Raw genomic sequence first — 56,222 nt, 5'->3', positions numbered from 1 at the left:
GCGATGCTTATCTGCGAACGCTGATGATCCATGGTGCACGATCGGCATTACGCACGGCCAAATTTAAAGATGACCGGCTCAGCCAGTGGGCTGTCCGTTTAGCCGAGCGCTCACATCCCAATGTCGCCGCTATCGCTTTGGCGAACAAAACTGCACGCATGGCTTGGGCGATGCTGCGCAACGGTACTGATTACCAACCGGATCGGGCAGCGGCCTGACCCATTCATCCCGGAAGAAGCCCCATACACCACGATTGCGAAGCAACCCGAGCAATGGCAAACCGGTCGAACCGGCGTCGGCAAAACCCTTTAACGTCCAGGTGCATAAAGCACGTAAAAGCGATCGGGAGCCGACGCGCGAATAGCCCATCATGGCCCTGCATCGAAACGATGCCGCAGTAAAAGGCCGAATATACGTGTGCAGTCGGCACGGGCGCCAAAGCAAAGGAGGCTTGCAATGAGGAGGAGTCCATATATGGACGATGGACACGGTGATGGCAAATGGGTAGGGTCACTGATGCCGCTTTCGACTCTAGAAGGCAGCAGGGCTTACCGTCATCCATATCGCGTTTCTCCCTGAGCAATGTCGCGTTTGCTGCGACCACCTTAAGCTAGACAAGGACTCACAGGACGACAGGAACGTTATACGACACGCCATTGCGACAAGAAACGCTACATGGCCTGTCGCCTAATAGTAGTTGGGCGTCGCAATAGACTTAGGAGAGTAAATGGAAGGGCTGAATAGCAAGCACTGCTCAAAGTGCGGCGAAGCTGTAATGCCAATGGCTGCTTTTTGCCAATCCTGTGGAGATCGACTGCCAAGCAACATCTCCTCCGCTTTTGTAGCTTCGGTGGCCGCCATTCAGCCTGGAGATCCGGCCGCGCCCGTTCAGGAGTTCCGGAAGCTTCGCGTTATGAACTGGGCCATCGTCGCGCTAATCTCAGTTGGTGCGACGATGACACTCTTTAAATCACAGACCTTCACAGGTGTATTGATTGTCGCAGCATTAATGACCTTCATAGCTGGCCCGTTCCTATTAACCGCCGTAGTGCTATCAAGAGAAACTATCTTCTTTGCCGGCATTCCAGTGGCCGCGCACAGAAGGAAACTCAAGAAAGTCGCTGTCGCGTTCAATGTCATCTTGGGCGTGTTTGGCACGCTGGGCCTAATCACGGGCATGGTTACCGGACAAATCGCGCCATTGGTGTCAGCGCTCTTTTATGTAATTCCGCCAATCCTAAACGTCCGGGCTCTGCGGGCTCTGGTCTTGCCCAGCTAAGCCGCAAACCAAAGTGACGCCACGGGGAGAAACATGAAAGAAATAATTAAGCGAAATAGTGCGTATGAACGAACTGTCAGATGATGAGTTTCACGATGCCCTGAGTTGTGAAGATCACTTAGGGATGGTTATTCGTGGCCACATTCATATTGAACATTGGGTTGATCGATTTCTGCTCTCAGCAATGCCGTGCTACGACAAGTATGCTGAAGACATCAACGCTGATTACGAAACAAAAACATTATTGTGCTGCGCATTGGGTCTTACACCAGAGCTCAAAGGGCCGCTCGCCCTGATTGGCAAGCTTCGCAACCGATTTGCTCATCGTCCAAGCTACAAGCTTACGAAGTCAGATGTAGACAATCTCTATGCTGCGCTCTCTGGCACACACCAGCAGCATTTAAAAAAGTCATACAAGGCATTGGCATTACGGTATCAACGAAAGGAAGCGTCATTTTCAAAGCTCGGGAACATTGAACGTCTAAACCTGCTGTTCATGCTGCTTCGTGCAAAACTAAAGAAAGCACATGCCCAACTCAACGAAAATGCATAACAAGTGGTTAAAATCGCTCGCTTCTCTCTGGGGCCACGCTCGCGCCGTTTAGCACAAACCTTATCAATGTCTGCAAAGGGTCGCTTTCTGCCTCTCGCGACGGGCAGAAAACGGCCAAAAGCGGACACTCAGCCCAACGTTTTTTTTCGGCCAGAAGTCGCCGGCCGGAATACCATCACGAAAAGGATTTACACTCGTTTGGCCCCGATTCAGATCGCTGTCTAGATACGGAAAATAGATTTGTGCAGATTCAAATTATTTACACCCATACAGACATGTTGCTCTCCAAGCATCCTTACCCATCGTGGAGAGAGATTCAAAATCAGTACCCTGACTACGTGACTTCGCTCGGTCCCTGGGATGAAGATACGGTTATCGAATACCTAGCAGATGAATACCCCGATCTTTCCCCTCATCCAAAAGAGCAAGTCGTTGCGTTAATTGAGGATACTGAAGAGACAAGAGTGCTTACTTTTGCCGTTTAAAAAATCTCCCTGACGACCATCCGTAAATGTTCGCGAATGACGTCCACTATGAGTCCAGGCTGTGTGAAACCGTTTTAGAGCAAGTTTGACAGTCAGAATCGGAGCAAGAATCGCGCTCCTATGTAAATTTTCGGACTTGCTGACCAACCAACAATCGGCAGATTTTACGTAGCAACGCAGACTTCAAAACAGTGAATGCGTTTTCACACAGCCTGAGTCGATTTGTGCCATCAACACAGGTCGCAATCGGCAAGAAATGGACTGTAGACAGGTAACCGCTGATATCCCTACGTTGGTCAATCCAGTAACCGCACGCTCATCCCTGCCGAGAGCATCCTGAGCCAGTATTTTAATCAGAGTAATCGGCGTCACCTGGTTGCAATCACGAAGGATCGCGATGCCAAGCCACGCCTTGATATGCTCGCAGGCGAGTGCCGCAGGATTGATTGCACTATCCACCCCAGCAGCACCCCACCTTGAAGATCAGAGCACCTTGGTGATCTGTGGCGGCCACCATGAACCATCAAGCACGGACGGCGACGCCTCCTTTGGCCAATAAATCCGGAACATGGGAATGAATCCCGTGGCCGGCGCCGGAAGCCAGTTGGACTCCTTGTCGGGGCCAGGATTGTCCTTCTGCAGATACAAGTCGATCGAGCCGTCCGCATTCGTTTTGAGCTGGTTTCGTGGACTCACCGTGTACCGATTCAACGCATTGGGGGTAAAGAAGTATTTATCGTCATACATCGTCAGTGACCAGAAGCCACTGGCGGGGGGCAATTCGCTCTTGCTCTTGAAATGAACTACATACTTGTTCCGCACGGCGTCCAGCGGCTGCCCGTCAGAATCCTTGAGTCCAACGACGTAGACCGCGTCCTTCGGTGCGTTCGCTGGGATTCCGAATGCAGCGAGCCATGCGCGCGCCATGTAGTCTGTGCCGTAGTGACCAACCTTGAGATTGAGAAGCCAGCCGTTCTTAGTTTCACCGGAACGTGCAGTGTATTCAACGATGTTTGCCCAAGCAGCCTTGGGCGCATCTTCAATCGCCTTCGCTACAGCAGGGTCAAATGCACTCAGCTTGAAATCTTGTCCGGGCACGATCCCAATCTTCGCCAACTTCGCCACCATCGGTGCATCTTCTGGCGCGGGAGGATTATTCTTCATCAAATCCGCCATCCACTGGAAGTAGGTGGCTGCATCCAGCGCGTTGACATTGTCGCGAACAGAACGCTTCATATCTAGGCTAGAATCGATCTTGCCGGCAGGTGGGTTATAGCTTTTACCCCAGGAACTCAAAGGCTGAAGCTTGTACTGGTCCTGCAGCGCCCACACTTCCTTGTAGTCCTCGGGAGTGCCGGACGAATAGGTCCGGGCAAGAATCCAGACAGTCGATGTCGGCGACTTCACCTGCTTCACGCCCTCGGGAAGCTTGCCCGTCCAGCCTGGTCCCGTGATGGCATAGCTTTGGGCCTTCTGGCCGGTGGTACGTGAGCCTGGATCGAAGATCACCGGCACCCACGCATCATAAAGCTCCCAGACATAGTAGCGATCCCCCATATCCGGCCAACTGACGATCCAAGGCTCCTTGGATACGTCGACAAACGCATTCGAATACAACGTATCCGCGTTGGGTGTATGCGTCCGGGCATCACGTCTTGCGTGATTAAACCGGCTGCCACTTATGCGGAAGTAACTGCTCGATTTCGCTCGCCCGCTGCGTCGGCAGGCGCGTGAGAACATCCTTTAGATAGGCGTATGGGTCATGACCATTCAGTCGCGCAGACTGGATCAAACTCATGATCGCCGCAGCCCGTTTTCCGCTGCGTAGAGACCCGGCGAAGAGCCAGTTCTTGCGCCCAAGAGCCCATGGCCGGATCTGGTTCTCTGCCCAATTATTATCAATGGGTACAGCGCCGTCATCGAGGTAGCGCGACAGCGCTGCCCAGCGTTTCAGGCTGTAATCGAGTGCTCTGCTGATAGCCGAACCTTCGGGCACAAGATCACGCTGGGCGATCATCCAGGCATGCAGCCTATCCATCACGGGGACGGCTTTTTCTTGCCGTATTCGGCATCGTAAATCCGGCTCCAGGTCGCGCACTTCGCTCTCGATTTCGTACAGCAACTGGATGTAACGCAGGGCCTGCTCGGCGAGCTGGCTTTTATTCGTGGCGTGCAGTTCGAAGAACTTGCGCCGCGCATGGGCCATGCAGCCGATTTCGGTAACACCAAGTTCAAAACTGGCTTTGTAGCCGCCAAAATCATCGCAGACCAACTTACCTTTCCAGCCTTGCAGGAAGTTGCGAGCATGCTCACCGGCGCGGCTGGGGCTGAAGTCGTAGACGACAGCGGCGGTTTCGCAAAACTGGCTAGTGGCGTACGCCCAAACATAAGATCGGTGGGTTTTCTTCGAGCCCGGAGCGAGCATTTGCACGGGTGTTTCATCCGCGTGCACGACCTGCTGTCCGATCACTACGTCACGCAGGGCATCGACCAAGGGCTGCAACTGCACGCCCGTAACGCCCACCCATTGAGCCAAAGTCGAGCGTGGAATCGCCAAGCCTGCGCGACCAAAAATCGATTCCTGACGGTAAAGCGGAAGATGATCAGCGAACTTCGCGATCATGACGTAGGCAAGTAACCCGGCAGTCGGGATGCCCTTGTCGATGACCTGCGCCGGTACGGGTGCCTGGATCAGCGTTTCGCAGTCATCGCAAACCCACTTGCCACGAACATGGCGTTCAACGGTAAACACGCCCGGCGTGTAGTCCAGCTTTTCGCTGACATCTTCACCGATGCGCTTGAGTGCGCAGCCGCATGGGCAGTGGGTGTTGTCCGGTTCGTGGTGGATCAACGTGCGTGGGAATTCTGCCGGCAATGCCGTGCGCTTGGGCTTTTGCTTTTTCTCGGTCGCCGCTGGCGCTATTTGCAAGGCTTGAAGCTCGGCCTCAATCGCCGCGATATCGGTATCGATCAGGTCATCAAGCAGGCTGGCCTGCTCAGGATTCATCTGCTCGCTGCGCTTGGCAAACTTCAAACGCTTGAGTTGTGCGATCTCGTGGGTCAGCTTCTCGATCACCGTTTGATCGCGGTTGATCTTCTTGCCCATGGTTTCGACCGTCTTGCCCATGGTCTCGACTTGCGACAGCAACTGCGCAGCGAATGCACGCAGTTGGTCGGGAGTCATTTGATCGAGATTGGGCGAGAAAGTCATGCCGTGGATTTTACCAAAGCAGATCGCTTGCGGCAGTAGGCCAAGGCGCTAATTACAGCTTCTTAAAGCAGTGTGATTGCACCGCCAGCTCCAACACGTTGCCAAGGTAGGCCGAGCACCAAGGCCTGAAGTTGTTCGGTATCCAACTGCATTTCGCTGCCTGGTCGAATTCCTGGCCAGTGAAACTTGCCTTGGTTCAAGCGACGTGCAGCCAGCCAAACGCCAATTCCATCGTGTACCAGCACTTTCATCCGAGTCGCGCGGCGATTGGCAAACAGATAGGCACAGTGCGGCTTCGCCGCACCAAACACCGCGATCACCCTGGCCAGCGCCGTTTCAGTGCCGGCGCGCATATCCATGGGCTCGGTGGCGAGCCAGATGGCGTCGATGCGGATCATCGCACCAGGTCTCGAAGGAAAGCGGCGCAGGCAGCAGCACTATCGGCTGGCCAATTCACTTTGACAGTGCCGCGTGGGTGCAGAATCTCAACGCTGATATTCGATGAAGATACGTGCGCCGTTGTTTGCATAGGCAATGGGATGAATGCAGGTGGCAGCGCCGTGCTTTTCTGCGCGTGCAACCGAATCCATTTGTGGACGAGGTTTGCGTTAAGGCTGTGGCTGAGCGCGATACTGGCAATCGAAGCGCCGGGCTGGGCGCACTCTTGAATGACCTGGGCCTTGAAGGATTTGGAATAGGAACGGCGTGTTGGCTGCATGAAATACCCGCTTAAAAGGCTAGAACTGGTGCCCACTTAAATTTAAGTGCACACCATGTCTGGGCTTTGCAGGGCTAGGTAGATGACTTGGCCGGACGCATACCGTTGGGTGCCGTGACGTCGCGGTAGGCCGCGGAAGGATACTCGCGCAGATTGGCGAACTGCCCCATCGGCGCACGTGTTGTGGCTGGTTTCTCGACGTTGGTTATAACCTTGCGCGACATCTCTACCGAGACCAGGGAGTAGCCGTACACATAAGCATCGATCGCGATGCCTCGGGCCTCGTCCGCGGTCAGCGCTTGGGCTGCCCCGCTACCGGCGACAAGGCTCGCCGCGAGTGCCCAGTTGGTGAGAAAACTAAACTTCATAGTTCCATATCTCCATTTCCATTTAATCGACTGGTAGCCAAAGACCTGCACACATGATGTTGTCCCAGCAACTCCTCGGCCTCTTGCCACATCGGTCGCATTGAGATCGTTGAGAAGCCAAGTTCGTCGCGCGGAGTCTGAGGAGAAACGAAAGGTACAACTGCACAAACCTTAGCGCCTCGCCAAATTCGTCTTTAGCATAAAAAATCGTTGACACAGTGTGGCTTAGGCGTAAAGCAAGAAAGTCCGGCGCATTCACTTTACTGCCCCCATCAAAAATGCATCTTGCATTTCCGGACAGTATGCGAGGTATATCGCTCAAAATTTCCAGGCACCGTTCAAGCGTAGCACATGACAATTTTCACACCGAAAGGGTGAGGCGGACCTTGCTAGCGCTGAGTCAACAACCCAAAGGTGAGCATTACTTAGGGGTTATTCTGCACCACCCTGAAGGGCTGCTTTGGGTCGGATAGCGACCACCAGCCATTGTGACTGATCCACCCTTGTCCTCCCTCAACGTGGAGGACGAGCCATGAACACCATTGCTAGATACAGCCATCAGCCTTGGAACAAGGGAAAGCTTGTCGGTCAGAAAGCCCCGCTCCGAGTCAGAGATATCTGGGCTATCCGAGTAAGACTTCAGCTTGCTGAGAAGGCGCGTGATTTGGCGCTCTTCAACTTGGCCATCGATAGCAAGCTGCGTGCCTGTGACTTAACCAAGTTGCGAGTCCGAGACATCGCCCATGGGGAACATGTGTCGTCACGGGCCATCGTGATGCAGCAAAAAACTCAGCACCCAGTGCAGTTTGAAATCACTGAGCAAACCCGAACGGTTCTGGAGGCTTGGATGCGCCAGGCGCGTCTCCGCAGCGAGGACTTCTTGTTCTCGAGCCGGTTGCACGCCTCAGACCATCTTTCCACCAGGCAATACGCTCGAATAGTCAAAGCTTGGGTGACAGCTATTGGCCTTGATCCAACCATGTACGGAACCCACACGCTAAGGAGAACCAAGGCTTCATTGATCTATCGCAGGACGAAGAACCTGAGAGCCGTCCAACTTCTCCTTGGTCATACGAAGCTTGAAAGCACTGTCAGATACTTGGGAATCGAGGTCGATGATGCCTTGGAAATGGCCGAGCAGACGGAAGTCTGACCATTCACTGCGACGGTCGATGCTAGACCGTCGCTATTCGCCCCATATCTGCCAGTCAATTGTGTCTACAAAATCAGGGGCCATTCAAATCAGAGGGCAGTCTTGCGCTGAGTAAGCTATGACTGGCGTATCCTTAAAATGGAATCTGTGATGGCTTGAGCATTAGTGTCCAGCGTTTCCATGGCCGACATCGCATTAGTGGCGACACTGCCTACTCCATTTTCTGAGAGCCACTTGGTTATTTCTTCTATCGCTGCACTTAGGGCGTGCTGGTTGTGGAGGAGCAATGTCAGAGCGTCCGCTGTGGCGATCTTGCAATCTGAGTTATCCGGCATAACGGTCGTCCTTGAGTAATGATGCCGGAAGCCTAGCTCATCTCGCCGTTGGCTTAGACTGGTGGCTAATTACCCAGGTCTACCCAGCTGTTTGCATTCAACCTGACAGTCCTTTGGAGCGAATTTGACCAGCACGCCCCCTGGTTATGACCGGCAGAGGTCGACCCAAAGCCGAATTTCGCATCCTTGAAAGCAGCCACTCGAAATGGAATCGCCTACAAGTCATTGGCTGAAATATGGATACGAGTCTCCGCGCCTGGATATACCCAGAAGCTTTACCTTGTTGCCCGAGCCATGCTGCCTGGGCACCAATCCCAGCCAGGCGCAGAATTCTAATCCGACACCGGGTATCGCAGCCCCGCGCGAGGCAAGGAACCTGACTGGAGCGATCCCAGCGCAGGTAAAAAGACCTAGCACCCAGAGAAACACGGCAAAAGCCACTAGTGCTCCTATACTTTGGTCGTCACATGACACTGGACGCTCTTGTTTCTATCCAATGTTTGCTACCTGGAGTAACTATGCATCACGGAACAGCGCCAACGGGGAAACCTCCGCAAAAACTGGACATGGTTTGGTTGGAACTGACGTCATTCTGTAATTTGGAATGCGTCCACTGCTATGCCAATTCGGGCCCTACCGGAAAACAAGCTGTAATAAGCGATGAGAAATATCGCCAACTTATAACTGAGGCAGCCCAATTAGGGTGCAGTCGGCTGCAGTTTATTGGGGGAGAGCCAACCGCGCATAAGGCCCTTCCATCGCTGATCGCCCATGCGCGGGCGTCAGGGATACGGAGTGTGGAGGTCTTTACTAACGCAACAATGATTACCGAAAAATTGTTGGAATGCTTTGTCGCCCACGATGTTAGTGTTTTGGTGTCATTCTACTCCTACGATCAAGCTGCACATGACAAGATAACCAAACACAATAAGAGTTTCCAGAAGACGGTTGATGGAATTAGACGGCTTATTTTCAACAATATTCCAACGACAGTATGCGTTATAGAGATGGATATAAACCAGGGGCATTTTCAGCATACAAAATCTTTCCTAACCAACTTGGGTGTTAATAACGTCCACTTCGACGCAATCAGGGGGGTTGGACGTGGCGTTGGCGTCAGCGGCCCGTCGAGAGATATCAATAGTGAACGCGCGGGTAAGCCTGAGTTGGCGTTCAGCGAATTGTGCGGACAGTGCGGAAACGGAAAACTAGCGATCTTGCCGGACGGGGCCGTTTCCCCATGCGTGATGGCTCGTTCTCGTACCGTTGGCTCCGCGCTTGAAACATCGCTGGATGAACTATTGGGTGGGATTCAGATGGAGCGATTTCGATCGGAACTCCGCAAACTAAAGTCCGTGGGGGAGACAGCTTCCGCAGAGGAAACTGAATTTACAAAGATCGTGCGAGTGCCAGATCAGTGCAGCCCGCACACCAACACTGAACCGATGTGTAGTCCAGGTATGCCGCAGCCAGATCAGTGCAGCCCGCACACCAACACTGAACCGATGTGCAGTCCGGCTATGCCGCAGCCAGATCAGTGCAGCCCGCACACCAACACTGAACCGATGTGCAGTCCGGCTATGCCGCAGCCAGATCAGTGCAGCCCGCACACCAACACTGAACCGATGTGCAGTCCGGCTATGCCGCAGCAAGATCAGTGCAGCCCGCACACCAACACTGAACCGATGTGCAGTCCGGCTATGCCGCAGCCAGATCAGTGCAGCCCGCACACCAACACTGAACCGATGTGCAGTCCGGCTATGCCGCAGCCAGATCAGTGCAGCCCGCACACCAACACTGAACCGATGTGCAGTCCGGCTATGCCGCAGCAAGATCAGTGCAGCCCGCACACCAACACTGAACCGATGTGCAGTCCGGCTATGCCGCAGCCAGATCAGTGCAGCCCGCACACCAACACTGAACCGATGTGCAGTCCGGCTATGCCGCAGCCAGATCAGTGCAGCCCGCACACCAACACTGAACCGATGTGCAGTCCGGGTATGCCGCAGTTGGAGCCTATCTCGCGCCTTTTCAATAATTTCGAGGTTGGTCGCGCACCAATCATTCTTGAGTCAGCTGCGTCGAACTCAGAAATATATTCGTTTCAGCTTCTGGGCAGAGAGCTGTGCGACAAACTGGTTTCGATCATTTCAAAATATAAATACCGGAAATCTGCAATCGGTAGCGGAATTTTCATGGAGAACAGAAATTCTGAGGACCTAATTGCAGATGAAGAATACGAGATATTGAAAATGAATTTCGAAAAAGCAACGATGCCCATCTTCAATAGTGTTGCGAAGACTTTGTGGTCGTGGGACTGCAACGCAATTGTCGATCTTTCATTGGTGAAATACGAAAAGGGTTGTTATTTCAAAGAGCACGTCGATGCCTACAACGGAAAAACGCAAGCAAAACGGCACATATCGTTTATTGTGTACCTTAGCGATGAATTCGAAGGAGGAGAAACATACTTCAGGCGGCAAGGGCAGACCATCTATCCAAGGCGCGGCAAAGCTGTGATGTTCCCGTCCGGCGTCACGCATCCGCATGAAGGAAGAACGGTGAAGTCAGGGACCAAATTTGCAGTAGTTGGGTGGCTCGCTCGACTTTAGAGTTTGGTCCTAAATTAAGGTGCGCGATATCAGTCACGCCATTTGGAATTGGTGATTGGATGTCCTTACAGGCTTCATCCGAAGGATGGAGCAATTGGAGTAGAACATTGATGTCTGCCATCAACCATTACATCCCGTGAAAAGTGCTTTCTTCCCCTGAATTGGAGAAACTGCGGAATGAGAAGAGTGGTGAGTACCCTTGGCTTTGGGTTCGAAGGTCAGCTTTGCGATATTTGGGTGAATGTCAGGTTATGGCCGAAAGCGGCTGTCAATGGCAAGCAGCTTTCGGCCAGAAGCGGACCTCAGAGCAGAGCCCGACTCCAGTCAGCTATGAGATCTCTCTTTCGGCGTGGCACTGCTCGCGATGCCAGTTCTGCCAGACTGACAGCTCTTTTTTATAGGTCCTCGGGCAAACTAGTCTGGGTCGAATAAACTGGATGTCACTAGGCTCTTGAGCGAACACGTAGCGATCAGCATGTTCGATGATGATCTTTCGCATCAGCCAAGCCGTCCTAGCATCAGGCGTAGTACCTCGCGACCAAACCTGGTTACCAATGCAGGTGTAGAGCAGGTGTTTCGGGCTCAAGGGTAGGAGTATGTCTCCGTTCTTTACCCCCCAACCGCCACCGAAGTCATAGTTCCTTGAATCCTGGAAGTTAAGACGTATTAGCGGATTGTCAGATGTGGGCCATGACGTGCCAGTCGGAGCATGCAAGATAGTCCACTTGTGGGCAGGTAAGCGGCTTAACGTTTTTGTTAGTAAGTGCCTCATCTGCCAAATCCACAGCCGCCTTCCTACAGTGGTTTCCGCTTTTACCTGGCCGCCGCCATCCGGTAGAGCCTCGATAGATATCTTGAAGAGCGAGTGGGCATCGCTTTCCTCCGAGGAACTACGTAGTGGCTCGTTTCGCCTAACTGCCTCTTCTATTTCCTGGACAGAGCGCTGCAGAGTCTCATCAATCAATATCTGCAGTGTCTCGTTCTGGCGATGTAAGAATTCCCTAAGGCGAGCCGGGGTTCGGACATCTAAGGCAGCCGCAAAACGCACCAGCCGTCTCCAATGCTCGGGAGACATGCGATCTTCTTGGACAACTCGACGGATAGCTTCTTCAGCAGGACTCTCAAATTCACTGTCGAGCCAGCGCTCGAATTCATCCGTCTCTTCTTGCCCCGCAAGGTAGGTATAAAGGTGCTGATGGAAAGCAATTCCTTTCAGGGATTGCTTCTTCCATAGGGGAACGTTTTCGCTTGGAACCAACAATCGATAAGTAGAAATGCGACCTTCATGCGCCCACTGTTTCAGGTAGAGCTTGGGTACGTAGTGGTTGTCTTTACGCAGCTGCTGCATGGCACATCTCGCCGTTGAAGAGAGTCAGATTCAACGCAATCATACATGCTAGGTGCAGACGCGCTGGCACCCGCCATGGGCTTATGTATAGGCACCGCTTCGGGCTAGGAGCAGATGCTAACGACTGACTGCTATTTACTGTGGATTCAACCGGTCGATGCAACAGATTGGCTAAATCGTTCAGCGGGCGTTTCGTAGTTTAGTGTTTTCCGAGGGCGGCTATTTAGCTGCCTTGCCACTTCATTGAGCGTGGCCTGCACAAGGAACACGCCTGGGCGCCCTGCATGTTGAGGGTCTGATTGATCGCGCCGAATACGAGCACCTAATTGTCCGGCGTATTTTGAGAGAAGCCTCGGGCTCTACTGCGCCTAATGATTTTTGAATAGGAGCGGCGGTAGGCATTCTTTGAACTTCAGCTGGACCGCGCTCATAGGCTTTGTGCAGTGCTCATTACCGGTAAGGATTGCTGCGAGCATACCTGTCATGGTCATCAACCCGTTTGAGCTCTGCAGGATCTGCAAGATGAGCTGGTGAGGGTAGCCCTCACTGTGCCGACGTAGCGGATGGATGCCACTGTGGACGTACGAGTTCATAGCAGACCAAGACAGGTCTTTGAACCGGACCAGCATGACCGACGCCTCAACCGGTGCTTTCTTCACGATTGCATCAACCATGTCTGAAACCTGAGGGAGCTTGTTGGCGACCCGCTCGCTTTCCACTGTCAGTGGTGCGGTGAGCTTCTGGATGGCCAGATCGGTGGCCGCGTACAGCATCCACATCGCTCTGGTGAGGGCTTCGAACTGCAAGCGCAACACCGCCATGGCAGTAGTAGGGCACCCAATACCGAACAGAGTTCGCAATGCCTGAGCGTGCTCCAGAGCGACACCGCAAGCAGCTAGGCAGGCTTCGAAGCGCTCGCCTGGGTGTGCTGGTACATTCTCGAGTAGGTGCAGGATCTCATCCTGAAGCTCTTCAGACCGGGCAAGCATTTCCTCAATTTTCATTTTTTCTTCCCTAGTGTGGATCAGATGCAAGGGGTCGCTTTCGCTTGTAGATCCAGAAGCTGCGTACGCTATTGAAAATAGTCATTTTATCGCCGTGGGCCACACGCGAACATTCAACTCCAGCGTCACATTCCCAGAGCCGATGTGCGTCGCCTTTTTGGTCAGCATGTTAGGGGCCTTCCGAGATGCCCAATTGACCTGCTGTTTTCGACACATTTTCGACAGGGTCACGCATCCATCCTATTCTTCCGGGGTGCCTAGCAGTAACCCATCACGAGGGCTGACACATGAAGCTCCAGGTAGGAATCACCGGTGAAGGTCTTAGTCTATGTTTCGGCGAGCGTCAGCGACTTGAACCATGCGCAGACGCCAATCAAGTCTCACCCAGAGGCAACTATGTCTACGCGCACTATGATGAGAAAGAAACGCCATTCTATATCGGAAAGGGGAAGGCGAGACGGGCATGGGACAACTCGCGCCATCAGCTCTGGCATCGATATGTAGAGCGCCACCTAAAAAATAAGTACACGATCCGCATACTCGCAGACAACCTCTCTCCTGCGCAGGCGGAGAATCTCGAAGATGAATGGATTGCCCAAGAGTCAGAGACATTGGTCAACTGGATCAATTTTGGACGAAAGATTGATTTCGATGCATTGAGTAAGTACCACGCACTTCGCAATGCAAACCGCGAACTCATTGTAGCGACGCGCTCATTGGAAAAATCAGACCCAGAGCTCGCTATCTCGCGCTATTACAAAGTCATTGCCGACACCGAGGCATACGCTTCACTGCAACTTGAGCGCGGATTGCTCGGCCTCTTGCTGGATGAGGAGAGGCAAGAATTTGGTTATTCGGGTGAACTGCAAGCTCTTGATCGCCTCACACTCTGCCTTACGCACCTTGGACGCGCCCTTGAAGCTCGATCTGCGACAGAGGAGTACTTTGCAAAATATCGGGCTGACCAGGAGCTTCGCCTTGCCGAGTCGATCAAGAAGCGTATTGCCAAAGCAATCCGGTCATAGCGACAACTACTGGCCGTGACGCTGATGAGAGATCACCTAATTTTGAGTAAAAGGGCCGCTGGGGCTTATGGCACACCTTCAGACTGAGGGTTTCCTGGAGTGAGTCCTAGCACAATTCATTTCATGCCGACGTCACTTCATGGCTCGGTTTAACTCCGGCCTTAGAGGCCGCACCCTACGGATCCAGCATGGCCACCGACTTTGATCTTCTTCGTACTGTGTTTGAGGCAACCCTCCACGAGTTCTTCGCACACGAGACTCAAGAGGTTCTGGAGGGCGTCAATGAGCGCAATACCTGCGGAAGGATGGCTATATATATGCAGCGAGTAGCTGATGCGCATGGGCTCAACGGTTACTTTGCCGATACTGAGTACAACAGAAAGCAGGACGGAAGGGTCAAGACCATTCTTGACCGCGATGGGAGGATCGTCACGATTAACTGCGATCTGATACTACATAGTCGAGGCCAGAAAATTGCCCAGGACAACCTCATCGCTATCGAAGTTAAGAAGCGAGAGGCCCGGAATGAAGACAAGGAGAAAGACAGAGAACGTCTTCGCGCCCTGACCAAATCAAGCTACGATGGCGTGTGGGGCTACGACGATTTCACTCTGCCTGAGCATGTCTGCGGCTACGTTCTTGGTGTCTACATCGAACTGAACCGGCAACATAGAGAATGCCTCATTGAGTATTACCGATCAGGAGAGAAATATGAGGAAAGGAGTCACACATTTTGAGTGCCTACCGACGACTAACTCTATCTCTCATAACTTTTTAGACATATCAAAACATCGCGTCCAATATTGGGTCGGAAGTGACTGTTGCGAATGACCGAAGCCGATCCAATCCTTACCTTCAAAGTATTCGGACAAGGCCTCGTTGAATCATCTACTGCTGCCCTAAATGCAAGAAAACCTTTGCTATCTAGCCTTGTAGGCACGCCTCACGAAGCTGGATAAGCAAGCCGAATATAGGAAGACGGTGTTGTGGCTCGTCGTCGAAGACTATCCGACTCTGGTCTGCTTCAGACTTGCACCTTACGGAAATTCGATGAAGAAGGAAGCAAATAGCATCGAGATTATCCACCTGTCTTTCAAACGCAGCAAATTGCTTTTGCCATTGTTGGATAGCTTCAGTGGTTAACCCGTGTAGTTCGGCGACACCTGAAAATCTGTCGTTGACTATAGCGAGCACGTTGCGTTCAGTTTGGACTCGTGAAAAGAAAGAGCCGAAGCGGTCAGCAGAAGGAGTTCTCACGTGCAACCTCAATTATGTTCTGTGTCCATGTGTATGATGACTGAATACCCTCCATTAGTGCTTCAATTGCAATAGGAGGTGCAGGTGATCCGCGTTGTGACGCGTGGCGAGCGGCAATAAGTGTTTCATAGAAATCTTTACTGCATGGTGGCGCTAGCTCAAGACGCGCCGATACCTCAAATGGTGCTAACCGGCTAAAGCAAGGGAGCCCTAGGATAGACGAGCTCAATGACATACCAACATTGCGAAGAGCAACGTACGCGATGCCTGCTTCGTACACCGGAGATTTACTTCCAAGTATGACGGATTGCTCTGCAGACCTGAGTAAATCGCTAAAGTTTATCGCATCGACTAAACCTCCTGTGTAAGGTGCTGGAGATGGGAAAGCACGCAGATAGTCTTGACGGCTTTCCCACCCAGGTATCGGACGAGCCTCTAGATGCAGATGCCAAGCGAATAAGTGCCCCTCTTTGAACATGCTCTCTAAGTAGCCACACGAATACTCCGCGAAGGTGCAATGCATAGACAGCGCGGTTGAGACTTGGGCCCTTGCGTCAGCCTGTAACCGGCTGTCCGGCGCCTTGTCGTAAACCAGCAGCACGTCGGTGTCGCTCATGGGGTCTTGGTCGCCACGTGCAACCGATCCGAAAAGGTATGCTTTAAATTTATTCATTTCCTACTCTACCTTCTGGCTATATATTTATACAGCACAGGAACAGCTAAACCTATAGATACATAGCGCAAGGTCACCGCAAGTACGGATGTGACAGGGCTTACTGAAACTTCAGAGGCACTTACAATGGGTAGGTCAACATATAGTGATGACAGAAAACAAAGGCTTTTAAAATACTGTTTAAAAAAATCACCAACAGATACGACTTCTAGATTCGTGACTTGACCTACAGCATTGAAAAAGCTCAATACAATCAGAAAAAAAATAGTCGACAATGCTAACCGAAATAGTGACTCTCCATGCCCCCAAATATATCGTTCTGCTAGAAGGCGAATGTGGTGGAAACGGGCATTTAGTCGCTCGCGCATGGAGTATTTATGATAGTAGCCCGTGCCTGCGTTTGCGATACCACGCCAATGTTCAATCTCCGTCCGAGCCTCATGGTATACGACATCTGCCTCCCACTTCGTATCGCCGATGCTGTGAGCATTTGCTCTTAAATTATGCAGCAGTTCCCAGCGTACGTTCGCGTAGGCTGGAAGGTTAGCCAGAAGTTGTGGTATTGGTAATACACAACGATGAAAATCAACATACCTGAAGTCGCAGTTCTCAAAAGTCGCAGAACGAAAAATCGATTCGTGGATGCGTGCGCCGATGAATTTGCAGTTGATAAAAACTGCCTTATGGAAGTAGCCGCGCTCGATGATGCTATATGAAAACGTGCAGTCACTATAAGTGACTTCCTTGCCCTCGATGTCGCGTAAGTGGCGCCCAGAAAAGTCTAGACGCGATAGGGTTCGTGCCGAGCCGGCACCGAGATCGTCCCGAATTATGAGGCTTTCCATGGCTACGCCGTAGGTAATTGGTCTGAGATAACACTGCGGCCCAACTATAGCAGTGCTTAAGCGATACTGATGGAGAAAAAGTGCCACTTCTTACATGAAGCACGCGGGGGAGTCGGAGAATGACGGAACGGGTCTGTTTGAACGCCCTAGCCAAAATAACGACGGCGAACGTCTGAATCTGGCAGATTTTCACTGGTTGCCAGCGGCCGCTTCACGCGTGAGGAAGTCAGTCAACCTTGATCAAGATTATCGAGGCCCGCTTTCTGATAACGTCAGCGTAATGAACTCTCCAGATACAATCCCAACAGTCGGGGGAAGGCACGTCTCTGGCAGACGGGATGGCTCAGATGGCCTGATGTGGTTACTGGTGTAAATTAATTTAAAGAATTGCACTTTGACGAGAGGTGGAGCCAAGCGACCTCTGCTGACGGTCTAAACTAGTTTCACCCTCCCAGGCAGCGCGATGTCCATGAACCTTCAACGCCTACTGCAAGCCGTAAACTCCAGCTCCGTCATCCGCTACAGCGTCAAGCTGGCGGCACTTTCGGGCGATGGATTGGTCTGTCCACCCACTTATAAGGCTGTTCCGCCGCATATCGCCATCCGGGAGGCGTTCATTAATGGGGAAAGACGCAAAGTAGTGGTGCTGGATTCGCCGCAAAGCCAATCCAACCGGATTGAGCATGCCTTGCTTGAGGCCTGTAGGGCTGGCCGCATCCACTATCCGGACATCGTCATCGAATTCCCCGGGATGAACGAGCCGAGCATCTCGGTTCTTCAGCTCTCGAATCGCATTTATGACGCATGCCTAATACACTCCGAGTTTGAAAAGCAATCTTTCTTTAAGACTGAGATCGGCAAAGCCATTAAGGAGGCTCGCCCTGATAAGGCCACTGCGCTGTTCGAACATGCACCCATCACCCTGGTTTTGGGTGGCTGGGACAGCCAGCAGAGGGGTGGGCCACGGGCAGCCAAGATCCAGCGGCTGATAACCTCGGAAATCATCGGTCTGGACGCTCAGGAGACCTCGCTGTCAGCTACCAAACTCGATATTTTGGACATCCGTGGCGAAGACCTTATTGATGCAAACTATCCAACCCACTCCCCCCAGACCAAAGAAGGCCAAGTTAAAAAGCTGAGACCAAGCAATTTGGGCTTCGGCAGTATTCCTTGTACTGGAGGCAAGCGGGCCGCGGTCATCAGTGGCGCTATCCAGACAAGCGTGCTCTCCTGCTCCGGACTGCGCAGTCTCTCCTTTCCCTGCGACAATGGTGATGTTGATCCAGAACGCAACCAAGCCGGTCGCGCCGTGCTGGCTGCCCTAGTCCTTTACGGTTTCTTCGCCCAGATGGAAGCAGGCTACCTGCTACGTTCCCGCTGCGAGCTGGTGCCTGAAGACGACGGTCAGCTGGAGCTCATCGGGCGTACCCTCAAGAACGTGACCAAAGTTCATCTGTCAGGTGACGACACTCTTGCCCTGCTCAATCAAGCCACAGAGTACGCTGCCGCATACGACCTCGGTTTCCGCTCCGAAGTCCTCACTCTCACCCCTGACGACCTCTTAGTGAAGCTGATCGAACATAGTCGCACGGCTGCACTCGCTGAGGTTGGTGAGAACAAGCCCTGAGGAGGCCATGTCTATGCTGCAACTGCAGATTGGCTTCCCAGCAGGTAGGTACTGCGCAGCGCGCATGGGTGACCCTGCTCAGCCTGAGTGGCCTCCACACCCCGCCCGAGTCTACTCGGCGCTGGTTGCAGCCGCCTATGCTGGTGGGCGACAACCGTTGGAACCTGAGCGCAGAGTTCTGGAAGTCTTGGAGCAGGCCGGGCCACCTATTCTGACCTTTCCTGAGGCTGATACGACAGCTGGGGCCGTAAGATACGTCCCGGCAAACGACGAGGGCACCTGGCTCAATAAATCACACGGCCCACTCTTTCCCTATCGGCAACCCAAGTACTTTCCTGCCGCATATCTATTGGGCGAGCCCGAGGTCATTCTAGCGTGGTCGCTTGACCTGAACACGGATGAGCTGGAGCTACTCGACCAGTTAGCTGCACGTATGACGCACCTCGGCACCTCGCACAGCTTGGTGACGGCTCGCTTCAGCTACAGCGACTTCAGTGTCGCAGACTTCTACGCCCCCACCCCCTACGGCCACGTCCCATTGAGGGTGCCTTTACCGGGTAGGCTGAAGGAGCTCGACGAACTCTACGAGGCGCGCGACGGAATCGTGCGACGGCCGCTGCCGCTGTGCGAGGAAATTGTCACTTATGCCCACATTGCGGCTAAACCGGTACAACCCCACGCATCTGCTTATGAATGGTTGGTCTTTCGCCTCAAGGGTGCTGTCTGGGGTGCCAATACTGCGCACATCCTTGGCAAGAGTCTGCGGAAAAGCATCATGTCCCGGCTGGATGCGCAGGCCCCGGCAGCCGTGCATGGTCACGACCAGGATCAACTACACGTGGCATGGATACCTCTGCCGTTTGTTGGCGACCCTCATGCCGACGGCAGGATCCTCGGGATCGGAATAGCGCTTCCAATCACCCTTACCGGACAGGAACGCACCGACACGTTCTTTGCGCTGAACGATCTTCTTACCTATTGGACACTGCCCGGCGGGCAAGAGGCAGAGCTGGAACCCGTCATTGAGGGGCCGGATACCCTACGCGCGCTGCGCCGTCAGACTTGGGCAGATATCAGCACCTGCTGGTCCACCGTAACGCCTGTGATGCTGGATCACCCACCCAAGCGGTTCGAGTCCAGCCGGGTAACCCAGGCACTGGTGGAGTCGCTAATTAATGCGGGCTTCCCTACCCCTGTGTCCGTGATGCTCAGCCAGACCAGCGACTTCGAAGGCGGGCCAGCGGTTCGCGAGATTCCTACCAAGTTGCCCCGCACACATGCCCGGGTGGTCTTCACCGAACCGGTCCAAGGACCGGTCATTGCCGGTCGCTTGAAGTACTTCGGCATGGGGCTGTTCCGGCCGACGCCATGGGAGCTCCGTTCATGAGCCTGCCCAGTTTCGAGGACTTCTACCAGGCGGTTCATAACCATCTGCCCTTCCCTTGGCAGTGTCGAGCTGCCAAGAGGCTGGCCCTCCGCACTACCTTCGCCGTCACAGTTCCCTCGGGCCTAGGCAAATCGAGCCTAGTTGATGCCGCAGTGTGGGCAGCAGCTCGCGGGGCATGGCGACGCATCATCTTCGTCATTGATCGTCGATTGGTGGTCGATGAGGTATACAAAAACGCGCAACTCATTAAGAAAAAGCTACAGCAGAGCCAGGACTCCCATCTACTTGCATTGCAGAAGCGCCTCGGTGAGATACAAGTAGTACGCCTGCGCGGCGGCGTATTCGGGGACGACGACTGGGTGCTCTATCCGGAACGCCTGAGCATCGTTCTGACCACGGTCGACCAGTTGGGCTCGCGCTTGCTGTTCCGTGGCTATGGCGTCAGCCCAAAACGCTGGCCCATGCATGCCGGTTTCTTCTCCGATGACGCCCTGATTGTGGTAGACGAGGCACACCTCAGCATGCCCTTCCTACAGACACTCAACAGTCTGAAGGAAGCTGGCGCCAATCTCGCGCTCATCCCGATGTCGGCGACGCTCAAGAGCGACTGGTCGGAAGAGACGCTTGGTCTAAAGGAGGAGGACCGCGCGCTCGATATCGTCAGACAACGGCTCTCCGCATCCAAGAGGATCCGTTTGCGCGAGGTTGGCATATCCGACAAAGAGTTCGCGAAAGAGGCACTGGCCGCCCTTCACACACTCTGCGAAAAAAGACAATCTCGCAAGGTTGCCATGGTCGTCAACCGGGTCAGCACGGCCCGCACTCTGTTCGAGTTGCTCCGCAAAAAGAAGATTGACTGCACACTCATGACCGGGCGCATTCGCCCCATCGAGCGCGACTGGCTGGTGGACAAGGTACTCCCACAGATCAAGGCGGGTCGAACTCGCAGCGCCGAGGACGAGTTATTCGTGGTTGTCGCCACACAGACGATCGAAGTGGGCGCGGACTTCGACTTCGATGCGCTCATCAGCGAATGCGCCCCCCTTTCCGCCCTGCGCCAACGCTTCGGACGACTCGACCGTCGGGGTCTGCTCGGTGAAACCCACGGCTGGATACTTCGCCGTAACTGTCATAAAGATGATCCTCACGGACAGAAAGCTGATCCAGTTTACCGTGAGGCTAGCGCACAAGCCTGGGAGTGGCTCAAAGCCAGAGCTGCCGACGCTGAGGACGTCGTCGACTTCGGACTGAATACCTTCGACAAACTACTCGCAGAAGCACCAGCCCCGACCGAAGACTGTCCCTTGGCAGCGACCCTGTTACCCAGCCACATTCACGCTCTCAGCCAGACCGGTCCATACGCGCCCAAAGTGGATCTGACAGGCTGGCTGCATGGCCCGACCAACCAAATCCCCGATGTCGTCCTAGTCTGGCGAGACGATCTGAACACTTTGCAGAAGGCATACTGGAAACGGGCCGTCAGCCTGCTACCACCGCTACTCCGTGAGGGTCTGTCCCTGCCACTAGATGAAGCTCGCGCCTTTCTCAAGGGCATGAAGTCAGCTTGCACCCTGAGCGACCTCAGCGGCAGTGGTACCAAAGAGAAAAATACTGCAAAGGAAGCCAAGCAAGTGCTGCGCTGGCGAGGCTCTGGAGACTGCGAGGTAATCCCACCGAATCTCATCCAACCGGGCGATACACTGGTACTGCCCTCCAATTATGGCGGCTGCGACCAATGGGGCTGGGCACCGAAAAACGCCTCCGAGGTTCCCGACCTCGCGGATGACTGCCAACTGGAAAAGCTCCAGGCGAGAGAGCCCCTGCGTTTCACCCTACGCCTGGTCGACGGCCACAGACTTGAGCTTGGAGCAGAAGAAGCGGCCATCTGGGCGCAAGCCAGCATCCTGCGCACCTTGCTCGGACATTCGAACGAAGAAAGTGCTGTGCAAGAGGATATGGCTGGCGCCCTGAGTAAGGCCAGTCACCTGCTGCTGAAGAAGTTACCCTCTGAGCTAAAAAATGCCCTGCAACATGCCCAAATTGAATCTCATCCCGCCGGGCTGGTAGTCCGAGGTAGGGGGATAGAGGATTTCGAAGACCACATCGAGACTGGTCGTCCGGTCAGTCTCGAACAGCATCACCATGACGTCGCTCACTGGGCCAAAAAGCTGAATCGGAACCATCCTCAGCGTGCGGCCCTAGTAGAGGCAGCGGCAATTCACGATGCCGGAAAGGCTGAGGCTCGCATGCAAAACCTGCTGTACGGTCACCCCCTGTATGCAGCACTCGGCCCCGTACTGGCCAAATCGACTCTTCGCAGTCGTGAACAGCAGCATCTGGCTTATCGGCACTCCGGTCTGCCCGAGGGTTTCCGCCATGAGTTTGCCAGTCTCGACTTCGTGCAAATCGAAGACCCATTGATCCGCCATTTGGTGGCGACGCACCACGGGCATGGTCGACCCTGGTTGAAGAACTGCAGCGACCCCACGGCTCCCGGCGCCCACTTTGCCGTTTTAGATAACCACTGGCCGCAACACTTTAGCGAGGCCCTGAGCCGGCACGGTGCCTGGCGGCTGGCCCAACTGGAGTGGCGCCTGCGCGCAGCCGACGCACGCGCCTCGATGGAAGAATCCCTTCAACAGGAAGGTGACCTGCAATGACCCAGAATCGCCCTACTCCACCTTTCCTTGACCTAATCGCGCTGCGCATCGACTCACCCCAAGGATTCCTATCGGCCCTTGGCCTGTTGCGCGTCTGCGCGCAAGACCTCAGATTGGACGTTCGCTTGTCTTGGGTGGCGAGCCATGCGCGCCTGCATGGTATCGACAGGCCAACACTGCTGGACGGCATATCCACGCACATGCGCGGCCGCTCGATGGCTCCGGAGTTCAATTTCCTGGTGTTTCAGGACGATGCCCCACTGGCGGCCCCGGTCAGTAAACTCAACTGCATCCGCCCTGAGGACTACCGTACCGCAGCTAACAACATGCGCGACAATCCGCGTGCTTTGGCCTTTCTCGCAGCATTTGCCACGGACGCGATTGACTCCAAATCCAAACCCGGTTTCGTGACGCCGAACAAGCTCGACTTTTCAGCCGGCCAACAAAAGTTCGTAGACAAAATCCGCAACCTTGCCAACGAACTTGATCCTGCACGGACAGACTTCAAGGCCCGTCTGCGCAATGCGCTTTTCGGTGGCCCTTACGAACAAATAAAGAAACTCAGCTTTGGCTGGGATCCAGTGGCAGTGAGAAGACATGCCTGTGAAGCCGCAGCCCCGACCGACAGCGATCCTCCCTGCCAGCCTTTCAGCATCTGGTTCGCGATTGAGGCATTGCCCTTGCATCCGATTCTTCCAGTCAGCCCACGCCGTGCCGAGACTACTGGCTTTAACAGGGACCACTACGATTGGCCGCAGTGGTCAGAGCCTTTGACGCTGGAAGAGGTGCGTTTGCTGCGGCAACGTCCAGTTGACAAACTCAGGGAACTCGAAGGGGTGCAGGCCATCTGGCGTTCGGCAATCACCCGATCCGGTAAATATCTCACCCTGAGTGCTGCAGAGAGAACCCCAGGCTACCGGCCAGATCCCAAAAAGCTCGCACTCGGCGCAAACGACTGAGTCTGGAGATCTGCGATGGTCTAAGCTGCTTCAGGCGGGATCACGAGATATGTCATCCTGCTCGGTTCGCGGATTCGCTGTAATACCCACAGTCCGCTTAGTTAGTTACAAGTGAAGGGGGTTACCAACTGCAAAACTGGGAATCATTGAAGTCAGAAGTCCCACGCCATCGGCCGCCCGGTGCTGTTGGTCATACCCAGCTGCAATGCTGGGCATCGTCGAAGTCAAAAGTTCCATACCAGCGGCCGCCCTGTTGGCCATACCCAGCTGCCATGCTGGGCATCGTTTGATTTAGCTCGCTACGACACTGGCGGGAACTGGTGAGGAGGTTCCCGTTCTGGTGCCGGGAAGCGGGATTGACTGCTACCTGATGTGCGTGCAAGGCCTGCGTACCGGTGACGACGTGCGTGCAGTGTTGACGCGCCCGCACAATGCCGGGTTCCACCTACTTGTGCACACCCTTTGGAAGCTGATCCCAGAGCCATGATTGGCCGTTCATGATTGTATATCCATAGCCAGCGTATTGCGTGCTCGTGCACCTTAGTGATCGAGTCGAACAAGTACTGCCCCAGCCAGTCATAGCGGACCGCGTGGCTATAGCGCTCGACATAAGCGTACTGTTGCAGATTGCTGACTAGATATTCTCGTGGCAAATGCTGGAGGAGTGCACACATTGGTGTGAGTAGCCGATCAACCCACGCCGCAATAGTGGCTAGTGCACGAAAAACGAGGTAACAAAACATGGGTATCGACTATGCGACCGAATACCCAGTTTTGAAATTTTACGCTTTTGTACTGACTACTTATCGCTTACCTGTGTGATTATTTGCTTGCTATTTATTCGTTTGTTTAAACGAGTAGCTAGAGTAGCACTGATAGCAATACCTTTTCTCAAATTCGATAATCGGCAAAAAACCCTCAATACATTGATTATATTAGAAATTATTAAAACAGCCGCAAACAGACCCGCGAAGACTTTGCCTTATAAACAAGTCACTAAGTCAACCACGAAGACTTAGCGACTTAATTTTTGAGGGTTTTCGATACGAGTTATTCCCACTTAGAAATCTTTCGCTTTTTTAGCCTTCCTTTCTCATATAAATAAATAATAATTAAATATTAATATATATATATAAGAAAGGTAGCTAAAAGTAGCGGGCAAGGCTCTGCCCTGCGGGAGCAGCTGAGCCCTTCCTGTCGGTTCCTTTCAGGCAGCCGTAAACCGTCGGCCAGCTTTTCACCGGCAGCAGTTCGTTCGTACTTCAGTCCTGCGGCTAGGGTTTCGTCGCGTTTATAGTTCACTTCAAGGACTAGGAGCGTCTGGGGGTCGCTCCTTTTCAGGTGGGGCTACCTTGTCGGGTGGGTCCAGGGGTGGATTAAGGACGGCTAATCAACGCCGCAACCACGCGCTGGATTTGCTCCAGTTCTGCGGCGGTTAATTGGCCTTTGTACTGTACCTTGCGCGCTACCCAGTCGACTCTTTTGACTTTATCGGCCAGCACCGCGCTGCGCTTGGCCCCGGCAATCGGCACCTTGAACGGATAGCCCTTGATCTGGGTCGTCATGGGCGCACAGATCATCATACCGCTCGCCCGGTTGTACCCGCCGGAGTCAGCACCACCGCAAGGCGGTGGCCGGCTTGCTCATGTCCAGCCTGCAGGCTGAACCACACCACGTCGCCCGCGTTGGGCACATAGACGCTTTTAGCTATTACCAGACCTCCTTGCCAACCGGTGGCCCCCAGTCAACCGCTTCATGGCGGTTCTCCGGGGTCACCTTGGCCAACAGCGTGGCCAGGTCCAAGGGCTCGCGCACCGGTTCGATGATCATCCGGTTGCCTTCAACCCGCACGTCGACCTCCAGGTCAAGCTCGAACACGGTGCCACCGAGCACGGACGCCGGCAGACGTAGGGCCAGACTGTTGCCCCACTTCTTGATATTGCTTTTCATAGTGGTCCCTCCGGGGCATTTGCATTCGTCGCCACACCACTGCGTATCTACAGTTGTATCTACGTGAGTGACACGGGGCAGGTCGGGCTCAGTTGAGCAGCTTGGTCACCCACACGGTGAGACCAGCCACGGTGATGAACAGGCCAATGGCGAAGGCGAGCGGATACCAGAAGGTCTCGCGGGTGAACTGCCGCGCTTCGACGTTCGGGTCGCGGGACCGACAAGCTTCATGGTCTCGGCCCGCAGCCGGACAATGTCAGCGTGGATTTTTTCGAGTTCGGCTTGGGTCAACATGCGGCTCTCCTTCTGGCCCCCATGCTTCAAGTTCGCGGCCTACCGACGGCGCTTCCAGCCATGCGGTCTCTTCTGCCGACCTCGGCACCTTCCAGTCGCAGCGGGCCAGCAGCTCGTCCAAGGTGTAGTGGGGTTTCTGCTTCGTGCGCTATCGGGGTTGTCTCCTTCTCAGGCAGGTCCGGCTCACACATGCAGGCGGACGGTCATGTCGATGCCCACGGCGCGCATCACCGCCAGCATGGTCTTCAGGGTGGGGTTGCCCTTCTCGCTGAAGGAGCGGTACAGCTGTTCGCGGGCCAGTTCGGTCATGCCCTTCGCGCGGGCGCCGAACACCCCGAAGCAGATCAGTCCCAGCAGCATCTGCCGGGCAAAGCGTAGCCGCTCGCCTTCATTGAGTGACACTCCCGCCCCGCGAACACCGTGGCCAGGCCCATAGTCGGGCTTGTCCATCAGAGACCCACCACGCGGCCCATGGCCTCCAGCGTGTGGTCGTCGCGTTTGCGGACGATGCCCAGCGAGAAGCCGGGCTTGCGCGCCTCACTGTCGGCGATGACCAGCAGGGCGAAGGCCTTACGCATCGCTTCGGCCTTGGTGATGCCGCGACGGCGAGAAATGTCGTTGAGGACCTGGTCGATCTCGTCGGACAGGTCGAGGGTCATGCGCGGCATGGGACTCTCCAGATAGGTGGAGGCGTAGTTACGCCGGTTTAGTGGAGCAGCCTGTAAATCACGGTCATGATCACGGCGATGAGACAGTAGAGCCCACTCACCACGGCCATCGGATACCAGAAGGTTTCACGGGTGAACTTGCAGGCCTCGACTGTCGGTTTCGGGACCTCGGCACTGACCTTGCGCGACTCTTCATTGCGCTGGATTGTCTGGTCGATCAACTGGCTGATCGCGGCATGGATCTTGTCCAGTTCGGCTTGGCTCAAACCGTAGGTGGCCATGGTGTTGGCTCCTCCTTCTCAGAAGGGGTTAAGAACGGCCAAACCTCCTTGCCAACTGGCGGACCCCAGTCGACCGGCGCATGCCGATTCTCTGGGGTGATGGCCGCGATCAGGGCGTCCAGATCAATCTCCGGCGTGTCCATCAGATCCCTACCACGCGGCCAACCGCTTCGAGGGTGTGATCGTCGCGTTCACGAACAATGCCCAGGGAGAAGCCGGGCTTCTTCTTCTCGGCGTAGGCCACCGCCAGCAGGGCGAACGCCCGGCGCATGGCTTCGGCCTTGGTGATGCCGCTTTGCTTGGCGATGTCGGTCAGCGCGCCGTCGATCTCGTCCGACAGGTCGAGGGTAAAACGTGGCATGGCGGATGCTCTAGTCGAGGGAATTGAGTGGAAATTTTACTGCATATTGCAGCTACTGCCGCTACTCCGTCCGACCACTGGCCTGGTGCACGCCCGTCGACCTGCGGCTGTTTGGCACCCTTGCGGCAGTTGTGGTGCAGGCGCGTGGTTTCGGCTGGCCAGACCTTGGCGTAGGTAGACCTCGCCCAACGGGTCACCGAGATCGAAGCTGGTGGTGCCATTCGTGGTCGAAGTCGCCGACGTAGAGCCGGGCGAAGACCATCAGTTCGTCCAGCACGGCGCGGCCCAGCAGCCCGCTGGCGATCGCTGGGCGCCGACCGTGTTGTTCCAGTTCGGCACAAAGGCTCAACGCGCCTCTGCGCTGTGTGTGTGTGCCCTCCCCCCGGTTCTTTCAGGTTGTACAGCGGCGGCTGTAGGTGGCTTCGACAGTCAGGGCCAGGACGCCGTAGGCGGCGAAGCAGGACCAGTCACGGAGCATAAGACATCCAATAGCTGTGGGATGCTTGGGCATGGCAGAAAAAACCGAATTCCCCCCCTCATCGTTCAGAAGTGAGCGGAACGGCTGACCGAGTCACGGCATCGGTACGGTAAAGAGCCAGTTCGCGGTAAACCGTGGCCTGCCCGACACCAAGCTGCTTGGCAATCTCGACCTTAGTCACGCCCTCCCCCGCCAGGCGCAGTATGGCCGCGCGTTTTTCCTCGTGGATTGGCTTACGTCCCTTGTATTTGCCGGCCTTCTGCGCTTTGTCGATCCCCTCGCGCTGCCGCTCCAGCATCATTTCCCGCTCAAACTGGGCAATCCCTCCTAACACGGTCAGGATTAACTTGCCGGTGGGCGTGCTGGTGTCCAGCCCCAGATTGAGAATCTTGACCTCAACCTTTTTCAGTTCCAATCGGTACAGTGTCTGCAGCAGGTCGGTGATCGAGCGAGCCAGCCGGTCGAGCTTAGTGACCACAAAGGTATCCCCCACACGGGCAAACTCAATGGCCGCTTCAAGCTGGACGCGCTGGGCCACGGACGATACCTGTTCTTTAAATATTTTTTCACAGCCACATCGTTCTAATTCGCGCAACTGGGCTTCAAAACCAGCTTCTTGTTCGATGGTTGAAGTACGTGCATAGCCTATATCCATAGGTTTTCTCCCACATATGTTTAAGACTCTGTGATAGCCCACCTCCCAAATAAATTAACCCACTTATATGAGAGGTTTAGGTAGGGCTTCGCCTGCTATCACAAGGGCCGGCTCTATTTGGAGATCGCATATCTTTTTTGTCACACTTCTGGGCCTTCACTAATGCTTAAACGATCAGATTGCCTAGGCTGGCGCGTTCCATCGCTGCCATTTTCGCTAGTAACCGCGCCTCGCAGCCTGCTACTCGAACGCAACGCTGTTAATTTCTTTCTCAGACAAACTAGTTAATTCAGTCCTTTCTTGAGCATTCTGCATTGCTTTTAGGCACCAATAAGAGCGATCCGCGAAGTGAAAACGCGCCACTACCTAACTTACATATAAAACAAAAACCCAACCACCACTCATATAAGCACAACAATCAATAGTGCGAAATATATACCTCGACACAAACTAGATTATTTAGAAATACATCAAGCACCAACAAATATATTAGATGCAAAAAATATTTAATATACCAACAACCCCACCCACGACTTTTTGCTATTGCTTATTTACAAGCACAGACATAAACCCCCTAACCACCTCCAACCAAACTTAAATCCCAATGGTACTCAGTACAAGTTTTTTCCTCCCAATCACATTCAGCACAAGTGCCCCCCAAAAAAAGGTACTCAGTACACGTTTCAATAAAAATATCACAACATATGAAAAAAAGAGTCCAGTCTGTACGCAGCTGTCAAACGCACACCCAATACCGGCACAATACCAGTAAATACTTCATGAAAATCAATACATCATTATCGACAGCCCGTAACATCCATACCCTGTATCACACAGAAACCAGCACGTCGACGAGTGGGATTTTCAGCCAAGAAGTGCCTATCCTGGCTCATCGTTTTGAGATCTTCGGCTACGCTGAAAGTATGCAAACCGACGCACCATGAAACAAGAAACCTTGGGGGGCTTCAGAATGGAAACCAACAAAAAAGTCTCTACCCGACTGAACTGGAACGCTGATGATATTGCGTTTTCAGTATTCGAGCCGGGCAGTCTTAGTTACGAGAACCTGATCAAAGAGCGAGTAACACGTGCCTTCCAGCACCAACCATCCACCCTTATCTACGATGCATTGGCTTTAAGTTACAACCAAATTAAGAAGGGAGAACTGATGCTGCTGGAGTTGCCGAATCGACCGACTATCAGCAACCTGCGCAAGACCCTTGAGGCACGCGGGCTGGACGAGAGCGACTACCGCTTGTTCCGATCAAACTGCGACGACCGCGGTCAGCGCACCCCGAAAGACAGCCGGCCTCTGCTCTTGCACCGCCTCAGTGAAAAAACAATGCGCACGGTGCAGCCTTATTTGACCATCGCGGCAAAAATGGCAGAAGAAGCCAAACAACGTGGTATTTCGCACAACTTCATGAAAGTTGAAAACCAAAAAAACCACAGCCAATAGAGAGGCTTTCGGCCTGAACATTAGAACCTGATTGATTCATTAAACAAACGACGAGGATTGATTACGAGTGACCGCCCCGCTGAAAGAGTGGCACTCAAGTTGACATCGGCTTATCCGGGCCTTTTTCCGATCCACTTTTGTTTTTGAGACGGAACCTCTGGTTTTCAGGGGTGCTATCAAAGGTAACCAAATTGACTAAACACAATCATCCCCGCACCGTCGGGGAAAGCATGACCGCGGATGATCGAATAGCGTACATCCGCAAATTCGCAAAATCCCACCGCCTGTCACACCAGGACCTCGCGCTACTCACTGGCTATTCGCAGCACAGTGTCTCCGGCTGGTTCACCGACTGCGACTCGCGGCGCCATCGGGACGTTCCGGCCAGGGCGATTGATCTCCTGCGGCTGAAACTCACCTTGGAGGAAGTCAACGGCACCACGTCGACAGGGGGGCAACGGCATGTATCACTATTATCAACGATCTGAGCACGACGCCTGGTTTCTGCTTTCCTTCAACGCTGACCAAGACCCGGTGGCGCTGGCCAAGGCGCAGGGCGCGAAGAAGCTCACCATCCTCGCCTTGAACCAGATGGTCAACGATGGCACCGAGGACGAGCTGCCGCGAAACCGCGACAAGATTACTTACCGTGGCCCCCTGTACTTCGACATTGACTGCAAGGATGACCTTGGCCAAGCCATCATCAGCGGCCAGGAACTGGTCGGCAAGCTGACCCACATGGGCGTGCCGAAAGGCTGCATCGAAATCTTTCTGTCCGGCAACAAGGGCCTGCACATTCTGATCAATGAATTGCTGTTCATTGGCCACCGCTTCATCCTGCGCCTGCCGGAAATCTACAAGGAAATGGCCCGCGAACTGTTCGTCATCGGCCTGGACTACTCGGTGTACAGCAGCGGCCGCGGCAACAGCTTCCGCATCGTCAATCAGCAGCGCTATGACGGCAATTACCGGGTGCCGGTGACGCCGGATGAACTGGCCGAGCTGACCGTTGACCGCTACCGCGAGTGGGTAAAGGCGCCGCGCACCGTCGAGGTCGACGCCCCACAAGGCCGGGTGGTATACGAGCTCAAGGCGCTGTTTGAAGAGTCCAAGAAGAGCGTCAACGCCAAGTCCAAGCGGGTGATCATTGCGTCCTCGGCGGACATGGAGGCCATCCGCCAGCCGGTCCCGACCTGCATCCAGATGCTGTGCGACAGCGAATCTCTGAAGGCCGATGCGTCCTACAACCAAGTCGCGACCCAGTTGGCTACCTACATTGTGCGCGCCGGGGTGTCGCAGACGGTGGCCGAAAGCTTGGCGGCGCGGTTGGCCAGCAGTGCCAAGTCGAGCAAGTACAACACCACCAAGTTGCGTCGCGATCACATCGAGGCGCAGATCCGCTACGTCGAACACACACCGACGTTCAGCTTTGGCTGCAACGCGATCCGCGCCCTACTCAGCAAGCGCCCATGTGAAGGCTGCGCGATCGAGGCCGGGGCCAACATGAGTGGCGATCAGGACGGCGGCCTGTGCGCCGTGGTCGAACCCGATGGCTATTACATCCGCCAGGGTGACGGCAAACGCCGCGTCAGCAACTTCACACTGGCGCCCGTCGATATGTTCATTGACGTGCCGCAGGACGGCACCAGCCCGCGCCGGGTCGCCACACGCATGAGCGTGATGAAGGACGGCAACGAGCTGGCCAAGGTCATTTTCAAAGAGGCGGCCTTTTTGAGCCGCACGGCGTTTCTGAAAGAACTGGAAGGGCTCACTGACCTGACGTTTCAGGGCACCGACCAGGAGATTCAGAAAATCAAACTCGCCATTTTTCGGGAGGCTCAGGACGTGGGCGAAATTTTCCAAGTCTACACCGCCGGGGTTCACCTCGACTTTGTCGATGACATCCCCCTGTTCACCTACGTGGAACCGGACATGTCGGTGAACACGGTGAAGGTGCGCGGCACCCACCAGTTCTTCGGCAAGCTGCAGGCCCGCCCGTATTTTGCCCACACCACCATGGCCGAGCGTGGTGATGAAAAGGTGGACCAAGCCCTGGCGCACCTGCTCAAGATCAATCAGAAACACGAGATCGGGCTGATGGTCGGTTGGATCCTCGCCGCGCATTTCAAGACCCACTTCATGCACCTGTACAGCCAGTTTCCGATCCTCTCGCTGTGGGGTAGCGCCGGCGCCGGTAAGTCACAGACTGCTGGCCTGTTCACTTGGCTCAATGGCACCGATTACATGCAGAAGGATTCCGGGGTCAGTGCACCCTCGACCTCGCCCTACGCCATGCTTGATTACCTCTCCAGCACCACGACCATCCCTCGGATCATTGAAGAGTTCAACAAATCAAAGATGAGCAGCAAGACCTATAAGGATGTGGTCGAGCGGATCAAACAAGCGTGGAACGGCGAGTCGACCCTGAAAGGCCGCCTCGGCCGCGGCTCCCTTGGGCGCACCGGCGCCGAAGCCGTGGCCATCCCGCTGTCGTCGCCGCTGATCGTGATCTCTGAACAGGAGATCGAGGTGCCTGCGATTCAGGAACGGAGCATTCGCGTACACCTGACTAAAATCAAACGGGGGAAAAGCCGGGATCATTTCCGATTGGCCAAGGCGAGCCGTAATCACTTGCGCCGCTTCGGTAAGGTAATCATGGCTAGCGCCTTGAGCACGCCGTTCGAGGACATCAAGGCACTTATGGAGAAGGCTTCCGAACTGCTGCCGCCGGAAATGGATGACCGTCCGCGCTTTTCTTTGCAGGTGGCCATCTTCGGACTGTGGAAGTTAAAGGAAGTGTGTGAGCATCTGCGTTTATTCCAGTCACTGGACACGCTTGACCCCATCATCAAGGCAATGGTTGGCCACTGCGCCAATTCCGGCGACGGTTATGTGCAGAGCGAGATTGACCTGGTGCTGCAGAAGATCGCAATCATTGTGGCGATTTCGCGCAGCGCCGATGAAGCGGCGAGCGGCACGGTGTATCTAACCGAGGGCTTACACTACACGGTAACGCCCGAATACCTGGTCCTCGACCCGGTCCTGTCCCATGCCAGCTACACGCGGTATTGCACCGTCGATGAACGCAGCGTGCCGGTAATCGACAGCGGCGCGCAGTTCGTCAAGTTGATCACCGAAGAGCCCTATTTTGTGAAGAACGCGCCGCACGCAGGTATGGGCGGTGGACGTGCGATGCTCTACCTGTCGCTCAAAGAGCTGCAGGCGAAGAACATCGACATCAGCCTGCTCGGCTGGGGAGGCGAGCATGCAATTGCCGACTTGGACTGATCACTTTGAGCAGGCCCACATCGAACGATACTCAACTTTTTCCCCACTTATGCAGCAGCAACGACTTGATTTTGCACGGCAAAAGAAGGCGTCCAATGAAAGCGTCTCGAAGCATTGGAGTAAACTGAATCTAGGAGGCAAGCCATGAGTACTGCCGAGAGACCTGAATTCCATATCACTCCAGGAGCTTGGTTCCGTCAGGAACTGTTGTACCCCATCTTTGGACTTAGCACTGAGGCTGTACGCAAGTACCGCTCTAAGGGTTTATGGTTGGAAGGTAAGCATTGGCGGTGGGATCCAGCCAACGTCATCGTTTACAACCGGGCTGCGATCGAGCGCTGGATGGAAGGCAAACCGTGACAGATAAGATGCCGACAGGTGTTGAACTGAACGGTAAGCAGCTGCGGATCTGGTTCATGCTGCATGGCCAGCGGTGCCGGGAGCCATTGCCCGGCATCGCCAAGATCAACAAGGCTTCGATCGCTTATGCCGACAACAAGCGCCGGACGATCATCACCGAAATCAAGGAGGGACGGTTCGATTATGCCGCCCACTTTCCTGACTCCGAGCGCGCAGTAATCTACTCATCCGCTGGCGGCTCAAACCTGAAGCGCACCGTGAAGGAAGGTATTGATCGATGGCTGGAAGTTCAGCGCGCCTTGAAGGCATCAAGCACCGTAGTGAACTACGTGAGCAAGGCCGCACACGTCGACAAGAAATTCGGGAAGGCTCGTATTGTCGACATCAGCAAAAGCGACATTGAGCTGTTTCAGGCACAACTGCTTAAACAAGGCCTAGCCCCCAAGACGGTAAACGATATTTTCACGGTGGTACGCGGTGTTTGGGGCGACGCTTTCGGTGACGGGATCCTAAAGACCAACCCGCTAGACAGGGTTAGCAACGTCGGATCGGATGCGGACTCTGAGCATGCAGACCCGTTCAGTCGAGACGAGATCGAGCTGATTGGCAAAGCAGATCCAACGCGCCTATCTGATTCCAGGATGATTCTGTTCAACTGCTGGGCCGGGCTTTCCCTGTCCGAGATCATTGCGCTTGCCGTGGAAGATGTCGACTTAGATGCCCGCATCGTGCACGTACGTCGGGCGTTAGTGGTTGGCGAATTCAAAGTCCCTAAAGAACGCTCCAGGGTGCGCTCAGTGGAACTGATCGACCCCGCTTTTGAGCTGATGCGAGAGATTGTCTCTGCGGCCAAGGAGGCACCCACTGTTGAGATCAAGGTGATTCAGCGCGACAACATCACCTCGAAAAACCAGAAGGTCAGGTTTCTTTTCCGAAGCTCCACCAGTGGCTTGCTCTGGAACGGCAGAACATTGAGCAACTGGTTCACCGCCCATCTAAAAAAGGCAGAAGTCAGACACAGAGGTGCCAACCAATGCCGTCACACGTTCGCCAGCCAGATGCTCTCGAGCTATGTCCCAGTCGAATGGGTGGCTAGGCAGCTCGGACATGCGGACACAACGATGGTGAAAAAACATTATGGAAGGTGGATACCGAAGGACACCAAGAGTATGGCGGGCATCGTGTCGAAAATGCTGGGGTTTAGAGCGGACTAAAGCGGTATACAGGGAGTGATTTATGCCCTAGAAATGCCCTAAAGAATATGACAGAAACGAAAAAGCCCCTGAAATGTTTAACCATTTCAGGGGCTTAGTCTTGTTCAATAATGGCGGAGAGATAGGGATTCGAACCCTAGGTACCGGTGAAGGTACAACGGATTTCGAATCCGTCCCATTCGGCCACTCTGGCATCTCTCCAACGGCGCGCATCATAACAACACTTTCGCAGGAAGCGAACCCCCTAAGCGAAATATTTCTGTGCTATCAGATGCTTGCGTCGGTTAAAGCGGTACGCCCAGACGATTGGCGACTTCTTCGTAGGCTTCGATGACGTCACCGAGGCCCTGACGGAAGCGGTCCTTGTCCATTTTCTTGCCGGTGGCCTTGTCCCACAGACGGCAGCCGTCCGGGCTGAATTCGTCGCCCAGCACGATGGAGCCATCGTGGAACACGCCGAATTCCAGCTTGAAGTCGACCAGCAGCAGGCCGGCGTCGTCGAACAGCTTGCTCAGGACTTCGTTGACCTTGAGCGACAGCTCTTTCATGCGAACCAGTTGCTCGGCGGTGCCCCAACCAAAGGCCACGACGTGGGATTCGTTGATGAACGGGTCGCCCTTGGCGTCGTCCTTCAGGAACAGTTCGAAGGTGTAAGGGTTGAGCTTCATGCCCTCCTCGACACCCAGACGCTTGACCAGGCTGCCGGCAGCGTAGTTACGCACGACGCACTCGACCGGGATCATGTCGAGCTTCTTCACCAGGCATTCGTTGTCGCCCAGCAATTTGTCGAATTGGGTCGGCACGCCGGCCGCTTCGAGCTTCTGCATGATGAAGGCGTTGAACTTGTTGTTCACCATGCCTTTGCGGTCGAGCTGTTCGATACGCTTGCCATCGAACGCCGAGGTGTCGTTGCGAAACAGCAGGATCAAACGGTTAGCGTCGTCGGTCTTGTAAACCGACTTGGCTTTGCCGCGGTAGAGTTCTTCACGTTTTTCCATGATGGGCTCCGCTTGCTAAGTAGATGGGCTAGGCGATGTGACGCCAGTCGAGCCCTGAATCTTGATCGGCCAGTTGCAGCCAGTCCGGGTCGCACCCGAGGGTGTCGACAAAACATTGCCGGGCCAGCCGCGGCAGGTTGTTCTTACTGCTCAGATGGGCCAGGACCAGGTGTTGCAGGCCTTGCCAGCCCAACTCGGACACCAGGAATGCCGCCTGGTGGTTGTTCAAATGCCCCAGCTCACCGCCCACCCGTTGCTTGAGAAAGTACGGGTAGTGACCGCGAGCAAGCATGTCACGGCAGTGATTGGACTCGATCATCAACGCATCGAGGTCCCGATAGCCGTCCAGCACCTTGTCACAATACGACCCCAGGTCGGTCAACAGGCCAAAGCGCCGTAAACCGTCACTGAAAACATATTGCGTCGGTTCCTGTGCATCGTGGGCCACGGCAATGACACCGATGCTCAAGTCGCCGATTTGCAGCTGCTCGCCGCCGGCCAGAAAGCCTGCGGATTCAATCGGTTTGCGCATCCCGCGCAAGGTCCCGCGACTGAGGTAGACAGGCAGATTGTAACGCCGAGACAGCAAACCCACGCCATGCACGTGATCGGCATGTTCGTGGGTCACGAGTATCGCGCTCAACTGCGTAGGGTTCACACCCAGGCGCAGCAGGCGTTTTTCGGTTTCCCGCAGGGAAAAACCACAATCCACCAATACGTACGTATCAGCGCTGGCTATCAGCGTGCCGTTCCCTTGACTACCGCTGCCGAGAACGGCGAAACGCATAGGATCAGCCCAGGTTGTCCTGAATCTTGCTCAACACTTTACGCGCCACATCTGCCGGCGCCACGGTGTTGATGTTTTTCTCGACGGTGACCTGGACGTTCTCGCCAACCTTGCTCAGGCGAACCTGATAACGCTCGGCGCGAGCGTCAAGCTCTTCCTTGCTCGGCGCGCTGCCGAACAGGCTGCTGAAGAAGCCTGGCTTGTCGTCTTTGCTCTCGGCTTTTTCGGCCAGGTTGATGTAGTACAGGCCCAGGCTACGGTTGATGTCTTCAACACGCCATTCGCCTTGTTCCAGCGCACGACCGACGCTCGACCAGGCACGATCCAGGTCGGTGCCGACGTTCAGCACAGGGTTGCCGCTGCCGTCTTCACTCAGGCTGACACGGCTAGGCGCGTCGAAATCACGGGAAGCCAGCATGGAGACCGAACCGCCCTTCTCGGAGATACGGCTCATGCTCGCGAGCATGTCGTCGACCAGTGCCGCGTCCAGGCCAGTGTTGACCGAACGGTTGGTGAAGGCCACGTCAGCGGTGCTGCCGGCAGGACGCTCGGCGCTGACCACGTAGACTTCACTGGTGTTGCGCTGCACGCCCGGCTCGATGCGCACCCGCACGCGGGTTTCGCTGTCTGTGCTGACGCCGGCCGCGCTCAGGCGCTTGGCCATGGCCGCGGAAAGCTCATCGGAATGCTGCCAGGTCGTGGTGAATTCACCGGTTTGCGGACGCTGCTCATCCAGACGGAAACCGTTGTCCTGGAAGAACTGAACGGCTACAGGCCAGATTTCGGCCGGTGGATTTTGCGCCAGGATCGAGCGCGAATCACCGCTCTTCTGCAGGGAGTACGGACTGGCGTCGGCCCCAGCCGTCAATGGCTGCGGACGAGGAACGATGTATTCGCCCTTGACGGTGTCATCGGCCACGTTGCGCGGGATCGGCAACAGCGGATCCAGACGCTTGGCGGTACGGACATCCGTCGGTATTTGCATCGGTGCAGTCTGTTGCGCTTCCAGGTAATCGCTACCACGGTCACGGAAATAACCTTCCGGGCCCCAGATCCATCCGCAGCCACTGGTGCTGGAGATAATCAAGGCAAGTGCGGAAAGTCCGGCCATTCGCTTCATGCGTTGTACTTCCTCAATTAAACCAGGACGCCGCACTGGCGCAGGGCCGTGCGCAGCGTTTCGTGACAAGGTGTGCTCAGCCAGGTCAACGGCAGGCGAATGCCTTCGTGCATCAGGCCCATTTCAACCAAAGCCCACTTCACCGGAATCGGGTTGGCTTCGATGAACAGGTCCTTGTGCAGCGGCATCAGTTTTTCATTGATTGCCCGCGCAGTCTCGGCATCCCCCTTGAGGGCGGCCTCGCACAGGTCGGCCATTTCACGCGGCGCGACGTTGGCGGTGACGGAGATGTTGCCCTTGCCGCCCATCAGGATCAGTTCGACCGCGGTCGGATCATCGCCGGAAAGGACGATGAAGTCCTTGCTTACGCCGTCGAGGATGGCCTTGGCGCGCTTGAGGTCGCCAGTCGCTTCCTTGATACCGATGATGTTGGGCACGGTGGAAAGGCGGATCACGGTTTCGGCCTGCATATCGCAGGAGGTGCGGCCGGGAACGTTATAGAGAATCTGCGGGATGTCGACCGATTCGGCGATGTGCTTGAAGTGCAGGTACAGGCCTTCCTGGGTCGGCTTGTTGTAGTACGGCACTACCAGCAGGCAGGCATCGGCGCCGGCTTCCTTGGCATTACGGGTCAATTCGACGGCTTCGCGGGTCGAATTGGCGCCGGTACCGGCGATCACCGGAATACGACCGTTGACCTGCTTGACTACCGCCTTGATGACGGCGATATGTTCATCGACATCAAGGGTTGCCGATTCGCCGGTGGTGCCGACGGCGACAATGGCATGGGTGCCGTTTTCAAGGTGGAAGTCCACGAGTTTGCTGAGGCTGTCCCAGTCAAGACGCCCCTGTGCATCCATGGGTGTGACCAGTGCCACCATACTGCCCGCAATCATGAAACCGCTCCTGCCGGAAAAAGAGAGCCGTAATGGTACTGGCGCCAAGATGCTTGCACAAGCGAAGTACTGTGCTGCCGCCATTCCCCTTGGCGCCGGTTTTCGCTACCCTTCAGACTTTGATCGGTACAGACAAGCTCGTGCGTCGGGTTTCAGCCTCCATTTTCGGCATCACAAGCCCTGATCCAGCGTTGCCGCCTCTCGCTCCCGCCCTGCCGGAGCACGTCGCAACCTGCCGTCTGGGGTTTTCTGAATTCGCATCCGCAGGCTCGCCCCGGCAAAACGCCCTCTAGACGTACCGACCGCTCATCGCTTTAGGAATGCTGCATGTCCACCCCCACAGTTCGCGAACAATTCCTTGTTATCAGTGCCCTCGGCGCCAACCCCATGGAGCTGACCAACGTCCTGTGCCGCGCCAGCCATGAAAACCGCTGCGCCGTTGTCACCTCTCGCCTGACCCGCCATGGCGAATGCAGTGCCCTGGTGCTGGAAATCTCCGGTAGCTGGGATGCCCTGGCACGCCTGGAAGGCAGCCTGCCTGTATTGGCCAAGCGGCATGCGTTCACGGTCAACGTGGTGCGCAGTGCGGCCCTGGAAAACCGCCCCCAGGCGCTGCCGTACGTCGCTTATGTCAGCTCGGCCTACCGCTCGGACATCATCAACGAGCTGTGCCAGTTTTTCATGGACCACAATGTCGAACTGGAAAACCTGACCTGCGACACTTATCAGGCTCCACAGACCGGCGGCACCATGCTCAACGCCACGTTTACCGTGACCTTGCCGGCCGGCGTGCAAATCAGCTGGCTGCGCGATCAGTTCCTGGATTTTGCCGACGCGCTGAACCTCGATGCCCTGATCGAACCCTGGCGCCCACAGAACCCAATGTAAGGAAGCTTTCATGGCCGTTGCCATCGACCAACCGGTTGCCGATTTCGAAGCCCCCGCCACCAGCGGGCAGACCGTCAGCCTCGCCGGCCTGAAAGGCAAGCAGGTAGTGATCTACTTCTACCCCAAGGACAGCACTCCGGGCTGCACGACCGAGGGGCAGGGCTTTCGTGATCAATACGCTGCGTTCAAGGCCGCCAATACCGAAGTGTTCGGCGTGTCTCGCGACAGCCTGAAATCCCACGAGAACTTCAGGTGCAAACAGGAATTCCCCTTTGAGCTGATCAGCGACAAGGACGAAGCCATCTGCCAGTTGTTCGACGTGATCAAGCTGAAAAAGCTCTATGGCAAGGAATACATGGGCGTGGATCGCAGCACGTTCCTGATCGACGCCAACGGCGTGCTGCGCCAGGAATGGCGCGGCGTGAAGGTGCCGGGGCATGTTGATGCCGTTTTGGCGGCGGCTCAGGCACTGAACAAGGCCTGATTTTATCAGCGCCTGTGAGGGCGCTTTCGCGAGCAAGCCCGCTCCCACATTTAGACGGTGTTTTTCTAAACAACTCGGTCAACTGTGGGAGCGGGCTTGCTCGCGAAGAGGCCATCAGCCTCACTGAAAAATAAAGGCTGACCGCTAAAGCAGCGGCGCCACCTCTGGCTCCTTGCGCGGCCACGCATCCAGCACAGCCTTGAACAGCGTCGCCAGGGGAATCGCGAAGAACACCCCCCAGAACCCCCACAACCCGCCAAACAACAGCACTGCGCAGATGATCGCCACCGGGTGCAGGTTGACCGCCTCCGAGAACAGCAATGGCACCAGCACGTTGCCATCCAGCGTCTGAATGATCCCGTAGACCGCCATCAAGTAAATGAACTGATCGCTCCAGCCCCACTGGAACAGTGCAATCAGAAACACGGGCACGGTCACCACCACGGCGCCGACGTATGGCACCACCACCGAAATCCCCACCAGCAGAGCCAGCAGCGCCGCGTAGTTGAGTTCAAGAACAACAAAGGCGATGTAGGTCACGCCACCGCAAATAAAGATTTCGATGACCTTGCCACGAATGTAGTTGGCGATCTGCCGGTTCATTTCATGGGCGACCCGGGTGATCAACGCCCGCTCACGGGGCAGGTAACCGCGCACCCACTGGCCGATCATGGCCCGATCCTTGAGGAAGAAAAACACCAGGATCGGCACCAGTACCAGGTAGATCATGATGTTCACCAGCAATGGCAGACTCGACAGCGAGAACGTCAGTGCCCACTGGCCAAACTTGCCGATTTCGCCCCGCGCCGCCTCGATGGCCTGCAGCACTTGCTCATCGGACACCAGATGCGGATAGCGCTCGGGCAGCAGCAGCAACAGTGACTGCCACTTGGCAAGCATGCCGGGCAACTCGTTGAACAGGGTGATCAGTTGATGCCACAGCAACGGCACGACCACCACGATAAACACCAGCAACAGCCCCATGAACAACGCAAAGACCAACCCCACCGCGACCCCGCCCGGCACCCGCAGGCGCTCGAGGGTCACCACCAGCCCCTGCATCAGGTACGCCAGCACCATGCCCGCGAGCACCGGTGCCAGCATACCGCCCAGAGTCAGCACGGCTGTGAACGCCAGAAACAGCAGGACAGCCAGCACCACCGCTTCTTCATCGGAGAAATAGCGCTGAATCCAGTCGCGTAACACTTTGAACATCAATAATCCTTAGGAGCAAACGCAGCCGATTTCAGGCTTTTTTCAACCAATAGCGGTAAACACCCGCGTCATCTTCTTCACGAAGCAGGGTATGACCGGCCAATCGGGCAAAGGTGCGAAAGTCGCGCTGCGAACCCGCATCGGTGGCGATGACCTTGAGTACCGCACCACTGGCCAGCCGGTTGAGCTCCATCTTGGCCTTGAGCAACGGCAACGGGCAATTCAGGCCACTGGCGTCCAGTTCAACGTCATGCTCTACAGCGTCGGTCATTGCATCACTCCGGGTCAGGTGGTTGAGTTGCCTAGAATATCTGGTCGCAACGCCGGTGTCCGGCTACAGTAAGGTCTTTGTCGACTAAGGCTTTGTGCATGACATTTTTGCGCCCTACCCTGCTGACGCTCGCTTGCCTGCTCGCCTCACCGGGCTTCGCCGACGACCTGCCGTCACTCGGCGACGCCAGTTCTGCCATTGTCTCACCGCAACAGGAATACCAGCTCGGTCGCGCCTGGCTGGCCATGTTGCGCAGTCAGGTTTCGCAGCTCAACGATCCGCAACTCAAGGATTACGTGGAATCCAGCGTTTACCGACTGGTCGAAACCAGCCAGGTCACTGACCGGCGCCTGGAATTCATCCTGATCAACAGCCCGCAGCTCAACGCCTTTGCGGCGCCGGGCGGGATCGTCGGGGTGAACGGAGGTTTGTTCCTCAACGCCCAGACCGAAGGCGAATACGCTTCGGTAATGGCGCACGAATTGGCTCACTTGTCGCAGCGCCACTTTGCCCGGGGCGTCGAAGCGCAGCAACGCATGCAAGTCCCCATGATGGCCGCATTGCTGGCCGGTATCGTGATCGCAGCCGCGGGCGCCGGTGACGCCGGGATCGCGGCCATTGCCGGTACACAGGCAGCGGCCATTCAGGAACAGCGGCGATTCTCCCGCCAGAACGAACAGGAAGCCGACCGCATCGGCATTCTCAATCTGGAAAAGGCCGGTTATGACCCCCGGTCGATGCCCAGCATGTTCGAGCGACTGGGGCGTCAGTACCGCTACGATGCCAAGCCACCGGAATTCCTGCTGACTCACCCGGTCACCGAATCGCGTATCGCCGACACCCGCAACCGCGCCGAACAGGCGCCACAGGGCGGCATCGAAGACAGCATGCGCTATCAACTGATCCGCGCGCGCGTCCAGTTGATCTATGAAGAAACCCCGGGGCTCGGCGCCAAGCGCTTCCGCGCCCAGCTCGACGAAAACCCGAAAAACGACGTGGCGCGCTACGGCCTGGCAATTGCCCAGATCAAGGGCGGTCAACTGAACGAAGCACGGGAAAACCTCAAGCTGCTGCTGGCCAAGGCACCCAACGAGATCATCTACAACCTGGCTCAGGTCGACCTGGACATCACCAACAATCGCCTGCCGGACGCCCAGTCCCGGGTTGAGCGGTTGATGGCCCAGTACCCCGGCAACTACCCACTGAACCAGATGCGCGTCGACCTGCTGCTGAAGCAGAACCGTACTGCGGATGCGGAGAAAGCCCTCGAAGGCCTGCTCAAGTCGCGTCCGGATGATCCGGACGTGTGGTATCAGGTTGCCGAGACGCGCGGCCTGTCGGGCAACATCATCGGCCTGCATCAGGCTCGTGCCGAATACTTTGCACTGGTCGGCGACTACAAGCAGGCCATTCAGCAACTGGACTTCGCCAAACGCCGGGCAGGCAGCAACTTCCCGCTGTCTTCGCGGATCGACGCACGGCAACGCGAGCTGATGGAACAGGAGCGCATGATCAAGGACATGATGGGCTGACGCCCCGGCGACAAAAGGTCCGGACACAAAAAAACCGCCTCTTTCGAGGCGGTTTTTTACTCAACCAACAACCGGGTTATTCAGCCAGCTTGAAGGTGATGAAGCTCGCACGCCCCTGACGCAGGACCCGCATCGACACCGAGCGGTTCTTTGGCAGCGCCTTGGCGATGTCCGCGAACTCCTTGGTGGAACCGATGGCCTGGTTGTTCAGGTGAGTGATCACATCACCCGGCTGCAAGCCAATCAGAGCGGCAGGACCGTCCTGCACTTCCTTGATCAGCACGCCACCCTTGAGGTCGTAGGTTTTCTTCTGTTCGTCAGTCAGTTCGACCACGGAAACACCGAGGCGATTGCTGCTGCGCTCAATGCCGGATTTTGGCAGCGCATCCAGTTCCTTGCCTTCTTCCGGAATCGCGCCGACTGTCAATTCGACGTTCTTGCGCTTGCCGTCACGAATCACTTCCAGATCGGCCTTGGTGCCAGCCTTCAACGCGCCAACGAGATGCGGCAGGTCGGCCGACATGACGATTGGCTGACCGTTCATGCTCAGGATCACGTCGCCCACTTGCAGACCACCCTTGGCAGCCGGACCATCGTCCTGGATTTGGGCAACCAGCGCACCAGCCGGTTTCTCCAGACCGAACGACTCGGCCAGGTCCTTGCTCACTTCCTGAATCACGACGCCCAGCCAGCCACGGCTGACCTTGCCACCGGATTTCAGCTGATTGGAAACATCCATGGCCACGTCGATCGGAATTGCAAACGACACGCCCATGAAGCCACCGGAGCGGGTATAGATCTGCGAGTTGATCCCGACCACCTCACCGTTCAGGTTGAACAGCGGGCCACCGGAGTTACCCGGATTGATCGGCACGTCGGTCTGGATGAACGGCACATAGTTTTCATTCGGCAGGCTGCGACCGACGGCACTGACGATGCCTTGGGTCACTGTGTGGTCAAAGCCGAATGGCGAGCCAATCGCGACAACCCATTGGCCGGCCTTCAGGTCCTGGGATCTACCGAGCTTGAGCACGGGCAGATCCTTGCCTTCGATTTTCAGCAGCGCCACGTCGGAACGTGGATCGGTACCGATCAGCTTGGCTTTCATTTCGCTGCGATCCGCCAGGCGGACGAGGATTTCGTCAGCATCGGCGATCACGTGGTTGTTGGTCAGGATATAGCCATCGGAAGAGATGATGAAACCCGAGCCCAGGGAGGTCGCCTCGCGCTGACGGTCGCGAGGTGAGCGCGATTGTGGCGGCATGCCCCGTTCGAAGAATTCGCGCAGCATCGGCGGCAAGCCTTCGAGGTCGGGCATTTGCTGGCTGACTTTGCGATCCGGCAGCTTTTGCGTGGTACTGATGTTCACGACCGCAGGCGAGGCCTGTTCGACCAGTTGCGTAAAGTCAGGCAATTCGACCGCTTGGGCGGTGACCGCCTGACCGAGCACCAGCACGGTGGCAATAATGGAAAGGTAGGACTTCAAGCGAGGTATCGACATACGGCTCCCGTTACGACGAGCATGGTTAAGCGATATGGAGCAAGGAACACCGGGAACGATACGCCGGTATTTTTGTTCCGGGAACAACAAACAAGGTCAGAGCCGAGGGGCTCTGACCTATAAGAAATTTACGGGATTTTTGCAAATTGAAATGCTCACGAAACATTTCGAATTCAGCTCACTGCTTGGTTGCAGTGGCGTCGGTGCGCATCGAAAGCGCTATCCGTTCAGCAGTACCGACCGGTATCTCGCCGACGACGGTCACCATCATGTCGCCCTGTGCCGTGGCCAGGCGCCGGGAAACCGCAACGGTCGGGCCCAACTGAGTACGGGTGTCAGTGACTGTTGCGCCATTCAACGGCTCGAGGAATACCGAAAAGCGCGTCAGGCCATCGTCATACATCAGGCTGTTGACCTGGGTCTTGGTCTGCGGATCCTTGCGAGCGGTGCTGCTGGTCAGCACGAAGCCGGGCGGCAACCAGTCGGAACGCCAGACCTGGGCAGACTTGACGGCAGAAGCCTTGTCACTCTCGAGGTTGACTGGCTTGCAATCATTACTGGCCTGCAGGTCTTTTTCGGAAGGAACGTCAGCGGTATCCAGTTGCGTGAACTGGAAGCGCTCCAACAACCGCCCCTTGTCATCCAACAACAATGACTTCAGAGGCAGGCCAGTCTCTTTATCCAGATGCAGTTCAAAACCGTAGCGGTGCTGATCGCGGGGTGTCAGCGATACAATCACCGCCGAACGCCCGGCGACACGCGACTTGCCGATGACGGCGAGGTCATACCAATTCTTGAGCTTTTGCGGATCGAGTGCACGGGCAGCGGAGTTCGGGGAGTCCCCAAGCCCTGCTATCAGTGTGCCGCTGACGCATTGGGTTTGCCCATCAATGCGAACGACTTCCTGAGCGGACCCGTCGAGCTGGATCAATCGCTCGCGGACCTTTCCATCCTGGACGAGGTGCCAGATGTTATGGGTAGAAAAACTACCGTTACGCTCGTAGACGAAAGTACCCTGAAAGCTTTGCTGTTGCTCTGCCTGGCCCAGGCGGGTCAACCAGTCCTGGGCTTCATCGGCTTGGGCTGGAACGATGAACCAGCCGCCGAGCAGAAGCGAAAGTAGAGGTATGGCGCGCATGATCCTCCTTAACGGTTTTCCAGGCTTGCGGCACGAGCGTACGGCAGAGCGCTCTCAGTGCCTTTCAGTGCAGCCTGTTGTGCGTGTTGGCGCAAGTAACCTGGCAGACGCTGATCGTGCCAGCCTGGCTGACCTTGCAATACGCCGTTGGCCATTGGGCCGGTAGCATCCGAACTCTCATTGTAGCCTGCCAGAACGGCTGGGCCTTTTACTTGAGGAGCGGCCAGTCCTGGTTGACTGGATTGCTGGGCCAGTTCGACACCGGCGATCTCATCCTGGTTGTACAGACGCACACCGGCCAGCACCGCCAGGGTCACGGAAGCTGCGACCGCCAGACGACCCAGGCTGCGCCATGGACCACGGGAGGCTTTTGCCGGTACGGCTTCGTCAGCCAGGGCAGCAGAAACAGCCGCGGCGATGTCCAGGCGTGGAAGCAGCAGATCCTTGTGCATCACTGCCCGAGCGATCTGATAACGAGCCCAGGTATCACGGGTTTCAACATCGTCACAGGCATTCAATACCCGACGCAATTCCAATTCGTCCGCTTCGTTATCCATCACTGCGGACAGCGATTCCTGCAGGGCTTCACGACTCATGGCGTTCCTCTCTTGGCTGTCGCCGCTGTCTTTAGTTTTCCTGCAACAACGGCTGCAGGGCTTTGTCGATGGCCTCCCGGGCGCGGAAGATCCGGGAGCGCACGGTGCCTACCGGACACTGCATGACGCTCGCAATGTCCTCGTAACTCAGACCATCAAACTCACGTAAAGTTAAAGCCGTACGCAAATCTTCCGGCAGTTGCTGAATGGTTCGATGGACGGTGCCTTCGATCTCATCCCGCAGCAAAGCCCGCTCTGGCGACTCGAGATCCTTGAGGCCATGATCGCCATCGTAGAACTCTGCATCCTCGGAACTGACATCGCTATCCGGCGGCCGACGGCCGCGTGAAACCAGATAGTTTTTCGCCGTGTTGATGGCGATGCGGTAAAGCCACGTATAAAACGCGCTGTCTCCGCGAAAATTTCCAAGTGCACGGTATGCCTTGATAAAGGCTTCTTGTGCCACATCCTGGGCTTCATGGGTGTCGTGCACGAAACGCACGATCAACCCGAGAATTTTGTGCTGGTATTTCAGCACTAGCAGATCGAAAGCACGCTTGTCGCCGCGCTGAACGCGTTCGACCAGTTGCTGATCCTCTTCCTGGGTTAGCATGAACACTCCTCGATGAGCTCGGAGGAGGCTTGCAGAAGTAAACCACCAGACTTGCAAACATAGACTCGGGCTTTTCGCAAAAGTTCTCCCCCTCCAGGCAAGTTTCCTGCGGGCTCTGATTTGGCACGCACGAAAAGCGCAGCACGAGTTGACCCGGCTGCGCGGATAATCTTGTCATCGGATTCTTCAGCAAGGATCGAACTGCAATCCCGCACTGAAACCGACACTGTCCCTTGTTTCAGGCAACCTTCTATTGATCTTGGCCCTTTGGCAAAAGTTCCAAATATTTATAGCCGTGCCAACCCGACATTGTGCAACCGTGAAGGGAAAAAGACTGTTAAATCGGCGATACAGTCATTCTCGCGCCCAACGGGCAAAAAAACATCCGACGAAGCGTCCGATATTTTGCGTCACGGTAGTTTCACAATGCCATGCTAGCTCGGGTATTGTGCCGCTCCCCCCCTCTATATACTAGTGGGCTGTGCGGCTGCATTGACTCGACAGTCCAGCTGCGCCACCCCCGACCCGGGTCGCTTTGAGCGGAATCCTGAAATGAGCCAACAGTTTCAACACGATGTTCTGGTAATTGGCAGCGGTGCTGCCGGCTTGAGCCTTGCGCTGACCTTGCCCGGTCATTTGCGCATTGCCGTTCTGAGCAAGGGCAACCTCGCCAATGGCTCGACTTTCTGGGCCCAGGGCGGCGTTGCGGCCGTGCTGGACGACACCGATACCGTTGAATCTCATGTCGATGACACGCTCAATGCTGGCGGCGGCCTGTGCCATGAGGACGCCGTGCGCTTCACCGTCGAGCACAGCCGGGAAGCGATTCAATGGCTGATCGACCAGGGCGTGCCCTTTACCCGCGATGAACAGTCGGGTAACGAAGATGGCGGGTTCGAGTTCCACCTCACCCGCGAAGGCGGTCACAGCCATCGGCGCATCATCCATGCCGCCGATGCCACCGGCGCTGCCATTTTCACCACCCTGCTCGACCAGGCCCGGAAACGACCGAACATCGAACTGCTGGAACAGCGGGTTGCGGTTGACCTGATCACCGAGAAACGCCTGGGGCTCGAAGGTGATCGTTGCCTCGGCGCCTATGTGCTCAATCGCGGCACCGGCGAAGTCGACACCTACGGCGCCCGCTTTGTGATCCTCGCCTCCGGTGGTGCGGCCAAGGTTTACCTCTACACCAGTAACCCTGACGGCGCCTGCGGCGATGGCATCGCCATGGCCTGGCGCTCGGGCTGCCGGGTGGCGAACCTGGAATTCAACCAGTTCCACCCTACTTGCCTGTATCACCCGCAAGCCAAGAGCTTCCTGGTCACCGAAGCCCTGCGAGGCGAAGGTGCCCACCTCAAGCTGCCCAACGGCGAGCGCTTCATGCCACGCTTCGACCCACGGGCCGAGCTGGCACCACGGGACATCGTCGCCCGGGCCATCGACCATGAAATGAAGCGACTGGGTATTGATTGCGTCTATCTGGACATCAGCCACAAGCCCGAAGCCTTCATCAAGACGCACTTCCCGACGGTGTACGAACGCTGCCTGGAATTTTCCATCGATATCACCAAACAACCGATTCCGGTGGTCCCGGCGGCGCACTACACCTGCGGCGGCGTGATGGTCGATCAGCAGGGTCGCACCGATGTACCGGGGCTGTACGCCATTGGCGAAACCAGTTTCACCGGCCTGCACGGCGCCAACCGCATGGCCAGCAACTCGCTGCTGGAATGTTTCGTTTATGCCCGCTCGGCGGCGGCAGACATTCTTGAACAGCTGCCCCGGATTTCGATGCCAGCCCCCCTTCCCGTCTGGGATGCGAGCCAGGTCACCGATTCCGATGAAGACGTGATCATTGCGCACAACTGGGATGAACTGCGGCGATTCATGTGGGACTACGTTGGCATCGTGCGCACCAACAAGCGTCTGCAACGGGCGCAACACCGCGTGCAACTGTTGCTGGATGAGATCGACGAGTTCTATAGCAACTACAAGGTCAGCCGGGATTTGATCGAACTGCGCAACCTGGCCCAGGTGGCCGAGCTGATGATTCTGTCAGCCATGGAGCGCAAGGAAAGCCGTGGCCTGCATTACACCCTCGACTACCCGGACATGTTGCCAGTCGCGCTGGACACTATTCTGGTGCCGCCCACCTACGTCGGCTGAATTTGAGCCGGACCCGCAGGCGTCGGTGCACATCCGCTGCCTGCGCATCCCGGGGCACGCAAATGGCCCGGACCCGGCGCTCGCCACGTAGTCGGAAACGCAGTACCACCACCAACGGCAGCGCCAGGCTGTCCGGTCTCAGTTGCACGGGCTGCCAACCCTTGGCCCGACTCCACAACTGCCAGCCATCGGCATCGCGCCGCAAGCCGCAAAAGGCCTGCGGGTGGGTCAGCAGGATTTGCCGGGGCAACAGCCAGACTCCGTGAGCCACGCACAGCACGACGCCGAGTGAACTGGCCCAGACCGGAATTGACAGTAAAAACAAAGAACCCAACGCGAACAGCTGGGCCAGAAGATACGCCGCCAGCAACTGCCGTGAGGCATGCCAGCGGCATTCGAACCCATTACTTGGGCTGGACACGATCCAGGATCATGCGAACCATGCGTTGCAGCTCAGGATCTTCCGATTCGCTACGTTCCATGAACCAGCCGAACATGTCCTGATCTTCGCATTCGAGCAATCTGACGTAGCAGGCGCGATCAACCTCGTTGAGGTGCCGATAAACCTCTTTCACAAACGGCACCAGCAACACGTCAAGCTCAAGCATGCCGCGGCGGCTGTGCCAGTAGAGGCGGTTCAGTTCAACATCTTCGACCATGGAGCGCTCCTCAAATAGGCCGCAAGTATACAGGCCCGAGCCCGGTCGAACAGTCGGCTTTGGTCGGGCACCGACGAGCCTTTGTTAACTACCCATTTCGAAGGCGGCCCCTTATGATGTCCTCCAGACTTTTTACCCTGCGATGACCCATGGCCGATTCTGCTTTTTTCTGCACCCTTTCTCATGAAGGCGTTCTCGCGGTCCGCGGCGCGGACGCCAGCAAATTCCTGCAAGGCCAACTGACCTGCAACCTCAACTACCTGAGCGATTCCCGGGCCAGCCTCGGTGCGCGCTGCACGCAAAAAGGCCGGATGCAGTCGAGTTTCCGCATCCTGCTCGAGGGTGACGGCGTGGTCCTGGCCATGGCCACCGAATTGCTCGAACCGCAACTGGCGGACCTGAAAAAATACGCGGTGTTTTCCAAGTCGAAACTGACCGACGAAAGTACCGCCTGGGTCCGCTTCGGCATCGACCATGGCGACGCCGCACTGGTCAGCCTCGGTCTGGACCTGCCGGCAGAAACCGACAGCATAGTGCGCAACGATGGGCTGATCGCCATCCGTGTCTCGCCTGAACGTGCCGAGCTGTGGGTCGCCGCCGGTCAAGCCGACGCGGTCAAAGGCAAGCTTTCGGCGGTACTGAGCGAAGGCGATCTCAATCAATGGCTGCTGGGTCAGGTCCGCGCAGGGATCGGCCAGGTCATGCCCGGCACCCGCGAGTTGTTCATCCCGCAGATGCTCAACCTGCAAGCGATCGGTGGCGTGAGCTTCAAGAAAGGTTGCTACACCGGGCAGGAAATCGTCGCGCGGATGCAGTACCTGGGCAAACTCAAGCGCCGCCTGTATCGCCTGCAACTGGCTGCCGGCGAACCGCCTGAACCGGGTACCCCGCTGTTTTCCCCGACCCACAGCAGCTCCATCGGCGAAGTGGTGCTGGCTGCCCACGCCGGACAGAACATTGAACTCCTGGCTGTGTTGCAAGCCGAAGCAGCAGAAAGTGGAGACATCCACCTGGGCGCGCTCGAAGGGCCGTCCTTGCAGCTGCTCGACCTGCCTTATGAACTGGACCGCGACCGCGAAATCCAGCAATAACGGCAGCACTTGGCGCGACACCTAGAGAGACTAAATGAGCGAGCTGGCGGAAAAGGTCCAACAGGATTTGGTTGAGGCCATCAATAACGATGACCTGGTTCTGCCAACGTTACCGGAAGTGGCCCTGCAGATTCGCAAGGCCGCGGAAAACCCGGAAGTCAGCGTCAGTACCCTGAGCAAAGTGATCGGCCGTGATACCGCGCTGTCGGCACGCCTGATCAAAGTGGTCAACAGCCCACTGTTGCGCGCGGCCCAGGAAGTGACCGACCTGCATACCGCGATCACCCGCCTGGGTATCAACTACAGCTGTAACCTGGCAATCGGCCTGGTCATGGAACAGATATTCCATGCCCGCTCCGACGTGGTGGAACAGAAGATGCGCGATGTCTGGCGTAAAAGCCTGGAAATCGCCGGCGTCAGCTACGCCTTGTGCCGCTGCTACACACGACTCAAGCCCGACCAGGCGGCCCTTGGCGGACTGGTGCACCAGATCGGCGTTCTGCCGATCCTGACCTACGCCGAAGATCACTATGAGTTGCTGTCCGACCCGGTCAGCCTCAACCATGTGATCGACCGGATTCATCCGCTGATCGGCGAAAAACTGCTCAAGGTATGGGATTTTCCCGACATGCTGGTGCAAGTGCCGCGGCTATACCTGAACTTCAAGCGCCAGTCTGCGCAGGTCGACTATGTGGATCTGGTGCAGGTGGCCAGCCTGTATTGCCTGCAGGACACCGATCACCCGCTCGCCCGTGCCGATGCGCTGAATGTACCGGCCTACAAGGCACTCGGAATCGACTTTGACGACAAGGCGATATGCGCCGATCTGGAAGAAACGCGCACGATGTTTTACTGATAAAGACCGCGTTGCCCCCTTCGCGAGCAAGCCCGCTCCCACATTGAACGGAGTCGCCGCAGATCAAATGTGGGAGCGGGCTTGCTCGCGAAGAGGCCTGAACAGACGCTGCATCACTCCCCCGAAATGAAACTCACCCGCACCTTCAATCCTGCGTGCTCACCGTCATGCAGGCTGATCTGCGCCAGATGCGCGCGGCAGATCTCACCGACAATCGCCAGACCCAATCCGGAACCGGCCACTTGCTGATTGCGTCGGTAAAAGCGCTCGAATACCCGATCCCGCTCTTCAAGAGGTATGCCGGGGCCATCATCTTCGACTTCCAGCACGGCGGGCGCCGAGACCCGCAGAATCACGTTGCCACCTGGCGGCGTGTGGGCCAGTGCGTTATCCACCAGATTGCTCAGCAGTTCGTTCAATAACGTCGGTTCGCCCCGCAGCCAGACCGGTTCATCCGCCTCCAGCGCCAGCGCGATACCACGCTTGTGGGCCAACGGCGCCATGGCCATGCCCAAATCCCGAGCCAACTGACTCAGGTCGAGTAACTGCGCGCCGCCTTCGGCAATCGCCCGGGCGCCATTTTCGACCCGTGCTAGGGAAAGCAACTGATTGGCCAGATGGGTCAAGCGATCAGTGCCCTGGGCGGCAGTCTCCAGCGTGCTGCGCCAGGTTTCGGGCTCGGCCGAGCGCATGCCCAGTTCCAGGCGCGCCTTGAGCGCCGCCAGCGGCGTGCGCAGTTCGTGGGCGGCATCGGCGATGAATTGCGCCTGCTTCTCGAACTGCCCGCGCAAGCGCTCGGTAAAGTGATTGAGTGCGCGCACCAACGGCCACAATTCGCGCTGCACTTCCACCAGCGGCAAGGGGCGCAGATCGTCCGGCTGGCGCTCTTCCACCGCCGTGCGCAAGCGCTCCAGCGGGCGCAACGCGGCACTCACCGCGAACCACACCAACATCAAGGCCCCACCCGCCAGCATGCCCAGGCGCAGCAAAGTATCTGTCGCCAGGCTGCGGGCCATGCTGACGCGCGCTTCATCGGTTTCCGCCACGCGAATTTCCGCCATGCCGTTCATGTTCGGCTCGCTCACGGGTTTGAGCAGGCTCACCACGCGCACGTTCTGCCCGCGGTACTGGGCGTTGTAGAAACGTGCCAGCGCCGGATAGTCATCGGTGCGCGGCGTTCCCGGCGGTGGCGCCGGCAGGTTTTCGTAACCGGAAATCAGCTTCTGATTGATGTCGTTGACCAGGTAGAAAATTCGCCCGGCACTGTCGTAGGCAAACGTATCGAGGGCCACGTAGGGCACGTCGGCACTCAGGGTGCCGTCGCGCTGGGAGACGCCGGCGGCGATGGTTCGCGCCGAGGCCAGCAGGGTCCGGTCATAGGCCGTGTCGGCAGCTTCGCGCCCGTTCCAGTAGGCACTCAAACCACTGGCCAGCATCAACACCACCAGCAACAGCGCCAGGTTCCACAGCAACCGCCAACGCAGGCTGCTGGGCTTATGCATCGCGGCTTTCCAGCAAGTAACCGAGACCACGGAAGGTCACGATGGCGACCGGCTGGCCGTCGAGTTTCTTGCGCAGGCGGTGCACATAGATTTCGATGGCATCGGGGCTGGCTTCTTCGTCGAGGCCGAATACTTGAGAAGCCAGTTGCTCCTTGCTCATCACCCGACCGGGGCGCGCGATCAGGGCTTCGAGCACGGCCTGTTCGCGGGAGGTCAGGGTCAGCAATTCTTCGCCGAGGGTGAAACGCCGGGTTTCCAGGTCGTAGGCCAGCACACCACAACGCTGAATGCGTTCACCGCCCAGCACACTGCGGCGCAACAAGGCTTTGACCCGGGCTTCGAGCTCGGTCAGTTCGAACGGCTTGGCCAGGTAGTCGTCGGCCCCAAGGTTCAGGCCGTGGACCCGATCCTTGACGTCGCTACGGGCGGTCAGCATCAACACCGGCAGGTTCTTGCCCCGCGCCCGCAAACGCGCCAGCACTTCGAAACCATCCATGCGCGGCAAGCCGACGTCGAGGATCGCCATGGCGTACTCCTCGCTGCCCAGCGCCAGGTCGGCTGCCACGCCATCGTGCAGAACGTCCACGGTCAGCCCGGTGCTTTTGAGCGCCTGGGCGACACTTTCGGCGAGCTGCAAATGGTCTTCGACGAGCAGAACACGCATGGATCTTTACCTCATTCAGGGATGGTCGACGCCATTCTTTGGCGCGGAGTTTACAGCGGCATCCGTCGCTGTGAAGCCCGAAAAATCGTGAAAGTCTTCTGAAAGGTTAGCGAAAGGTTAGCCCGTTAGAGTCTGACCACGGACAGTTTCGACTGCCGTCGCTGCAGCCACACAGCGATACGAAAAACGCCTCGAAGCGTTTTCGACAAATAAGAACAATAAACGGAGTAAGTCATCCATGCAGTCCCTGCAGACCCAGGCTATCGCGCCTGCCCGCCTCTCCCGTTTCAGCCACACTGCGCTTGCCAGCGCTGCCGCCCTTGCCGGCTTTTCACCATTGAGCCAGGCCGCATTCTTCGAAGACAGCTCGGCCACTTTCGAAACCCGCAACATGTACTTCAATCGCGATTTTCGCGACGGCACCAGCGCCCAACAGTCCAAGCGTGACGAGTGGGCCCAGGGGTTCATGCTCAATCTGAAATCAGGCTACACCGACGGCACCGTGGGGTTCGGTGTCGATGCGCTGGGCATGATGGGGGTCAAGCTCGATTCAAGCCCGGACCGTACCGGTACTGGCCTGCTGCCGACCGACGATGGGCGGGCCGTCGACGAATACTCCAAGCTCGGCCTGACCGGCAAAATGAAAATCTCCGCCAGCGAGCTGAAGATCGGCACCCTGATCCCGGAACTGCCGATCCTCAAGCCCAACGACGGGCGCATCCTGCCGCAGACCTTCGAAGGCGGCATGCTGACTTCCAAGGAGATCAAGAACCTGACCTTCACCGGCGGACGTCTGGATAAAGCCAAGGACCGCGACAGCACCGACTTCGAGGACATTGCCCTCAACAACAAGAACGGCCGTTTCGCTGGCACCGTGGCCGGCAAGCACTTTGATTTTGGCGGCATGGACTACAAGTTCACCGACAAGATCACCGGCAGCTACCACTTCGCGCAACTCGATGAAGTCTACAACCAGCATTTCCTCGGTTTGATCGCCTCGCAGCCGTTCGGCCCCGGCACCTTTGGCACCGACCTGCGGTTTGCCATCAGTGACGACCAGGGCGAAGCCCGCGGCGGCCCGATCGACAACAAATCCCTCAACGGCCTGGTGAGTTACGCCTTGAGCGGGCACAAGCTCAGCGCAGGCTACCAGCACATGTCCGGCGACAGCGCGTTCCCGTATGTGGATGGCGCCGACCCGTACCTGGTGAACTTCGTACAGATCAACGACTTTGCCGGGGCTGAAGAACGCTCCTGGCAAGCGCGTTATGACTTCGACTTCGTCACTCTTGGCGTCCCTGGCCTGACCTTCATGAGCCGTTACGTGAGCGGTGACAACATCAAGCTCAAGAACGGTGACGAAGGCAAAGAATGGGAACGCAACTCCGAGATTAAATATGTTGTACAAAGCGGCGCGCTCAAGGATGTCGCCGTGCGCCTGCGCAATGCCACCTACCGCTCCAACTACTCTGCTCGCGATGCCGATGAAGTGCGTCTGCTGGTGAGCTATAGCGTTGCCCTTTGGTAATTCAGTGCGTCAATAACAACAACTCCCAAGGAGACTTGAATGAACCTGTCAATGCGTAAACTAGCCCTCGCCGCCAGCGTCCTGCTGTTCACCGGCCAAGCGCTTGCCGAACCCAAACGCCCGGAATGCATCGCCCCGGCCTCGCCCGGCGGTGGTTTCGACCTGACCTGCAAACTGGCGCAAAGCGCGCTGATCAACGAAAAACTGCTGACCAAACCGATGCGCGTGACCTACATGCCCGGCGGTGTCGGCGCGGTGGCGTACAACGCGGTGGTCGCCCAGCGTCCGGCCGATGCTGGCACCCTGGTGGCCTGGTCCAGCGGCTCGCTGCTGAACCTGGCCCAGGGCAAGTTCGGTCGTTTCGATGAAACCAACGTGCGCTGGCTGGCCGCCGTAGGCACCAGCTATGGCGCCATCGCAGTGAAGAGCGATTCGCCCTACAAGACCCTGGACGATCTCGTGCAGGCACTGAAGAAAGATCCGAGCAAAGTGGTGATCGGTTCTGGCGGCACCGTCGGCAGCCAGGACTGGATGCAAACCGCGCTGATCGCCAAGGCCGCCGGGATCAACCCCCGTGACCTGCGTTACGTTGCCCTCGAAGGTGGCGGCGAAATCGCTACCGCCCTGCTCGGTGGTCACATCCAGGTCGGCAGCACCGACATCTCCGACTCCATGCCCCACATCCAGAGCGGCGACATGCGCCTGCTGGCGGTGTTCTCCGACAAGCGCCTGGACGAGCCGGAAATGAAGGACATTCCGACCGCCCGCGAGCAAGGCTATGACATCGTCTGGCCAGTGGTCCGTGGTTTCTACCTTGGGCCAAAAGTCAGCGATGAAGACTATGCCTGGTGGAAGGATTCCTTCGACAAACTGCTGGCCTCTCCCGAGTTCGCCAAGCTGCGCGATCAGCGTGAACTGTTCCCGTTCGCCATGACCGGCCCGGAACTGGACACCTACGTGAAGAAGCAGGTTGCGGACTACAAAGTGCTGGCCAAAGAGTTCGGCCTGATCCAGTGATCGCCTCTGTCTAGCGGCCGCGGCTCCGTTTGGCGGAGTCGCGGCACAGGAGTTCCCCATGCTCTTACAACGCATTTTTGCTTCGGTGCTGTTGCTGGCCTGTCTCAGCCTGGTGCTGATGGCCTTGCCCTACCAGGCACCTTTTTCCTACGAACCGATCGGCCCCCGCGCGTTCCCCCTGTTGATGCTG

At 56.5% G+C, this 56,222-nt stretch carries 56 protein-coding genes, 1 tRNA gene and 3 pseudogenes (2 of these 60 cut by a window edge); 25 read left to right on the top strand and 35 right to left on the bottom strand.

From position 1 onward, the window contains the following. The 4 genes from AC3IP0_RS07205 to AC3IP0_RS07190 all read left to right on the top strand — a co-directional run. On the top strand, positions 1-218 hold the 3' end of the coding sequence (locus tag AC3IP0_RS07205; protein ID WP_465802548.1) for an IS110 family RNA-guided transposase. 814 nt of this gene lie to the left of the window's left edge; the window shows 218 of its 1,032 coding nt (coding positions 815-1,032); its start codon lies off the left edge, out of view; it ends in the stop codon at positions 216-218. 509 nt (positions 219-727) lie between these two features. Further along, on the top strand, positions 728-1,279 hold the full coding sequence (locus AC3IP0_RS07200) for a hypothetical protein (protein WP_489327038.1): 552 nt from the start codon (positions 728-730) through the stop codon (positions 1,277-1,279). A 64-nt stretch (positions 1,280-1,343) separates the two neighbouring features. Continuing rightward, positions 1,344-1,832 carry a hypothetical protein gene (locus tag AC3IP0_RS07195; protein ID WP_489327037.1) on the top strand — a complete coding sequence of 163 codons (489 nt, stop codon included), beginning with the start codon at positions 1,344-1,346 and terminating at the stop codon, positions 1,830-1,832. A 242-nt stretch (positions 1,833-2,074) separates the two neighbouring features. Further along, the gene (locus AC3IP0_RS07190; protein ID WP_489327036.1) at positions 2,075-2,317 is read left to right on the top strand and encodes a hypothetical protein; all 243 of its coding nucleotides are present in this window, start codon (positions 2,075-2,077) and stop codon (positions 2,315-2,317) included. Positions 2,318-2,800: 483 nt separating this feature from the next. Here the strand turns inward: AC3IP0_RS07190 and AC3IP0_RS07185 are convergent, their stop codons facing one another. From AC3IP0_RS07185 to AC3IP0_RS07165, 5 genes are all read right to left on the bottom strand, one after another. Then, on the bottom strand, positions 2,801-3,934 hold the full coding sequence (locus AC3IP0_RS07185; RefSeq protein WP_489327035.1) for a DUF1254 domain-containing protein: 1,134 nt from the start codon (positions 3,932-3,934) through the stop codon (positions 2,801-2,803). A 46-nt stretch (positions 3,935-3,980) separates the two neighbouring features. Next, positions 3,981-5,528, bottom strand: a complete 1,548-nt coding sequence (gene tnpC, locus AC3IP0_RS07180; RefSeq protein WP_489327034.1) for an IS66 family transposase — start codon at positions 5,526-5,528, stop codon at positions 3,981-3,983. Between the two features lie 62 nt (positions 5,529-5,590). Next, the gene (gene tnpB / locus AC3IP0_RS07175; protein WP_489327032.1) at positions 5,591-5,926 is read right to left on the bottom strand and encodes an IS66 family insertion sequence element accessory protein TnpB; all 336 of its coding nucleotides are present in this window, start codon (positions 5,924-5,926) and stop codon (positions 5,591-5,593) included. Continuing rightward, positions 5,923-6,246, bottom strand: a complete 324-nt coding sequence (tnpA, locus tag AC3IP0_RS07170; RefSeq protein WP_489327031.1) for an IS66-like element accessory protein TnpA — start codon at positions 6,244-6,246, stop codon at positions 5,923-5,925. The genes tnpB and tnpA overlap by 4 nt, the downstream gene beginning before the upstream one ends. Before the next feature lie 74 nt (positions 6,247-6,320). Next, the gene (locus AC3IP0_RS07165) at positions 6,321-6,614 is read right to left on the bottom strand and encodes a hypothetical protein (RefSeq protein ID WP_489327030.1); all 294 of its coding nucleotides are present in this window, start codon (positions 6,612-6,614) and stop codon (positions 6,321-6,323) included. A gap of 532 nt (positions 6,615-7,146) precedes the next feature. On the opposite strand from AC3IP0_RS07165, the gene AC3IP0_RS07160 reads away from it, so the two are divergent. Then, positions 7,147-7,767, top strand: a complete 621-nt coding sequence (locus AC3IP0_RS07160; protein WP_489327028.1) for a tyrosine-type recombinase/integrase — start codon at positions 7,147-7,149, stop codon at positions 7,765-7,767. 116 nt (positions 7,768-7,883) lie between these two features. Here AC3IP0_RS07160 and AC3IP0_RS07155 read toward each other — a convergent pair whose 3' ends face one another. Together AC3IP0_RS07155 and AC3IP0_RS07150 are read right to left on the bottom strand one after the other, a co-directional pair. Next, positions 7,884-8,102, bottom strand: coding sequence for a hypothetical protein (locus AC3IP0_RS07155; protein WP_489327027.1), 219 nt, complete (start codon positions 8,100-8,102; stop codon positions 7,884-7,886). Between the two features lie 240 nt (positions 8,103-8,342). Then, positions 8,343-8,441: pseudogene (locus tag AC3IP0_RS07150) on the bottom strand (transposase); the annotation flags it as partial. 179 nt (positions 8,442-8,620) lie between these two features. Between AC3IP0_RS07150 and AC3IP0_RS07145 the strand changes: the two are divergent. Continuing rightward, positions 8,621-10,714, top strand: a complete 2,094-nt coding sequence (locus AC3IP0_RS07145; RefSeq protein WP_489327025.1) for a radical SAM protein — start codon at positions 8,621-8,623, stop codon at positions 10,712-10,714. Between the two features lie 328 nt (positions 10,715-11,042). On the opposite strand, the gene AC3IP0_RS07140 is transcribed toward AC3IP0_RS07145, so the two are convergent. Next, positions 11,043-12,062, bottom strand: coding sequence for a DUF4238 domain-containing protein (locus AC3IP0_RS07140; RefSeq protein ID WP_489327024.1), 1,020 nt, complete (start codon positions 12,060-12,062; stop codon positions 11,043-11,045). Positions 12,063-12,430: 368 nt separating this feature from the next. Beyond that, on the bottom strand, positions 12,431-13,066 hold the full coding sequence (locus AC3IP0_RS07135) for a DUF6988 family protein (RefSeq protein ID WP_489327022.1): 636 nt from the start codon (positions 13,064-13,066) through the stop codon (positions 12,431-12,433). 287 nt (positions 13,067-13,353) lie between these two features. Between AC3IP0_RS07135 and AC3IP0_RS07130 the strand changes: the two genes are divergently transcribed. Both AC3IP0_RS07130 and AC3IP0_RS07125 read left to right on the top strand, forming a co-directional pair. Then, on the top strand, positions 13,354-14,091 hold the full coding sequence (locus AC3IP0_RS07130; RefSeq protein WP_489327020.1) for a GIY-YIG nuclease family protein: 738 nt from the start codon (positions 13,354-13,356) through the stop codon (positions 14,089-14,091). Between the two features lie 188 nt (positions 14,092-14,279). Continuing rightward, the gene (locus tag AC3IP0_RS07125; protein ID WP_489327019.1) at positions 14,280-14,828 is read left to right on the top strand and encodes a hypothetical protein; all 549 of its coding nucleotides are present in this window, start codon (positions 14,280-14,282) and stop codon (positions 14,826-14,828) included. Positions 14,829-15,328: 500 nt separating this feature from the next. Here the strand turns inward: AC3IP0_RS07125 and AC3IP0_RS07120 are convergent, their stop codons facing one another. Continuing rightward, on the bottom strand, positions 15,329-16,021 hold the full coding sequence (locus AC3IP0_RS07120; RefSeq protein WP_489327018.1) for a nucleotidyltransferase domain-containing protein: 693 nt from the start codon (positions 16,019-16,021) through the stop codon (positions 15,329-15,331). An 8-nt stretch (positions 16,022-16,029) separates the two neighbouring features. Further along, positions 16,030-16,866 carry a pentapeptide repeat-containing protein gene (locus AC3IP0_RS07115; RefSeq protein WP_489327016.1) on the bottom strand — a complete coding sequence of 279 codons (837 nt, stop codon included), beginning with the start codon at positions 16,864-16,866 and terminating at the stop codon, positions 16,030-16,032. A gap of 469 nt (positions 16,867-17,335) precedes the next feature. Between AC3IP0_RS07115 and cas7g the strand changes: the two genes are divergently transcribed. From cas7g to AC3IP0_RS07095, 4 genes are read left to right on the top strand one after another with little or no spacing between them, the layout of a single operon-like run. Further along, positions 17,336-18,493, top strand: coding sequence for a type I-G CRISPR-associated RAMP protein Csb1/Cas7g (cas7g, locus tag AC3IP0_RS07110; RefSeq protein WP_489327015.1), 1,158 nt, complete (start codon positions 17,336-17,338; stop codon positions 18,491-18,493). 13 nt (positions 18,494-18,506) lie between these two features. Beyond that, positions 18,507-19,880, top strand: coding sequence for a type I-G CRISPR-associated protein Csb2 (gene csb2 / locus AC3IP0_RS07105; RefSeq protein WP_489327014.1), 1,374 nt, complete (start codon positions 18,507-18,509; stop codon positions 19,878-19,880). Continuing rightward, a complete protein-coding gene (gene cas3g / locus AC3IP0_RS07100) occupies positions 19,877-22,540 on the top strand; it encodes a type I-G CRISPR-associated helicase/endonuclease Cas3g (protein WP_489327013.1) in 2,664 nt (887 codons plus the stop codon). Before csb2 ends, cas3g begins: the two co-directional genes overlap by 4 nt. Further along, on the top strand, positions 22,537-23,499 hold the full coding sequence (locus AC3IP0_RS07095) for a type I-G CRISPR-associated protein, Cas3-extension family (protein WP_489327011.1): 963 nt from the start codon (positions 22,537-22,539) through the stop codon (positions 23,497-23,499). The genes cas3g and AC3IP0_RS07095 overlap by 4 nt, the downstream gene beginning before the upstream one ends. 473 nt (positions 23,500-23,972) lie before the next feature. On the opposite strand, the pseudogene AC3IP0_RS07090 reads toward AC3IP0_RS07095, so the two are convergent. The 9 genes and pseudogenes from AC3IP0_RS07090 to AC3IP0_RS07050 form a co-directional block, all read right to left on the bottom strand. After that, a pseudogene (locus AC3IP0_RS07090) lies at positions 23,973-24,128 on the bottom strand (integrase core domain-containing protein); the annotation flags it as partial. 747 nt (positions 24,129-24,875) lie between these two features. Continuing rightward, a pseudogene (locus AC3IP0_RS07085) lies at positions 24,876-25,088 on the bottom strand (type II toxin-antitoxin system PemK/MazF family toxin); the annotation flags it as partial. A 121-nt stretch (positions 25,089-25,209) separates the two neighbouring features. Next, positions 25,210-25,449, bottom strand: a complete 240-nt coding sequence (locus tag AC3IP0_RS07080) for an AbrB/MazE/SpoVT family DNA-binding domain-containing protein (RefSeq protein WP_217857769.1) — start codon at positions 25,447-25,449, stop codon at positions 25,210-25,212. A gap of 477 nt (positions 25,450-25,926) precedes the next feature. Further along, entirely contained in the window at positions 25,927-26,193 is a 267-nt protein-coding gene (locus tag AC3IP0_RS07075; RefSeq protein WP_489327009.1) for a helix-turn-helix domain-containing transcriptional regulator, read from the bottom strand. After that, on the bottom strand, positions 26,193-26,411 hold the full coding sequence (locus AC3IP0_RS07070; RefSeq protein ID WP_489327007.1) for a hypothetical protein: 219 nt from the start codon (positions 26,409-26,411) through the stop codon (positions 26,193-26,195). Before AC3IP0_RS07070 ends, AC3IP0_RS07075 begins: the two co-directional genes overlap by 1 nt. A gap of 38 nt (positions 26,412-26,449) precedes the next feature. Further along, on the bottom strand, positions 26,450-26,692 hold the full coding sequence (locus AC3IP0_RS07065; RefSeq protein ID WP_489327005.1) for a hypothetical protein: 243 nt from the start codon (positions 26,690-26,692) through the stop codon (positions 26,450-26,452). A gap of 142 nt (positions 26,693-26,834) precedes the next feature. After that, complete coding sequence (locus tag AC3IP0_RS07060) at positions 26,835-27,053, bottom strand: ribbon-helix-helix protein, CopG family (RefSeq protein ID WP_217857771.1); 219 nt, start codon at positions 27,051-27,053, stop codon at positions 26,835-26,837. 193 nt (positions 27,054-27,246) lie between these two features. Then, a complete protein-coding gene (locus AC3IP0_RS07055) occupies positions 27,247-27,402 on the bottom strand; it encodes a hypothetical protein (RefSeq protein WP_489327004.1) in 156 nt (51 codons plus the stop codon). Positions 27,403-27,589: 187 nt separating this feature from the next. Continuing rightward, positions 27,590-28,186: a recombinase family protein gene (locus AC3IP0_RS07050; RefSeq protein WP_489327002.1), complete on the bottom strand. Its 597-nt coding sequence runs from the start codon at positions 28,184-28,186 to the stop codon at positions 27,590-27,592. 940 nt (positions 28,187-29,126) lie between these two features. Between AC3IP0_RS07050 and AC3IP0_RS07045 the strand changes: the two genes are divergently transcribed. From AC3IP0_RS07045 to AC3IP0_RS07030, 4 genes are all read left to right on the top strand, one after another. Beyond that, complete coding sequence (locus AC3IP0_RS07045; RefSeq protein ID WP_489327001.1) at positions 29,127-29,645, top strand: hypothetical protein; 519 nt, start codon at positions 29,127-29,129, stop codon at positions 29,643-29,645. Between the two features lie 462 nt (positions 29,646-30,107). Further along, positions 30,108-32,933, top strand: coding sequence for a hypothetical protein (locus tag AC3IP0_RS07040; protein ID WP_489326999.1), 2,826 nt, complete (start codon positions 30,108-30,110; stop codon positions 32,931-32,933). Between the two features lie 144 nt (positions 32,934-33,077). Beyond that, on the top strand, positions 33,078-33,293 hold the full coding sequence (gene xisR, locus AC3IP0_RS07035) for an excisionase family protein (protein WP_489326998.1): 216 nt from the start codon (positions 33,078-33,080) through the stop codon (positions 33,291-33,293). Further along, positions 33,290-34,507: an Arm DNA-binding domain-containing protein gene (locus tag AC3IP0_RS07030; RefSeq protein ID WP_489326997.1), complete on the top strand. Its 1,218-nt coding sequence runs from the start codon at positions 33,290-33,292 to the stop codon at positions 34,505-34,507. The genes xisR and AC3IP0_RS07030 overlap by 4 nt, the downstream gene beginning before the upstream one ends. A 111-nt stretch (positions 34,508-34,618) precedes the next feature. On the opposite strand, the gene AC3IP0_RS07025 is transcribed toward AC3IP0_RS07030, so the two are convergent. From AC3IP0_RS07025 to dapA, 5 genes are all read right to left on the bottom strand, one after another. Beyond that, positions 34,619-34,708 (bottom strand) — tRNA-Ser (locus AC3IP0_RS07025). Between the two features lie 83 nt (positions 34,709-34,791). Further along, on the bottom strand, positions 34,792-35,505 hold the full coding sequence (gene purC / locus AC3IP0_RS07020; protein ID WP_007944067.1) for a phosphoribosylaminoimidazolesuccinocarboxamide synthase: 714 nt from the start codon (positions 35,503-35,505) through the stop codon (positions 34,792-34,794). Between the two features lie 28 nt (positions 35,506-35,533). Beyond that, positions 35,534-36,292: an MBL fold metallo-hydrolase gene (locus AC3IP0_RS07015; RefSeq protein WP_489326996.1), complete on the bottom strand. Its 759-nt coding sequence runs from the start codon at positions 36,290-36,292 to the stop codon at positions 35,534-35,536. 4 nt (positions 36,293-36,296) lie between these two features. After that, complete coding sequence (gene bamC / locus AC3IP0_RS07010; RefSeq protein ID WP_489326994.1) at positions 36,297-37,412, bottom strand: NlpB/DapX family lipoprotein; 1,116 nt, start codon at positions 37,410-37,412, stop codon at positions 36,297-36,299. A gap of 17 nt (positions 37,413-37,429) precedes the next feature. Further along, on the bottom strand, positions 37,430-38,308 hold the full coding sequence (dapA, locus tag AC3IP0_RS07005) for a 4-hydroxy-tetrahydrodipicolinate synthase (protein ID WP_056720657.1): 879 nt from the start codon (positions 38,306-38,308) through the stop codon (positions 37,430-37,432). Positions 38,309-38,635: 327 nt separating this feature from the next. On the opposite strand from dapA, the gene AC3IP0_RS07000 reads away from it, so the two are divergent. Both AC3IP0_RS07000 and AC3IP0_RS06995 read left to right on the top strand, forming a co-directional pair. Next, positions 38,636-39,196 (top strand): glycine cleavage system transcriptional repressor, encoded by a 561-nt coding sequence (locus AC3IP0_RS07000; protein WP_007979776.1) that lies wholly within the window; start codon positions 38,636-38,638, stop codon positions 39,194-39,196. A gap of 10 nt (positions 39,197-39,206) precedes the next feature. Further along, positions 39,207-39,680, top strand: coding sequence for a peroxiredoxin (locus AC3IP0_RS06995; protein ID WP_489326993.1), 474 nt, complete (start codon positions 39,207-39,209; stop codon positions 39,678-39,680). A 144-nt stretch (positions 39,681-39,824) separates the two neighbouring features. Here the strand turns inward: AC3IP0_RS06995 and AC3IP0_RS06990 are convergent, their stop codons facing one another. Then, positions 39,825-40,895, bottom strand: coding sequence for an AI-2E family transporter (locus AC3IP0_RS06990; protein WP_057716019.1), 1,071 nt, complete (start codon positions 40,893-40,895; stop codon positions 39,825-39,827). Between the two features lie 31 nt (positions 40,896-40,926). After that, complete coding sequence (locus tag AC3IP0_RS06985; RefSeq protein WP_007996208.1) at positions 40,927-41,166, bottom strand: sulfurtransferase TusA family protein; 240 nt, start codon at positions 41,164-41,166, stop codon at positions 40,927-40,929. A 98-nt stretch (positions 41,167-41,264) separates the two neighbouring features. Between AC3IP0_RS06985 and AC3IP0_RS06980 the strand changes: the two genes are divergently transcribed. Further along, the gene (locus AC3IP0_RS06980) at positions 41,265-42,698 is read left to right on the top strand and encodes a M48 family metalloprotease (protein WP_489318731.1); all 1,434 of its coding nucleotides are present in this window, start codon (positions 41,265-41,267) and stop codon (positions 42,696-42,698) included. 76 nt (positions 42,699-42,774) lie between these two features. On the opposite strand, the gene AC3IP0_RS06975 is transcribed toward AC3IP0_RS06980, so the two are convergent. The 4 genes from AC3IP0_RS06975 to rpoE all read right to left on the bottom strand — a co-directional run bounded on the left by AC3IP0_RS06975 (position 42,775) and on the right by rpoE (position 46,546). Then, the gene (locus tag AC3IP0_RS06975; protein WP_489326991.1) at positions 42,775-44,199 is read right to left on the bottom strand and encodes a DegQ family serine endoprotease; all 1,425 of its coding nucleotides are present in this window, start codon (positions 44,197-44,199) and stop codon (positions 42,775-42,777) included. Between the two features lie 178 nt (positions 44,200-44,377). Next, the gene (locus tag AC3IP0_RS06970; RefSeq protein ID WP_489326990.1) at positions 44,378-45,337 is read right to left on the bottom strand and encodes a MucB/RseB C-terminal domain-containing protein; all 960 of its coding nucleotides are present in this window, start codon (positions 45,335-45,337) and stop codon (positions 44,378-44,380) included. Between the two features lie 8 nt (positions 45,338-45,345). After that, positions 45,346-45,933: a sigma-E factor negative regulatory protein gene (locus AC3IP0_RS06965; RefSeq protein WP_489318728.1), complete on the bottom strand. Its 588-nt coding sequence runs from the start codon at positions 45,931-45,933 to the stop codon at positions 45,346-45,348. 31 nt (positions 45,934-45,964) lie between these two features. Next, a complete protein-coding gene (gene rpoE / locus AC3IP0_RS06960) occupies positions 45,965-46,546 on the bottom strand; it encodes an RNA polymerase sigma factor RpoE/AlgU (RefSeq protein ID WP_003172477.1) in 582 nt (193 codons plus the stop codon). 552 nt (positions 46,547-47,098) lie between these two features. On the opposite strand from rpoE, the gene nadB reads away from it, so the two are divergent. After that, positions 47,099-48,715: an L-aspartate oxidase gene (gene nadB / locus AC3IP0_RS06955; RefSeq protein WP_489326988.1), complete on the top strand. Its 1,617-nt coding sequence runs from the start codon at positions 47,099-47,101 to the stop codon at positions 48,713-48,715. Here the strand turns inward: nadB and AC3IP0_RS06950 are convergent. Together AC3IP0_RS06950 and AC3IP0_RS06945 are read right to left on the bottom strand one after the other, a co-directional pair. Next, positions 48,684-49,136 carry a protein YgfX gene (locus tag AC3IP0_RS06950; protein ID WP_489318726.1) on the bottom strand — a complete coding sequence of 151 codons (453 nt, stop codon included), beginning with the start codon at positions 49,134-49,136 and terminating at the stop codon, positions 48,684-48,686. The two genes, nadB and AC3IP0_RS06950, sit on opposite strands and share 32 nt — an antisense overlap. Continuing rightward, positions 49,120-49,374 carry an FAD assembly factor SdhE gene (locus tag AC3IP0_RS06945; protein ID WP_057716026.1) on the bottom strand — a complete coding sequence of 85 codons (255 nt, stop codon included), beginning with the start codon at positions 49,372-49,374 and terminating at the stop codon, positions 49,120-49,122. Before AC3IP0_RS06945 ends, AC3IP0_RS06950 begins: the two co-directional genes overlap by 17 nt. A gap of 149 nt (positions 49,375-49,523) precedes the next feature. Here AC3IP0_RS06945 and ygfZ point away from each other — a divergent pair, with 149 nt between their 5' ends. Continuing rightward, positions 49,524-50,465: a CAF17-like 4Fe-4S cluster assembly/insertion protein YgfZ gene (ygfZ, locus tag AC3IP0_RS06940; protein ID WP_489318725.1), complete on the top strand. Its 942-nt coding sequence runs from the start codon at positions 49,524-49,526 to the stop codon at positions 50,463-50,465. Between the two features lie 34 nt (positions 50,466-50,499). Beyond that, positions 50,500-51,321: an HDOD domain-containing protein gene (locus AC3IP0_RS06935; protein ID WP_489326986.1), complete on the top strand. Its 822-nt coding sequence runs from the start codon at positions 50,500-50,502 to the stop codon at positions 51,319-51,321. Positions 51,322-51,434: 113 nt separating this feature from the next. Here the strand turns inward: AC3IP0_RS06935 and AC3IP0_RS06930 are convergent, their stop codons facing one another. Next, positions 51,435-52,823 (bottom strand): sensor histidine kinase N-terminal domain-containing protein, encoded by a 1,389-nt coding sequence (locus AC3IP0_RS06930; RefSeq protein WP_489318723.1) that lies wholly within the window; start codon positions 52,821-52,823, stop codon positions 51,435-51,437. Further along, complete coding sequence (locus tag AC3IP0_RS06925) at positions 52,816-53,487, bottom strand: response regulator (RefSeq protein ID WP_007979804.1); 672 nt, start codon at positions 53,485-53,487, stop codon at positions 52,816-52,818. Before AC3IP0_RS06925 ends, AC3IP0_RS06930 begins: the two co-directional genes overlap by 8 nt. Before the next feature lie 238 nt (positions 53,488-53,725). On the opposite strand from AC3IP0_RS06925, the gene AC3IP0_RS06920 reads away from it, so the two are divergent. The 3 genes in view from AC3IP0_RS06920 to AC3IP0_RS06910 are tightly spaced (at most 58 nt apart) and all read left to right on the top strand, a layout consistent with a single transcriptional unit that may run on beyond the window. Continuing rightward, positions 53,726-55,015 carry an OprD family porin gene (locus tag AC3IP0_RS06920; protein ID WP_489326984.1) on the top strand — a complete coding sequence of 430 codons (1,290 nt, stop codon included), beginning with the start codon at positions 53,726-53,728 and terminating at the stop codon, positions 55,013-55,015. Between the two features lie 39 nt (positions 55,016-55,054). Continuing rightward, positions 55,055-56,032, top strand: coding sequence for a Bug family tripartite tricarboxylate transporter substrate binding protein (locus tag AC3IP0_RS06915; protein WP_489318721.1), 978 nt, complete (start codon positions 55,055-55,057; stop codon positions 56,030-56,032). A gap of 58 nt (positions 56,033-56,090) precedes the next feature. Continuing rightward, positions 56,091-56,222: the 5' end (the start) of a tripartite tricarboxylate transporter TctB family protein gene (locus AC3IP0_RS06910; protein ID WP_102698996.1), read on the top strand. It continues 327 nt past the right edge of the window; 132 of the gene's 459 nt are visible here — the first part of the coding sequence; its start codon is at positions 56,091-56,093; its stop codon lies off the right edge, out of view.

This window comes from Pseudomonas sp. GL_103 (assembly GCF_057835175.1).
The sequence above is the reverse complement of the archived record's forward strand: the minus strand, read 5'-3'. Positions and strand labels throughout refer to the sequence as shown.

Coding starts and splice junctions, on each gene's coding strand:
- purC (WP_007944067.1), bottom strand. CDS start 35,505: ATGGAAAAACGTGAAGAACTCTACCGCGGCAAAGCCAAGTCGGTTTAC.
- AC3IP0_RS07050 (WP_489327002.1), bottom strand. CDS start 28,186: ATGGATATAGGCTATGCACGTACTTCAACCATCGAACAAGAAGCTGGT.
- AC3IP0_RS07135 (WP_489327022.1), bottom strand. CDS start 13,066: ATGAAAATTGAGGAAATGCTTGCCCGGTCTGAAGAGCTTCAGGATGAG.
- AC3IP0_RS06980 (WP_489318731.1), top strand. CDS start 41,265: ATGACATTTTTGCGCCCTACCCTGCTGACGCTCGCTTGCCTGCTCGCC.
- AC3IP0_RS06945 (WP_057716026.1), bottom strand. CDS start 49,374: ATGGTCGAAGATGTTGAACTGAACCGCCTCTACTGGCACAGCCGCCGC.
- AC3IP0_RS07065 (WP_489327005.1), bottom strand. CDS start 26,692: ATGGCCACCTACGGTTTGAGCCAAGCCGAACTGGACAAGATCCATGCC.
- AC3IP0_RS06975 (WP_489326991.1), bottom strand. CDS start 44,199: ATGTCGATACCTCGCTTGAAGTCCTACCTTTCCATTATTGCCACCGTG.
- AC3IP0_RS07080 (WP_217857769.1), bottom strand. CDS start 25,449: ATGAAAAGCAATATCAAGAAGTGGGGCAACAGTCTGGCCCTACGTCTG.
- AC3IP0_RS07075 (WP_489327009.1), bottom strand. CDS start 26,193: ATGGACAAGCCCGACTATGGGCCTGGCCACGGTGTTCGCGGGGCGGGA.
- AC3IP0_RS07140 (WP_489327024.1), bottom strand. CDS start 12,062: ATGCAGCAGCTGCGTAAAGACAACCACTACGTACCCAAGCTCTACCTG.
- ygfZ (WP_489318725.1), top strand. CDS start 49,524: ATGGCCGATTCTGCTTTTTTCTGCACCCTTTCTCATGAAGGCGTTCTC.
- AC3IP0_RS06990 (WP_057716019.1), bottom strand. CDS start 40,895: ATGTTCAAAGTGTTACGCGACTGGATTCAGCGCTATTTCTCCGATGAA.
- AC3IP0_RS07120 (WP_489327018.1), bottom strand. CDS start 16,021: ATGAATAAATTTAAAGCATACCTTTTCGGATCGGTTGCACGTGGCGAC.
- AC3IP0_RS07195 (WP_489327037.1), top strand. CDS start 1,344: ATGAACGAACTGTCAGATGATGAGTTTCACGATGCCCTGAGTTGTGAA.
- AC3IP0_RS06930 (WP_489318723.1), bottom strand. CDS start 52,823: ATGCATAAGCCCAGCAGCCTGCGTTGGCGGTTGCTGTGGAACCTGGCG.
- rpoE (WP_003172477.1), bottom strand. CDS start 46,546: ATGCTAACCCAGGAAGAGGATCAGCAACTGGTCGAACGCGTTCAGCGC.
- AC3IP0_RS06970 (WP_489326990.1), bottom strand. CDS start 45,337: ATGCGCGCCATACCTCTACTTTCGCTTCTGCTCGGCGGCTGGTTCATC.
- AC3IP0_RS06935 (WP_489326986.1), top strand. CDS start 50,500: ATGAGCGAGCTGGCGGAAAAGGTCCAACAGGATTTGGTTGAGGCCATC.
- AC3IP0_RS07160 (WP_489327028.1), top strand. CDS start 7,147: ATGAACACCATTGCTAGATACAGCCATCAGCCTTGGAACAAGGGAAAG.
- AC3IP0_RS07125 (WP_489327019.1), top strand. CDS start 14,280: ATGGCCACCGACTTTGATCTTCTTCGTACTGTGTTTGAGGCAACCCTC.
- AC3IP0_RS07155 (WP_489327027.1), bottom strand. CDS start 8,102: ATGCCGGATAACTCAGATTGCAAGATCGCCACAGCGGACGCTCTGACA.
- tnpB (WP_489327032.1), bottom strand. CDS start 5,926: ATGATCCGCATCGACGCCATCTGGCTCGCCACCGAGCCCATGGATATG.
- tnpA (WP_489327031.1), bottom strand. CDS start 6,246: ATGCAGCCAACACGCCGTTCCTATTCCAAATCCTTCAAGGCCCAGGTC.
- AC3IP0_RS07015 (WP_489326996.1), bottom strand. CDS start 36,292: ATGCGTTTCGCCGTTCTCGGCAGCGGTAGTCAAGGGAACGGCACGCTG.
- AC3IP0_RS06995 (WP_489326993.1), top strand. CDS start 39,207: ATGGCCGTTGCCATCGACCAACCGGTTGCCGATTTCGAAGCCCCCGCC.
- bamC (WP_489326994.1), bottom strand. CDS start 37,412: ATGAAGCGAATGGCCGGACTTTCCGCACTTGCCTTGATTATCTCCAGC.
- AC3IP0_RS07060 (WP_217857771.1), bottom strand. CDS start 27,053: ATGCCACGTTTTACCCTCGACCTGTCGGACGAGATCGACGGCGCGCTG.
- cas3g (WP_489327013.1), top strand. CDS start 19,877: ATGAGCCTGCCCAGTTTCGAGGACTTCTACCAGGCGGTTCATAACCAT.
- AC3IP0_RS07145 (WP_489327025.1), top strand. CDS start 8,621: ATGCATCACGGAACAGCGCCAACGGGGAAACCTCCGCAAAAACTGGAC.
- AC3IP0_RS07165 (WP_489327030.1), bottom strand. CDS start 6,614: ATGAAGTTTAGTTTTCTCACCAACTGGGCACTCGCGGCGAGCCTTGTC.
- AC3IP0_RS07130 (WP_489327020.1), top strand. CDS start 13,354: ATGAAGCTCCAGGTAGGAATCACCGGTGAAGGTCTTAGTCTATGTTTC.
- AC3IP0_RS07040 (WP_489326999.1), top strand. CDS start 30,108: ATGTATCACTATTATCAACGATCTGAGCACGACGCCTGGTTTCTGCTT.
- AC3IP0_RS07095 (WP_489327011.1), top strand. CDS start 22,537: ATGACCCAGAATCGCCCTACTCCACCTTTCCTTGACCTAATCGCGCTG.
- AC3IP0_RS06915 (WP_489318721.1), top strand. CDS start 55,055: ATGAACCTGTCAATGCGTAAACTAGCCCTCGCCGCCAGCGTCCTGCTG.
- AC3IP0_RS07000 (WP_007979776.1), top strand. CDS start 38,636: ATGTCCACCCCCACAGTTCGCGAACAATTCCTTGTTATCAGTGCCCTC.
- AC3IP0_RS07070 (WP_489327007.1), bottom strand. CDS start 26,411: ATGCCGCGCATGACCCTCGACCTGTCCGACGAGATCGACCAGGTCCTC.
- AC3IP0_RS07115 (WP_489327016.1), bottom strand. CDS start 16,866: ATGGAAAGCCTCATAATTCGGGACGATCTCGGTGCCGGCTCGGCACGA.
- AC3IP0_RS06985 (WP_007996208.1), bottom strand. CDS start 41,166: ATGACCGACGCTGTAGAGCATGACGTTGAACTGGACGCCAGTGGCCTG.
- cas7g (WP_489327015.1), top strand. CDS start 17,336: ATGAACCTTCAACGCCTACTGCAAGCCGTAAACTCCAGCTCCGTCATC.
- nadB (WP_489326988.1), top strand. CDS start 47,099: ATGAGCCAACAGTTTCAACACGATGTTCTGGTAATTGGCAGCGGTGCT.
- csb2 (WP_489327014.1), top strand. CDS start 18,507: ATGCTGCAACTGCAGATTGGCTTCCCAGCAGGTAGGTACTGCGCAGCG.
- AC3IP0_RS07045 (WP_489327001.1), top strand. CDS start 29,127: ATGAAACAAGAAACCTTGGGGGGCTTCAGAATGGAAACCAACAAAAAA.
- AC3IP0_RS07200 (WP_489327038.1), top strand. CDS start 728: ATGGAAGGGCTGAATAGCAAGCACTGCTCAAAGTGCGGCGAAGCTGTA.
- tnpC (WP_489327034.1), bottom strand. CDS start 5,528: ATGACTTTCTCGCCCAATCTCGATCAAATGACTCCCGACCAACTGCGT.
- AC3IP0_RS06920 (WP_489326984.1), top strand. CDS start 53,726: ATGCAGTCCCTGCAGACCCAGGCTATCGCGCCTGCCCGCCTCTCCCGT.
- AC3IP0_RS06965 (WP_489318728.1), bottom strand. CDS start 45,933: ATGAGTCGTGAAGCCCTGCAGGAATCGCTGTCCGCAGTGATGGATAAC.
- xisR (WP_489326998.1), top strand. CDS start 33,078: ATGAGTACTGCCGAGAGACCTGAATTCCATATCACTCCAGGAGCTTGG.
- AC3IP0_RS06925 (WP_007979804.1), bottom strand. CDS start 53,487: ATGCGTGTTCTGCTCGTCGAAGACCATTTGCAGCTCGCCGAAAGTGTC.
- dapA (WP_056720657.1), bottom strand. CDS start 38,308: ATGATTGCGGGCAGTATGGTGGCACTGGTCACACCCATGGATGCACAG.